The following is a 57,671-nucleotide window of genomic DNA, read 5'->3' as shown; positions in this document are numbered from 1 at the left end:
CCTGCGAAAGCACAGAGCCGTGACAGAGACATATGAACCTTCTCCGCATCAACTCGAGCGAAGAAAGCCGTTGCGTTACGCAGGAAAAACGATTCACTGGATCGTTTTTGCGTCCTGCTTAAATTCTAGGTCTTCTGTCAGTTCCTTCTAACAGAATCCCTCCATTTTTGAAGGGGAAGTCCAATCTCGATGCCAATCAAAAATAGTATTGAATGGCATTATCTCTGGCGAAATTATCGTCTCATGATTCCGATAAAGAACGGCCACAAATGTAACCCCATGTCAGGCACGGACCAATTGTCGTTCCCGGTCCTATAGCCCGTGTGCCAATCGGATTAGCCATCGTTAAGCCAGCACAATATAAACCAGATATAGGCGTGCCATTTTCACGCAAAACCTGTCCCTTCTCATTCGTCTTGGCCCCACCTTTGGTTCCAAGGATCGAACGATTGAAACTCATTGCAACGAAAGGCCCCTTCTCAATGCCTCCCAGTGCAGGATTGCCTGCGGTGGCGTCTTCCGCCCCGGATTTATAGCGCTCCCAAGCATTATCACCGCGCTGAAACTCCTCGTCTTTTCCGTTCCTGGAATAACGATTAAATGCCTGAACTGTTTCTTTCAAGCTTGTCTGATCTATACCTATCTTTGCTGCGAGATCATCCAGGCTGGCAGCAGTCTTGATCCAGCCGGGTTGTTTGGAGGCGAAACGGCGAAACGGTGCAGATGCCTGTATGAAGCGAGTGTCAGCTATAAGCCAAGCCGGCAGGTTGATTGCCTCTCCCGTTTCAGGATCCCGATAGTCAAGAATCTCGCCAAGATTGAAATCATATTCGCTGGCGAAACGTTTTCCATGACGATTAACAACTATTGCATGGGGTGAAATCTGAAACGTAATCGGCAAGCCCTGAAGTTTTCCTTCATAGATCGTCGGAATAGTTGGATAGACATTAGCCTGATCCATATGTTCAAGGCGAGCACCAGCTTTCAATGCAAGCTTGTGACCGTCGCCTGTGTTGGTGCTTGGGCTGCCAAGACGATCCATCGCACCAGGAAAATACTGGCGGAGCATTGCTTCGTCCCATTCAAATCCGCCTGTTGCCAGAACAACCCCTTTACGCGTCTGCAAAGCGTCATGTTTTCCATCATGCTGGAAAACAACACCCGCAACGCGGTCATCTTTTTCAATAATAAGATCAGTGACAGGACTGGACGCCAAAACTTCACAGCCTGCATCCAGACAACCTTTAAGGAGGCCTGTTATAAGGGCTGATCCTTGCCCTGCTTCATTGTTAAAATAACGGCGGATAAGTGTTGGTCCCAAACGCAGTGCCGAGCGCACCGGAGCGCCATAAAAATCACTGTCGACGGCCTCTTTATAAGAAAACAAATGCGGCATTGTTGAACGACGGATACGATTAGCCCATTTTCCGACAATGTTTCGGCTCAATGCCCGTGGTGACAGCATTCGGCCATATTGTACACCACCGGGAGCTTCCGTAAATGGATCGGGTTCGGCGATAATCTCAAAGCGCAATGGTGAATTAGCCTCAAGAAATTTCAGCATTTCAGGCGCTGCATCGACAAATGCCTGCCACAGATGATCATCGGTCTGCCCCCACCCTTCGGGAGCTGTCGCACGCAAATAGGCCAGAGCATTTTCTTTGCTGTCCTTGATACCGGCAGCAGTTGCATGATGATTGGCTGGTATCCAGGTTCCTGCCCCTGACATCGCACTGGTTCCGCCAATCAGCGCACTCTTTTCCAATATCACAACTTGCAGTCCAGACCGGGCTGACGTCAAAGCAGCACTTAAAGCGGCGGAACCGGAGCCAACAACTATCACGTCAACGGTTCTGCTTGCAGCGGCATTATTGGTCAGATCAGTCATGATATGCTTTCAACCTGTGAAAAGGGCTTAGGGTCAGCGCAATTCTCAGACATTGTCTGACAAGTGCTTGTCCAAACTTTTGAACAAATGATGCGCGGACGTACGGATATCGTCCTCAATCGCCTGCTCCAATGCATCGACGTCACGCGAGCGCAATGCATCGATAATTACACGATGCTTGCTATGCGAAGTATTCAAATTTGCGAAAGCAGGATAGGCGAGATTGAGATAAGCACCTGAACGCAGCCAGACCGTTTCAATCATCTTCAGCAACATCGGCATTTGCGTCAGTCTGTAAATTGCGAAGTGAAAATTCGCATTCTCCTCCAGACCGCGCTTCATGTCGTCAGTCTCAGAGGCTTTTACAATGCGCATATTGAAGTGCTCAATCTCCTTAAGAGACGCATCATCCAGTAACGGCACAACTATTCGGGCAGCTGTACGCTCAAGCGAAACACGCAACTCGGTAATTTCAAGCAGACTCTCGCGGGTCAATGCTGGAACAATCGCAGTCTTGTTGGAATCCTCTATCAAAGCACCTTCCGCAATCAGCGTCATCAGTGCTTCACGCGCAGGTGTCGGACTGACACCCAACGCATGAGCGATATCTCTTATCTTGATCCTTGAACCTGGTTCGAATGTCCCTTCGATCAATGCTTTTCGCAAAGACACCTTCACCCGGTCAGAAAGAGTTTCATTCCGTTCAATTGTTTCCAACATATAGTCGGTCATCTAGAATGCGCCCCACGCAAGCCCTGTAGTTCCAATGTCTGAAGAACAACTTCATTGAGGCTGTTCCACGGTATGTAAAGGTCGAGCCAGGCAGCTACCCGACCGGTGTACAGGACAAGTTCATCCAAAATTTCAGCCTGATATTCAGGTTCATCCCGCAAAAGCTGGCAAGCATTCTCAAGAATGGCGCCACAACCAACCATGCCACAGAACCCATCGATTCGCGCTACGAAAGCATCAATCAGGAAAATTGCCAGATCGGATTTCTGTTCGCCAGCATAATAAGTTGTGCCACTACGCAAACGCCACAGCAATTCATGGAGCTTACGCAATTCACCTTCAGCCATGGCAAGCGGTCCATAAGGCAGCATCATACCGGACCGATTTAACAAAACTGCTACATCTTCAGGTTCTTTTTCCCAAACATCCTGGCGTGCTGCACGAAGAATGGAAAGCCCCTCGGATACGGCTGCATCTTCAGCTGTTGCCAAAGCTTTTGCTTCTTCCGTCGGAATTAGCTCAGCCCGGATGATTTGTTTGCCATGGTCTTCGACCACACGCCGTCCCATCTCACGTAGCCACTCAATATCACCTGTCAGGCGGCCAAGTACAGAAACCTGAGCTTTTTCAGCCTGTAAATCACCATAAATCAGCTCAAGAAACTGTCGCTCTGGCCAATATAGAAATGTCCCGGCCGGCAAGGTCAGAATATCAGTCGCTTTTTCAACATCTGCAAGAAAAGGCGCGTGCCAGAAAATATGCTGCCCGGCAATCTTTGCGCAATGAATATCAACACTCGACGGCATGGAAGCCAGCAGCTTGCCTATCGCCAGGGGTGAGTGTTCAGTAGCCAGCTCAATCTCATGATCCTGACCCTCGAACCGGAAATATATGGATGTCATCCTTGTCCCCTTTATTTCTTAATCTTCTGAAGTCTTGCGCGACCAAAAAAGCGATCCGCCCAAAACCTGATCGGTCGGCAATATTTCCATCTGGCTGACATCAACATTCACCGGCAAAGATATAAGATGCGCAACAGTTGTTGCTATATCTTCTGGTTGAAGACATTCATAACCATCATAAAAATCGCCCTTGGCGAGTTGCTGATGCATGCCTGTCCTCACTCTGCCCGGCAATATTTCGGTTACGCGCACACCGCTACCATGCAGATCATTGCGTAATCCGGCAGAAAGTGCGCTCACCGCAGCTTTGCTGGCACTATAGAGTGTCGGTCCATTGCCGGGTATTTTACCGGCTACAGAACCAAGCAAAATGACATAGCCACCTTGTTTTTCCACCATAGCGGGCACAAGTGCGCGAAGAAGATTAATAGTGCCAATGACATTAACATTGAGAATTTCTGCCGCAGTTTCCGGCGTCATCTCGTATAATTTGTCCGCAGCACCAAGCACACCTGCGGCATGAACAAACACATCCGCGACCGTTTCGCCCAGAACAGCCGAAACGCTAGCCGCATCCGTAATATCAAGTGCGCGTGTATCGACCCCGTCAACTGTTTCCAGCTCTTTCAACCGGACAGGATTGGTGCCAAGCGCCAGGACATCATAACCATCCTCTGCCAACCGCAAGGCAATGGCTCGACCTATTCCACTTGTAGCACCACTGATTACCGCTCTTGGCCTGGCCATACCTGTCTAAGCCTTTCCTAAAGCCACGGATCGGGCGGCGGCGGCGGCAACGGCGTCTGCAACCAGATTGACAAGCTCTGACTGGCCCATGAATATTTCAAGAGCCGCAGCCGTTGTGCCGTTCGGACTTGTTACCTGCTGGCGTAAAGTCGTTGGGGTATCTTTGCTTTCATGCGCCAGACGTGCAGCCCCATAAACTGTCTGCAAAGCCAATTCCGCGGCAAACTCTTCAGGCAGGCCGGCCTTCTTGCCAGCCAGCGACAAGGCTTCAATGAAGTGAAACAGATATGCCGGCCCGGATCCGGAAACCGCTGTGACTGCATCCATCTGGCTTTCATCAGAGATGAAAGCCACTTTACCACTCAATTGTAACAGGCTGACGCTCAGATCGCACTGTTTGGCAGTTACAGCATGATTGGCACAGCACACCATCATTCCCGCCCCGATGGCAGCGGGAGTGTTTGGCATGCAGCGAATAACAGCTGCATCTTCACCAAGCAGGTTTGTAATCGCAGAGATACTTATTCCCGCAGCAACCGAAATAAATAATGTGCGCTCGCCTTTTTCTAAAGCCCTGCTTGCGAGAAAACGATAGTCGGGCAGAACAGCCTCGATCACCTGTGGTTTTACCGCAATGATAACAGCTTGCGGATTAAAACCATCAGGAACACCGTGCGCGTCCATTGAAACAGATGCACCCAGCTCTGCCGCCCTGTTACGAAGCTCTGCAACGGGCTCAACGACATGTGCCTCAACCGCCATATCGCTTGAGAGCCAGCCCTTAAGCATCGCAAATCCCATATTGCCACAGCCAATGAGTAAAATGCGCGTAGTCATGATGCAGTTCTCACGATTTCATCAATAATATTTGCCACCTGTTCAGCCGCCTCAAATTGAGGCATGTGACCAATATTGGGGAGCAGATGCAGACCTGCCTTACCGGGTCCACCCAGCGCATGTTTCCATGGAATAATCTGATCCTGGTGACCCCAGATAATTCTTTGCGGGATTGTGAGGCGTGTAAGTACATCCGAAAAATCGGACGCTTGCGTACCATCAGGGAACAGTCTTTGAGCCAAATCAGCCTGAGCATTGCGCAGATCAACATTCTCACGCTGCTGCATGGTGGCAGCAACAAAAGCCGGGCTGATAAGGGCTTTGTCGGCAACAAGTTGCCGCAGCCAGGGTTCGAGGCTTTCCTTGCGTGAGGCGCGAGCGAAACCATCAATAAATGCTCCATTGATGTCAGCGCCCAGACCTGCCGGCGAAATGAGAGTAAGGGAACGAATATCAATGCTGCCAGCCTCAGCGATAGCCAGTGCGGTAGCGCCACCAAGAGAATGGCCGACCAGATGCACCTGTTCCAGACCGGCATTTTCAAGCGCCGTTACGATAACTCCTGCAAGTTGCCTGACATCATTGACCGGCAATAATGGCGAACGGCCATGAGAAGGCAAGTCAATGCTGAGCGTCGTATTACGCGAACGCAAAGCTCCCAATACGGAACGCCATGACAGCGAGTCTGAACCAAAACCATGCAGAAACACGATCGGTATTCCCTCGCCAGCCCTGCGCTGGATATGGAGACCATTTGCAGACTGGATAAGCGGCTTTAATTCAGATGCAGCGCTCTGGCTGGTGACAGTTGCTGCGGCGTCTGCCTGTTTCAGCAGCTTTTCAATGTCGCGAACCTTGATACGACCACTTGGACTTGAGGCATTGACAGTCTTGAGATCAATGCCTTTTTCTGCTGCCAAACGTCGGGCCAGCGGAGACGCGATAATCCGGTCGCGATACTTCAGGATGGGCTTTTCCACGACCTCGACAGGCTGCGTTGAGATAGCAGCGGGCGTTTTCGTCTGCGCGGCAGTAACAGGCTTGTCATCGCTTGAACCAATAATGCCAAGCAAACCACCAATTTCGATTTCCGTACCAATTTCAGCGCGAATTTCGGTCAGAATACCGGAAGCTGGCGCTTCGATTTCTGTGGCGGCCTTTGCTGTTTCAACAATAACAACAACATCACCGGCTTTGACGGCATCCCCGACCTTAGCCAGCCATTCCACGACCACGACGGCTTCCATATATTCGCCGCCAGCGCCCGTTACGACAATATCAGTCATGACCGCCTCCTTCAGGCAAGAGCCTTGCGTGCCGCATCGGCAATCTTGGCTGCATTTGGCAGAACAGACATTTCCAGCGGCTCACTGTATGGAACAGGTAAGTCCGGCAGCGTGACGCGTTGCACCGGCGCATCAAGATCATCAAAAGCATGATCCATGATTGTTGCTGAAATTTCAGCGGCATAGCCACAGAAACGCCATCCTTCATTCACGACCACAGCATGATTGGTCTTGGCAATCGATGCCTTGATCGAATTAAGGTCCAGCGGGCGCAATGTGCGCAGATCAATGACTTCAGCCTTGATACCATCTGCAGCAAGCAATTCTGCTGCTTTCTGGCTTTCCAGCACCATGCGTGAAGTGGCAAAAATGGACACATCAGTGCCTTCAACAACGGTACGCGCCTTGCCAATCTCGACGACAAAATCAACATCATCCGGCACTTCGTCACGCAGATTATAAAGGAGCTTGTGCTCAAGAAACACGACCGGCTGCTGATCACGGATTGCTGCTTTCAGCAGTCCTTTTGCATCTGCAGGCGTGACCGGTGCCACCACTTTAATACCTGGAATATGTGCAACGAGCACATCAAGACTCTTGGAGTGCTGCGCACCAGCTCCGGCACCGCCACCACCTTGTGTACGCAGCACAAATGGCATTTGCACCTGATCAGCCCAGATATACTCGTAGATAGATGCCTGATTGATCAGGGCATCAAGTACGAGTGGCATGAAATCAGCATACATGATTTCAAGTACAGGACGTGTTCCAGTCATTGCAGCAGTGACGGCCATAGCCGCCAGAGCCTGCTCGGAGATGGGAGTGTCGCGCACGCGCGATTCACCAAACTCTTCCATCAGCCCGCGGGTGACTTTGAAAACGCCACCATAACGGGCAATATCTTCACCGAACAGAAAGACGCTAGGGTCGCGTTGCATTTCTTCACGCAATGCTGCATTCAGTGCTTCTGCGTAACGTAACTTAGCCATTAACGTGCCTCCGAATAGGCCGCACTGGCCGGATGCAATTCAAATGTTGGATATGGATCAGAAAGCGCTTTTTCAACGGCCGCTTCAACTTCAGCCGTAGCTTCTTTATCGATTGCAATGAGCTTGTCTTCGCCCACTTCGCCCTTAAGCGCATCAAAACTGATCTTGATAGGATCATGCTTTTTCCATGCCTTGATGTCTTCATCGGACTGATAGCCACCCATGTCGGATGTCGAAAAACCTTCGATACGATAGGTTTTTGCTTCAATCAGTGTTGGGCCTTCACCACGGCGCGCCCGATCAACGGCTTTCGACACAGCACGATAGACCGCAACCGCATCGTTTCCATCAACGATCTCACTGGGAATAGCATATCCTGCGCCGCGAAGACTAAGATCAGAGACTGCTGACTGAACCGAATGATGCACGGTCAGGCCGAATTGATTGTGCTCAAGCACAAAAACAACTGGCAATTTCCACAGGGAAGCCATGTTCATCGATTCATGCGCAATACCTGTATGCGAAGCGCCATCACCAAAGAAACACATCGCCACATCCTTGCGGCCCTGAACCTGCATGGACAGCGCCATACCGGTCGCAGCAGGAATACTGGCACCGACAATAGCATTACCACCAATCATGCCGCGCGAGACGTCCGCGACAAGCATATGTCCGGCACGGCCCTTACAGTAACCGGTTTCACGGCCAAGGATTTCCGCAAGGATTTTATAAACATCAAGACCTTTGCCGACATAATGCGCGTGACCACGATGTGTACTGGTAATAAAATCATTGTCGGTAAGCATAGCAGTTGCTGCAACACCAACCGCTTCCTGACCGTCACAACGATGAATAGGGCCGCGTGTCTTACCGGCCTTATTAAGATCACCCAGACGCTCTTCAAGCCTGCGGGTGATAATCATACGCCGGTATATTTCCAGCTGTTCGTCTATGGATGGTCCGTTTTTCATATCAACTCTACCAAGTAATTTTTGAATTTTTTCGATGCGCAGCGCTGGTTTTCAATCACGCTTGTCCAGTCGATCCTGCAATCGGTGCCAGGGATGAATGAACCGGGCCACTTGCACACCAACCCCGTGACCGGCCACGGTCTTGAGACCACTGACCGGCATTGGCATCGCACTGTCGCTAAGACGGCCTGTGAGAATCTGTGCCGCATTGCGACCCCAGACTGTGCTCATCGCAATTCCGCGCCCGGAATATATGCCAGCAAAAATTACACCCGGTGCAAGTTCCATCAGGCGGGGAACCTTGTCGGGCACAACAGCAATAACGCCTTCCCAATATTCTGCCGCAGGCACATTCGGAACCTGTGGCAGCAAAGCGGTAAGCCGGCGCATCACCTTGCTCTTTCCCCGCTCGGCTGCGTTAAACCACACTGTATGAGAACCGACCATTGCCAAAGCGCCGGTTGAATCGTAACGGAAAGCACGAATATCGCGGCTTGTGTCGGAAACGCCTTCACGGCCCGGCAGCACCTTCTTCTGTAAATCTGCAGAGAATGGAGCAGTGGCAATCTGATAGACCCGCACAGGGATCATTGCCTTATGAAGTGAAGGCCAGAAATGGCCGGCAACCGCATTTGCAGCGACAAGCACTTTCGCTGTGCGGACACGACCTGTATCCGTTTTTACAATCCAGCCATTCCCCTCTTTTTCGATTGCCTTAACCATCGATTGGGTATGGATAGTCGCGCCTTCCTGCGCCGCAGCCCGCGCCAGCCCCTGTGTCAAAGCATATGGGTTGAGATAACCGGCATCAAAGGCTTTCCAGCCACCGAGAAAATCACCACCGCCAACTTTTTCGGCAATCGACGCGCGATCCAGCCATTCAACCTTGCAGCCGAGCGCTTTCCATTCCTTATGAAAAATCTCTGCCCGTTTCAGCGCTTCAAGCGAATGACATGCCTGCATCCAGCCCTGGCTGACCAAATCGCACTTGATCTTGTATCTGGAGATCAGGTCAAACAGTCTGAGCGGTGCTGTCGCCACCATTTCATTGTATAGATCCCCGCGCTTTTTACCGAGCAACTCTACAAATTCGCTTGGGCTCTTTTTGGAATGGTGTGGGATCACCTGCCCATTATTGCGCCCTGAAGCAGCCTGACCAATATCGGCCCCTTCAAGTACGATAACGCGTGCGCCTGATATCGCCAGTTCAATCGCAGCATTAAGCCCGGTAAAACCCGCTCCGATAACAACCACATCGGCTACTGTCTCTCCATAGAGCGGGACTGCTTTGAACTCTTGCTCTTTGGATATCTTGCGCCAGTGATGCATTTGATCTTGTGTCATCTTCAATGCTCTACCTGTCCATGTGCGCCCAGATAAAGAGCGGCAAGTGAGGGATCTTCGGCAATCCGTTTTGCTCCGCCTTCAAGGCGACAGCGGCCCGATTCAAAGAGATAGGCATAGTCACCTATCTCCAGTGCAAGACGCACATTCTGCTCGACCAGCAAAATGGCAATACCGCGGTTTGCCAGATCGACAATGATGCGGAAAATCTGGGCTATCAGTTTTGGTGCTAGCCCAAGTGACGGCTCATCAAGCATCACCAGATCAGGCTCCGCCATCAGGCAGCGGCCAATAGCGAGCATCTGTTGCTGGCCGCCAGAGAGACGCTGTGAAGAGGTTTGAGCCCGCTCGCGAAGGATCGGAAACAGCGTGTAAACATCTTCACGCTTTTCCTCGAACGTCTGTTTACGGTCAATATTGGAGGCGATCAGGTTTTCCTCTACCGTCAGACGGGTGAGAATGCGGCGCCCTTCAGGACAATGGGACAGTCCGAGATGTGGAATGCGTGCAACATTCATACGGGTAATATCGGTGCCAGCGAACTGAACACGCCCCTCACGAACATTGGTCAGCCCTGAAATCGTGTTGAGCAGCGTCGTTTTACCAGCACCGTTGGGACCAACGACGACAACGATTTCCCCGGCACGGACTTCCAGATCAATGTTGTTGAGGATCTGCGTTGGCCCGTAGCCCGAGGTTAGCTTTTCGATCCTGAGCAAGGGCTCTGATTTCGTCGAGTTCATCGGTTGTTCCTAAATAAGCTTCCTGCACGATTTCGCTTGCCTGCACCTGTGCAGGCGTTCCGGCGAACAAAAGACTTCCGAAATTGAGGACATAGATCCAGTCGCAAAGTGACATTACAAGATCCATGTCATGCTCAACGACGATGATGGAGCGATGCGGCTTGAGAAACGATCGCAAACGCGCTGTTAGATCAGCTGTCTCCAGATGATTAAGGCCTGCCGCCGGCTCATCCAGCAAAAGCACGGAAGGATCGCGGACAAGTGCTCTGGCTATTTCCAGAATACGCTGACGGCCATAGGGCAGCAGATTGGCCTGTGTATCTGCATATTGTTCAATGCCGCACAATTCCAGAATTGCGTAACAAAGATCACGACGTTCACTATTTCTCTTCTTGCCGAAACCGGGAACGAAAACTTCCTTCCAGACGGAACCACGATCGGCAGGATAAAAACACACTTCCAGATTTTCAATCGCAGTCAGATGATCAAACAAACGGACATTCTGGTAAGTACGCGCAATGCCTGCCACGCTGATCTTGTGCTTTGGCAGAGACTGAACAGAAGTTCCGTTCAGCACAATTTCGCCGCTGGTGGGTGGAAATGATCCCGACATCAAATTGATCAATGTCGATTTTCCTGCACCATTAGGGCCAATAATGCCATAAATTTTGCCCGGCTCGAACGTCATTGAGACATCATTTGTCGCGACGAGTGCCTGAAATCGTTTAACGAGATTCTTCAATTCCAGCATTATTTCCACACCAATTTAGAAATTAGCCGTACGGGCGTCAGAGATTGCGGGACAATCCCGCGTGGACGCAACACGATAACGCCAACCAGCAACAAGCCGAAAAGAAGCATGCGATATTCCGCATATTCACGAAGAAGTTCTGGCATAACCACAAGAACAATAGCCCCGACAACAACGCCGACAATATTGCCTATACCGCCTATGACAATCACAAGAACGACGAGAATGGATTCATTCAGGGTGAAGCTTTCAGGGCTTACAAAACGCTGAAACGCCGCAAAGATCACACCGCACAGAGAACCAATGACAGCACTGGTTGCAAATGCAATCAGTTTGACACGGGTTTTATCAATTCCAACTCCGACAGCGGCATCCTGATCCTCCCGAATGGCAAACCAGGCTTTGCCGAGTATTGAACGCTCAAGGCGATACACGACGATGCCGGTAATAATCGCCATTCCAAGCAGCAGAAAATAGAACTGCATTGGCGAACTGATCTGATAGCCAAACAGCGACAATCGATCGATACCTGTGATGCCACGCGGGCCGTTTGTCAGCCAGTCGATATTGTTGAGAAGAATGCGGATGATCTCACCGAAACCAAGCGTGACGATTGCAAGATAATCGCCGCGTAGCCTCAAAACAGGGATGCCAAGCAATATTCCGGTAAACCCGCCTGCGACCGCTGCTACTGCAAGAACAGCAAAGAACGGTAAGTGGATGTCAAAGTAATTGCTGGAAAGCAAGGCATAGCAATAAGCACCGACCGCATAAAATGCGACAAAGCCCAGATCAAGCAGACCGACATAGCCAATGACAATATTAAGCCCCATGCCCAAAATGATGTAAAGCAACACCAGATCCGCAATACGCAGATAATAATTTGGCAATGTTGGGATATAGGCCAATAGCCCCAAAGCGACGGCAATGCATAACAGGCCTAGATAGTTCAGACGCTTTTTGGGGGCCGAGTTACCGATCCTGCTGCGTTCAAGCGTGTTTTCTTGTGCGCTCATGTTAAAATTCCCGCTTCGTTACGCCCGATTCCTCAGTGACATTCTCACCAAGAAGACCGGCAGGACGGAAGAGAAGCACTGCAATCAGAACAGCAAATGCGAAGATATCGCGATACTCGGTTCCCAGAACACCATGGCTCACAATCGGCAATAATGCAGTCCCGAATACTTCGAGGAAGGCCAGCACAAAACCACCGATCATTGCACCAGGAATAGACCCAATGCCGCCAAGAATTGCAGCCGTAAATGCTTTCAGACCGACAACAACACCCATTGTTGGACTGACAAGACCGTAATAAGAACCATATAAAACGCCGCCCAAGGCACCAAGACCGGGGCCAACGAAGAAAATAAGACTGATTGTTCTGTTGACATTGACGCCGAGAAGAGCAGCCGTGTGATGGTTTTCCGCAACAGCTCGCACCAATACACCCAGTCGCGTGCGATTGATAAGGAACTGCAACGCATACATAAGTACGATCGATAGGGTTACGATAAAGATCTGCAGATAAGTGATACTTGCACCAGCAATCTCAAAACGCTCAGGATCAACAAGTGCTGGAAAAGCGATTGGCTGCGGCCCGGCGATCAACTGCATCGCCGCTTGTAGGGCCATCGAAACGCCCAGCGCACTGAGCATGGGTGCCAGTCTGCTTGAGTTACGAAGAGGCTTATACGCAGCGCGTTCGGTAATAACACCCACGGAGCCGACAGCAACAAATGTCACAGCCATCACAAGCATGACTACGAACACGTAAGAAAAGCCACTTGCAACCGCGAAAGCTGACAAGGCCACCAGAGCGACATAGCCGCCGAGCATGAACATCTCGCTATGCGCAAAATTGATAAGACGCAGAACGCCGTAGACCATCGTATATCCGAGGGCGATAAGCGCATAAATAGCACCGATCGTCAGAGCGTTGATCGTTTGTTGAATGATGAGACTGGTCATATGAGATTAGCCTTGGATGACAGCAATTCAAACGCGCGGCAGCCAAATGTTGCGCTTGCGTTTAAAAATATTGTCATTGAAATCAGGCGGTGGACTGTTTTTTTACACAGCCCACCGGTTCACAAATTTAATCAGCCGGCCTGACCGACCATCTTGAATTCGCCGTCCTTGATTTCATAAAGATACATTGGAGCGACTGTGCGCTCACCAACATCGGTGAACTTGACATGACCAAGCATCGTATCCAGCTCAACACCCTTCAAAGCAGGGAGCAAATCAGAACGTGTTGGCTCGGCAGCATTCTTTAAAGCTTCTGCAACGATCTGACCGCTTACATAGCCGTAAATCGAATAAGGCCCAACTTCCTGACCAAAGCGCTGCTTGTAACGCTCTCCAAATGAGACGAGTTCAGGCGTTGCATCCGCAGGTGGAATCGGGAAAGTCAAAATAACATTTGCAGCCGCTTCCTTGCCTGCCTGCGCAACGAAATCAGGTGTAAAGGCACCATCCGGCACCAATAGTTTCGCATCCAGCCCCTGCTCACGCATCTGCTTTGCAAAGAGAGCAAGCTGAGGCATCACAGCACCCATATAAACCACATCAGGCTTTGCTGATTTAAGCTGAGTAATGACAGCTGTGAAATCAACATCCGTTGGATTAACCGACGAAGTGGACTGGATTACACCGCCCCTTTTCTTGAAGTCATCCGCAAAAATTTCCGATACGCCCTGACCAAATGCCTGCTTGTCATTGACGATGACAGCATTCTTCGCACCCAGCTTATTAATGGCATACTCAGCTGAAAGCTCGCCCTGCGCAAAATCGCTTGCAGTTGGACGGACAATATTTTCAGCACCTTGCTTGGTGATATCCGGGTTAGAGCCAAGGACAGCCTCCGGCATATCGCAATCAGAATAGATTGACTGCGCTGCAAGCTGAACACCACTGTTCAGATGTCCGATTACTGCAACGATACTGTCATCATCACAGAATTTCTGAGCAACAAGTGTACCTTCCTTCGGATCGGCCTTATCATCCTGTCGAACTAAAGACAGCTTTTTACCGTTTACGCCACCTGCAGCATTAAGCTCTTCAAAATAAAGATCAGTGCCGTTGAAAAGCGTCGTGCCGAAGATCGCCTGCGGGCCGGTAAGCGGTGCAGTAGCACCAATCTTGATATCTTCAGCATAAGCAGCACCGCACAGGAGAGTTGCCACCGAAAAAGAAAGGAGTATGCGCTTCATTAGATCCACCTCAATGGTTATTTGTTATCTGTTATAACACATAACTAGCATGCACAAATTCCCCTCGCAATGTCTTTTTTCAAAGACGCCTGTGTGCCAACCCGCTTCTGTAGTTTAGTCACCACTTAATTCTAATTTTGTGCGAAAAGGTATTGCAAAACCAGCAAGGCTCAATTGAGTTTTGTTATTTTATATGGATTATGTGCCGATTTCATTTGCTCTGGCCTCGGTTTCATTCCGGTCTTTAGAGAACATTCTATATCAGCAAATCATAGAAATGAGTGAAGCATTATGCGGCTCGTATCGCACACACCAGTAACGTGACACGCTGTCAAGTTGACTCAGTTTTACATATTAAGCTTTCAATCCTTGGATAAGGGATTGCGTCTTTTGCCTATAATGACCTTGCCCCATTGAATTAATCCATTTTGAAATCAGCTCTGGCTCATTGAGAGGATCAGAAAATGAAGCGCAACCGTTTCACAAAAGAACAGATCATCTGTCTTCTGAAGGAGTACGTGGCGGATATGCCGGTCTCGGAGCTTTACCGCAAACACGGCGTCAGCGATGCCAGCATCTAAAAATGGAAGGCGAAGTTGGTGGCATGGAAGTGTCGCAACGCCTGAAATGCCAAAGAAACATTATAATTCAGGAGGAATCTTCCCCTTGTAGCCCAACGACTGTGAGATGTTTTGAGCCGCGTGAAAAACTGCATCGACCTGATAAGGAGATGCGGGAAAGCTAACGTTCTGTATAGAGCCAACAATAGCGAGCGTTCCTGCCAGCGTAGAGTTTCCATCAAATATTGGTGCTGCGATGGCATTAATGCCTAACGTATCTTCATTGGGTGAACTTGCGAAACCCAAAGCTGCAACCGACCGGCACTCAGCTTCGAGTTTCTGGGCGTCGGTAATAGTTTTTGATGTAAGAGCACGTAACTCTTTACGTTTGATTTGTGCGAAAAGAGCGTTGCTGCCGTAAGCGAGCGCAATCTTACCTTGTGCAGTTGCGTGAAGATCAAGTGAGCTGCCGACCCTAACACCAATCTCTAGATTTGACTTTCCCAACAAAGTCATAACAACCGTCAATCCACGTGGGCCGATGGTTGAAACAACAACAGTTTCGCCGATCTTGTCCCGCAAAGCTTTGACAGGCTCTTGCGAGACCTGGAGTATGCCGATGCGGCCAGCGGCCGCCTGACCCAGCAGATAAGATCTTACCCCCATGTGATAACGTTGGGTCACATGGTTTTGCGCCAAATATCCGCGCTCCACAAGTGTCTGAAGATGACGAAAAACGGTGCCTTTGGTGGTGTCCAGTTTAGTGGCCAGTTCGCTGACGCCGATTTCGCCATCCTCCGACGCCACAGCCTCCAGAACGTCGAAAGCCAGGTGCAGTGACTTGATGCCGTTTTCGCGTTTATGATTGTCGGTCACAATAAGCGCTTATCCCTTAAAAAAAGACTTTACGGACATCCGCGAGGTCTGCGCGTCTTTGGTGAGACGATACTCAATTCTATCTTTGATAGTGTTATGGCTTTTTAAATGCAAATGCACATTATGATCACAACTTACGCTTGCCAGAAATGTTCAAAGTATCCAGAGGATAACAATCATGTATGGAGCGCCTCAGTGGCACTCCATTTAAGAAATATTGCTTGCTCCTTAGAGGCTGGCTGCGACCTCATCGAGTGATTCACCCAGCGCCTGAAGAATAATATCAATTTCAGATGGTTTGATTATCAGCGGCGGCGCACAAACAAGCGTATCACCCAGAGCTCGAAGCAAAACACCGCGCTTACGCAATTCATCCGAAACACGCTGCGCAACTTTCAGCGATGGGTCAAATGGAAGCTTGCCGGATTTGTCTGCAACAAATTCGAGCGCCCCCATTAAGCCAATTCCACGAACCTCCCCGATCAGCTCATGATCGGCAAAGCGACGCAAGCCATCCTGAAACTGAGGTTCCAACGCCTTTACTGTGGCCACGATATCCATTTCATCGTATATTTTCACAGCTTCCAGCGCGACCGCCGCCCCTACAGGGTGGCCACCATAGGTAAAACCATGGCCAAAGCCGCCAAACTCATGGGTGCGATCAGCAAGAACCTGATATATGGCGTCGGAAATCAGCAGTGCCGAGATCGGGAAATATGCAGAAGACAGCCCCTTGGCGCAGGTCAACATATCCGGCTTGATACCCATCCTGTCGCAGCCCCAATAAGCCCCCGTACGGCCAAAACCGCAGATCACCTCATCGGCAACAAACAAAATGTCATATTTCTTGAGGACTGCTTGCACCTTATCAAAATAGGTTGCAGGCGGGACGAGAACGCCGCCCGTACCCATCACCGGTTCTGCAAAGAACGCTCCAATAGTTTCAGGTCCTTCACGAAGAATAGTCTCTTCCAGTTCGGCAGCCAATCTGGTGGCGAATGCTTCATCGCTTTCACCTGGCTTTGCATTGCGATACGCATGCGGCGCTGTAACGGTGATAAAGCCATCTATTGAGATACCAAAGCCTTTATGCATGTTTGGCAAACCAGTCAGACTGGCAGAAGCAATCGTTGTGCCATGATAGCTTTTTTGCCGGGAAATTATCTTGCGCTTTTCTGGACGCCCCAAGGCTGACTGATAATACCATACAAGCTTTATTGCCGTATCAACTGCCTCTGAGCCCGAACATTGAAAGAGCACTTTGGACATCGAACCCGGCGACTTGGCTAGAAGTGCCTGGGCCAGATCTATTGTCGGCTGATTGCCGCGATGAGCAAAAATCTGCTGATATGGCAGTGAAAGCGACTGCTGATATGCTGCATCCGCAAGCCGGCGTTCGCTGAAGCCCAGCGACGCACACCACAATCCCGCCATGCCCTCAATGAAACGGTTCCCCTCAGAGTCGATCACATAAATACCGTCTCCTTTTTGGATCACCATTGGCCCGACTTTTTCATGAAGCCGTGCATCTGTTTGAGGGTGCATGTGCCCTTCTATATCGCGATCATGCGCAGAATTGCTTAACATAACTCTATCTCCGTACCGTAATATGAAACACAATACCGTATAGCGTAACATTGTTCATTTGAACATGGCATCAATCTGGGTTACGATAATCAAAAATAAGAATGAACTTATCGCTGACGGTGTCTTAGGGTCAGGACCCATTAATTTGATGAGAATGGCATCTGAAATGACAAGATTTGCCCAAATATTCAAAGCGAGAGACGTGAGGACCGGGGTGTTCCCCCCGGTTGAGCGGCTCGACGCAGCAGATCGTCACGTCATTTCGATGTCCGAAGGATGTGGCCCATCCGCCCGGCCTACTTCGTCGGAAAGTCTTGAAAATGAACCACATTTCCTTCGCCTTTCCTTCTCGTATCCAAACGGATGGCCTCACACCATTCCCGTCAAATTAATGAGTCCTGACCCTAAACTTGGCAAACATATTGGCGATAGAAAAGCCAATCATTGGTACATTCGGACTCAGATCATTAAACGTGAGCAGATATGTGATGGTAATTTCATTAAATGAAACTTCTAGCAAAGAAAATCTATATGATGCCGTATGAAACGCGAAATATTCGTTTATCTATCGTGACATTTAGAAAATAGTATGGATCACTGAATGAAATTAATGTCCTCGAAATAGAAAACTATTCGCTAAAAGAGATGGAATCTACGAATGGTCGCCGTGGAAATGCAGACAGATATCAGCACTCAAAATGCTGCAATCGGAAATATGTTAAAGGCAACACAACCTTCAGTGATTGCAACCTTTCGCAGCGTCAAAAAGAATTATGGTGCTTATATAGCGATCAGCAATCTTGATCTTGATGTTTACAACGGCGAGTTTCTGACACTTCTCGGCCCGAGCGGCTCCGGCAAGACGACCACCCTGATGATGCTTGCCGGTTTCGAAAAGCCTAATTCTGGTGAAATTCATATCAATGGCGAAGATGTTACACGTTGCGCACCGTATGATCGTGGCATGGGGGTCGTGTTTCAAAGCTACGCATTGTTCCCCCATATGACGGTAGCCGAAAATCTCGCCTTTCCTCTGGCTGTACGTAAAATACCAAAGGCTGAACGTGACAGACTTGTCACAAGAATGCTGGACCTCATCCAACTGCCTTCCGTTGGCGACCGCAAACCGCAACAACTGTCCGGCGGGCAGCAACAGCGTGTCGCCCTCGCGCGCGCACTCGTTTACGAGCCTCGTATCGTGCTTATGGATGAGCCTTTGGGCGCCCTCGACAAAGCCTTGCGTGAAACCATGCAGATGGAACTGAAGTCCCTGCATGCACGTCTTGGTATTACCTTTGTCTATGTCACCCACGATCAGGATGAGGCCCTGACCATGTCGGACCGTATCGCTGTGTTCAACAAAGGAAAAATCGCACAAATTGCACCGCCTGAAGTTATCTATAAACGCCCTTCGGACAGGTTTGTCGCGGGCTTTGTCGGCGAAGCCAATCTCATTGATGCCGAGGTTCTTGAGATCAAAACAGGTCGTGCGAGCGTCAAGACCCGCGATGACGCTATCCTTTCCGGAATTGCATCAGGCGATCTTGCTGTTGGAAAATCAGCCGCGATTTTCAGCCGCCCGGAGGAAGTACAGATCGTTCCAGCTTCGGCAGCAGGTCTGCATGGTGAGGTGAATTCTGTTATTTTTCACGGCGATCACCTGCGGATCCATATCACCACAGATGCAGGACAGGTCATTCATATCAAGGAGAATTCTGCTGGTCGAAATAGCCGGGTTAAGCCCGGTGATCGCGTTGCACTGAAATTCCCCGAAGAAAGCTGCGTCATCATTCCTTAATTGAAAACTGCACCACACAACCTCTCAGGCGCAACAAAGCCGACTAAAACTTCGAATTATGCACTGTCAATAATCATAAAGGGAACAGAAAATGGCATTCATAAATGGAAAAATCCTTCTTGCCGCGACAATTGTTTTAGGATTGCCGAGCGTAAGCAGCGCACGTGATCTCACTGTGACATCATGGGGTGGCACCTTTCAGGATGCACAGCGCAAGGCTATTTTTGAACCGTTCACCAAGGAAACAGGCAAAAAACTGATCGAAGACTCCTGGGATGGAGGCATTGGTATTCTGCGCACAAAATCTGAAGCCGGTGACGGCGGTTGGGACGTTGTCCAAGTAGAATCCGAAGAACTGGAACTTGGATGTTCTGAAGGCCTGTTCGAGGAAATAGACTTTGATCGCGCAGGTGGAAAAGACGCTTATGTGGCAGGTGCTGTCAGCCCATGTGGCGTAGGATCTGCAATTTATAATTTCGTGGTCGCTTATGACACTACGGTCTTCAAGGATGGTCCAAAAAACTGGGCTGACTTTTTCAATCTTGAAAAATTTCCAGGCAAACGCGCTCTCCGTCAGGGACCGAAAGGCAACCTCGAAATTGCCCTGATGGCTGATGGTGTCGCACCAGCGGATGTCTATGCAACACTCAAGACCGCAGAAGGTGTTGACCGGGCATTCAAGTCGCTTGATCGCATCAAGCCAAATCTCGTTTTCTGGAAAGCCGGTGCGCAGCCTATGCAGTTGCTTGCCTCTGGCGAAGTCGCCGCGACGTCAACATATAACGGTCGTGTCACAACAGCCATCAATGTTGATAAAAAGCCCTTCAAACTGGTTTGGAACGAGTCTCTTCAAACAACAGACAGCTGGGTTATTCTTGCCAACTCCCCTAACAAGGATGCAGCCTATGAGTTCCTCGACTTTGCGTCGAAGGGAGAATATCAGGCACAAATCCCGTCTTATCAGCCAATTGGCGTGACTTCGAAGGCAGCACTTGAACTGATCGACAAGAAGATCCTTGCCGACTTGCCAACCGCACCGGAAAACGCAGCCAATGTGCTCAAAATCGACGATGCTTTTTGGATCGATAACATTGATACTCTGAACGCCAGATGGACAACCTGGTCAGCGAACTAATTTGGGTCTGAAGAAGCATAAAGCCGCGCCATTAAAGATGCGGCGCAAAACAGACGTTTGAGCATTTCGATCGAATTGATCCGATCGAAATGCACTGTAATCCAGTAAAGGGATCAGGCATGGCAACCATTTTTTCCAGAGAGCGCTTTGGCAGCTATGTCCTGATCGCCCCTTTATTAGTGTTTATGATCGCAGTATTTCTTGTGCCCCTTGGGATGGTGATGTGGCGGAGCTTTTCCGATACGGAGCTGATAACGGCACTTCCCGAAACAGCCGCAGTGCTTGACCAGTGGGACGGAATTAATTTACCGCCCGAAGCAGCTTTCGACACGCTGGCCGATGAGATCAAAAATGTCGCTCCCGCTCGTCTCGCCTCACTTTCAAGACGCCTCTCCTACGAAAACCCCAGCGCTCGCGAATTGCTTACAGGTACAAAACGCAAAATTGGCGATGCCGCGCCGGGTAGCGGACGCGAACGACTGGCGGCCACGGATAAGCGCTGGGAAGAACCCAGTACCTGGCAGGTTATGAAAAGGGCGAGTGGCCCGGTAAATAGCTATCATATTCTGTCTGCCCTTGATCTGAAGCGCGACTATGGAAATGGTATTGTGCAAGCACGACCAGAGGGAGGCATCTACCGAGATGTCATGATGCGGACATTCAGCATCGCCGCCATAACGACAATAGTTTGCATCATTCTGGCCTTCCCGCTTTGTGCCTTTCTTGCAGGACGATCAGACCGTACAAGAAACTTTCTGCTGATCATTGTGCTTTTACCATTCTGGACATCCATTCTGGTTCGTACCACGGCATGGATCGTGCTGTTGCAGGATCGCGGTGTGATCAATTTGGTGCTGCAAAATCTTGGTATTATCGATCAACCGCTGGGATTACTTTTCACCCGAACCGGGGTTATCATTGCCATGGTGCATGTCATGCTGCCGTTCCTTATCTTCCCACTGCTTGGGTCGATGCGAGCTGTTGATCCGCGCCTGATGCGGGCTGCTGCCTCGCTTGGCGCCCGCCCGCTCTATGCATTCTTCCGGGTTTACCTGCCGCAGGTCGTTCCCGGATTGATGGCTGGAGCAATGCTGGTCTTCATCATCACGATCGGCTTTTATATCACGCCTGCGCTCCTCGGCGGACCAGGAGACCAGATGGTCGGTTACTATATCTCCATGTTCACGACCGCTACCCTCAACTGGGGACTTGCCTCCTCGCTGGGCCTCTTCCTTCTTATCATAACTGCCGTGTTGTTTACGCTTCAAAGACGTTTCTCGCGCGGCGGAATTAATCTGGGTTGATGACGATGATTGCCACACAAAAATATTCGCCCGGAAAATTGCTTCTGGCACTTATATCCGGGCTCGTTCTAGGCTTCCTCATTCTGCCTATTCTGGTAATCATACCCTTGTCATTTAATGACTCACGCTATCTCGCATTGCCGTTTGAGGGCTTTACGTGGCGCTGGTATCAGGATTTCATTTCTTCACCGACATGGCGGGAAGCCCTGATAAACAGTATCGCCATCGCGTTGGCCACGACGGTGCTGTCAACCATTCTTGGCACCGCAGCAGCAATTGGTCTGGCAAACGGAAAAGTCAGGGGCAGAAAGCTCATTGAAACGCTTCTTTTAGCACCGCTCATCGCGCCTGCCGTCATAGTCGGTGTGGGTATCTATTTCATTTTTTCGATGCTCGGCCTGACACAGACCATGTTTGGTCTCATTCTGGCGCATACGGCATTGGCAGCCCCATTTGTAGTGGTCACGGTAGGCGCAGCAATGACAGCGCTTGATCAACGCCTTCTCTGGGCTGCTGCCAGTATGGGGGCACGCCCATTGCACGCTTTTCGAAAAATTACTCTGCCAATCATTTCACCGGGGATTATATCAGGTGCATTATTTGCCTTCACAGCATCCCTTGATGAAATTGTGATCACGCTGTTTCTGGCCGGACCGGGTCAAAGAACACTGCCAAGGGAAATGTTCTCGGCAGCACGCGACACGATCACCCCTACGCTCGCAGCGGCGGCAACAACGATGATCGTTTTCTCAACCGTTTTACTTGTGACCTCGCTTTTCGTGAAAGGCCGGGCGCAAAACAATACGACCAGAAGCTGATTTGAAACAATGCGTTTTGATGCGCAGATTGCGCATCAAAACGTATATCGGCATTCAATCCCAGTGGGATTAGAAATCAGTCAGCCCGACTGATCTTCCCACATGAGCAGATCCACCTCATCCGTGACATGTTCAATATGTTGTATCTGAGCTGCCCTGTCGGGCAGAATGCTTTTCATCTGATTTAAAAGCCGCAGCCAGAGCAGATGTGGCGCTTGCAAACAGACCAACATCGCTACCTACAGCAACAAATGTTGCGCCAAGATCAATATAGCGACGAGCCAGACGGTTATCGGCTGTCAGAATTCCCGCAGCTTTGCCTGAGGCAACAATTCTCAACAGGGCATCTTCGACCACAGACTGAACCTCAGCTGCGCCCGGACGTCCGAGAAAACCGAGATCCGCAGCCAGATCTGCCGGACCGATAAAGACACCATCGATGCCATCCACATTCAAAATCGCATCAAGCGACGCAATTCCACGCCGGCTTTCAACCTGAACCAACAGGCAAATCTGGTCATCGGCTGTTTTTAAATAATCAGCCGTTCGATTAAATGCAGATGCACGGGCAAGTGCAGCCCCGACACCCCGCACCCCATTTGGAGGATAGCGTGTTGCATCAACAAGAGCTTTTGCCTGTTGTGCTGTTTCGACCATCGGAACGAGTATGGTTTGCGCGCCAATATCAAGGACTTGCTTGATCATCCATATCTCGCCAACGGGTAAGCGGATAACAGGATGGCTGGATATGCCGATAGAATGCAGTTGCGCCAGCATGCTGCGAATGTCATTGGGAGCGTGCTCCCCATCAATCAACAGCCAGTCAAACCCTGCACCCGCAGCAATCTCGGCGGTGTAGGCATTAGCAAGGCCAAGCCATAGCCCGATCTGAAGTTGCTGATGTTTAAGAGCAGCTTTAAAATTATTGGGATTTACTGGCATTTTCACTCCGATTGAAAGTGGCAGCTCACAGTGCCCAGACTGCCATAATCGGCAAAGATTGTTGAGCCAGATAACGCTTCAATGGGGCGAATGAACGAGCCTGAGAGAATAATTTCGCCCGGTAATATTGCCTCACCAACTTCAGCTAGCCGGTTTGCCAGCCACGCCACGGCGGTTGCTGGATTATTTAAAACACCTGCCCCCAGACCGGTTTCTTCAACCGAACCGTTGCGGGAAACAATGGCCCCAATCCACCGCATATCCACGTCCAGCGGTTTCACACAGCGACCACCCAACACGACACCCGCATTAGCGGCATTATCAGCAATTGTATCGAGCACATTTCGTGTTTTTTTTGTCTGCTGATCGACACGTACAATGCGCGTATCAAGTATTTCAAGCGCAGGCTGTAAAAAGGCCGTCGCGTTCAGAACATCGATGGCTGTCGCATCAGGCCCCTGTAAACCATCCTTCATAATGAAGGCAATTTCTGCCTCGACGCGCGGCTGTATGAAGCGGCCTGCCGGTATCACGCCGCCATCTTCAAACATCATGTCGTCCAGTAACACGCCTGAATCAGGAATATCAATGTTAAGAGCAGATTGCATAGCCTTTGATGTCAGGCCAATCTTACGACCGATGCTATAGCGGCCTTGCGCATATTTTTGTCGCATCCATTCAGCCTGAATCGCATAGGCATCATCCATGCTCATCGAAGGATTGGCCAGACTGATCAGACCTGTCTGACTCCGTGTTTTTTCAGCTTTCGCAAGATTGCGGGCGCAGGCTTCAATCTGTTCGCGGGTCATCATGTGCAAGATTCCTCATCGACAACGCGATTGGCCAGAAGACCAACGCCTTCGGCCTCAACCTCAACGAGGTCTCCCGGCTTCAGCCAGACTGGAGGATCAAAACGGACACCAGCGCCGGTTGGCGTGCCTGTTATAATAATATCACCGGGGATCAACGTGGCGAAAGTGGAGATATATGCAATCAGTTCGCGAAAACTGAATGTCATGCGACTGGTGCGATCCTCCTGCCGCAGCTCTCCATTGACACGCGTTGTCAGACGAATATCAGCAATCTGATCCTCATGATCAAATGGAACCAGCCATGGACCCAATGCACCGCTTCGATCAAAGTTCTTACCCTGGGTTACGTTGAACTTCGCATGCCTGACCCAATCACGAACCGTACCTTCGTTGCATAGCGTGATTGCAGCAATGTGAGACAGCGCATCGCACTGCGCAATATGGCGACCGGCCTTGCCGATCACCAGTGCCAGTTCTCCCTCATAATCGAGCTGATGCGAAACGGATGGCCGCACCAGCAAATCACCATGACCAACAAACGAAGTGGGAAAACGAACAAACAGCGATGGATTGACCGGGGCAGACTGGCCATCCTTATATTCCTCATTCCGATCTGGATAATTCACACCCACACAGATAATTTTTTGCGGTCTGGCAAGTGGAATGAGATAGGATAGTTCATCTAAAGCGCAGTCTGCTGACAAGCCTGAAAGCTTGCCGCGCAGCGTGCCAAGACCTGCAGACGCAATCACATGCCCAAGGTCACGGAATTCTGGATAGCGATTGCCAAGATCGATAAAACCATGCTGCGTTACAGCACCAAATGTTTCACATCCATTAATAACTACGCTGGCTAACTGAAGTCTTGCTGTCATGGCGTGACCTCAGCCATCTTGTTGAAACCGAACAGATATGCGGGATTATCGACAAGGATTTTCTGACGCTGCTGCGCGTCAGGCGCATAGCGAAACAGCAAGTCAAACAAATCGCCATCATTCGGCGGTTGTTTTTTTGAAAGCGGATGAGGCCAGTCGGTCGCCCACAGCACCCGGTCCGGAGCGGCAGCAATATAGCGCTGCGCGATCGGCACAACATCGTTCCATGGTGCACCGCTGCGCGAAAACTTGTGGCCATTCGAGAGCATGACCCAGAAATTGCCACGCTTAAGCAGCTCTTCTGTAGCAAGCACGGTTTCTGATTCCGGGCCATTTGTCATATCTGGTCGGCCCATATGGTCAATGATAACCGGAATATCGATGTCACTGATCTGCGATAGCGCATCTGTAATTCCGTTCTCGCTCGGCTGAATCTTAATGTACCAGCCAAGTTCACGCGCCCGATCGACCGAACGCGAAAAACTATCCGCAGAAGTTACAAGATTGACTGAACTGAGGAAATTAAACCGCGCACCTCTAACGCCAGCGGAATTAAGCCGCTCTATTTCTGTGTCGCTTAAGGAAAGGGATGCCGCCACCGTGCAGCCTCTATATTCTGGGCCAGCAACCTCAAGAGCATCAAGCAATATCCTGTTATCACTGCCATAGGTGGTCGATTGAACGATGACACCGCGCTCAATCCCAAGAGTACGATGCATACGCAAAGCTTCGTCAATCGTTGCATCCGGCATTTCATAAGCTGCGCCCTGTCGTACAGGATATTTCAGCGGATCACCAAAAGGATGAAACTGACTGTCGCAACTTCCTGCAGGAGCCTTGTTGCTGGGGCGGCGCGGTTCGGGATCAAAGGGAAAATAATCTGACATATTGTTCGTCCGGATCAGTCTTTGTCGAGAATAGCGACAATGTCACATTGGATCAGCAATTCAGCACGCATATGCCCCTGATGGGCATGACGGGCCGGGCGGTTTAAAGGATCAGGGAACATCGCTTCCCATTGGCTATTCAGTGCGATCCGATCATCAGGGTTTCTGAGCCATATAGTGAACTTAACGATATCGTTAACGCTGCCACCTGCCGTTTCAACAATATGGCGGACATTGGAAAACATGCATTCACATTGCTCTTCCAAAGTGGCCGGAATGACGCCTGTGCTGCTGTCCACACCGTTAATAACACTGGACATCAGCACACCTCTCACCACAGACGCATTCGGGATTGGATTGCGGTGGGATGCGCCTGGAAGAAAAACACTTCGCCTGACCATATCACTCATTATGACACCTAAATTTCACTTAATGAAACAATCATTTAATGAGCGTATTCGTAAAATGCAAAAAATCCAATAATATACTTTACTTTTTTACCTGAATGCTGCGTAGTATCGAATAATATCAGGATTTAGTTTCAATCAATGAAAATGAGTCAAATCATGCAGATCACCTATCAGCAATTATTGCGTAACAAGTGCCTTGTTAACGGACAGTGGCTTGGAAATGCGCATAATCCCGTTTTCAATCCTGCGACGGGTGAACAGATTGGCGAAACGCCATCTCTTGATCAGGCGGACATCATCGCAGCCGTCGAGGCCGCCGAAGCAGCCTTCCCGTCATGGTCAGCCCGTCTGGCTAAGGATCGCGCCAAAATCATGAGACGCTGGTCTGATCTTCTGTTGGAGCACATTGATGATCTTGCGCTGATCCTGACCAGCGAACAGGGCAAACCGATTGCTGAAGCACGGGGAGAAATTGTTGCCAGTGCAGCGCAAATAGAATTCTTTGGTGAAGAAGCGAAGCGTATCTACGGCACCACAATACCCAGCCATGTTGAGGGTGCGCATGTCATTGTCAATCGACAACCCATAGGTGTTTGCGCTGCCATTACACCATGGAACTTTCCGGCTTCGATGATCGCACGCAAAGTCGCGCCAGCACTCGCTGCCGGATGCACTGTTGTCTGCAAACCAGCCCCTGATACACCTCTGATTGCCCTTGCCCTTGCTTTTCTAGCGCTTGAAGCCGGCGTTCCTGCAGGCGTCCTCAATCTCGTCACGGGCGACGCCAAGCTGATTGGAAATATCCTGACCTCACATCCGGCTATACGCCTTGTCAGCTTTACCGGATCAACAGATGTCGGCAAACTTCTGATGTCGCAGGCTGCTTCCACCGTTAAGAAACTATCGCTGGAATTGGGGGGTAATGCTCCCTTCATCGTTTTTGATGATGCTGACCTTGATGCTGCCATTCAGGGTGCGCTTGCGGTGAAGTATCGAAATATGGGCCAGACCTGCGTCAGCGCCAACCGCCTGTATATTCAAAGCGGCATTTACGACCGTTTTGCTGAGCAATTATCCGAACGTGTAGCACAATTCACCGTAGGCAACGGCATTGATACGTCCGTCTCACAAGGGCCGCTGGTAAACGCTGCAGCTGTCAGCAAAGTCGAGCGGCATGTTCAGGATGCGCTCGCAAAAGGCGCAAATCTGGTAGCCGGCGGCAAGAGGCATGCCCTTGGCGGAAACTTCTTTGAACCAACCGTTATGACAAATATTTCATCGGATATGCTTGTTTGTCGTGAGGAAACCTTTGGTCCGCTGGCCGCACTCATTCGTTTTGAAAGCGAAGAGGAACTGATCAGTCTGGCAAACGATTCTGTGTCCGGCCTCGCGGCCTATTTTTACACACGCGACCTGGGTCGGGCACTTCGACTGAGTGACAGGCTGGAAAGCGGAATGATTGGAGTCAATTCCACTCAGATCGTCGCCGAGACGGTTCCTTTTGGCGGGGTAAAGCAATCAGGTCTGGGACGCGAAGGCTCGCATTTTGGTATAGAGGAAGTTACGGAAGTCAAATATATCTTGCTCGGCGGACTGAACGCGCTCTAGTTTAGAGCAAAATCATGCAGTAGTTTACCAATGTGGCGAATCTGAAATTCACATCACTTTGGAGCAGGGTTTTGATCGGATTTCAGATTCGCCACACGAGTGTCAAAGCGATCCTTACAGGCCAAGAAATACACTCAATGGCCAGAGACAGCCATCGCGCAGAGTAACTGTAGATATTAAGGTGTATATTGCAAAGTCTGGATCGTTTCGCAAAAATTCTGAAAGCGCTGGCGGGAGCCGATAAGTCTGGCCTGCGTCTTTCCCAGGTTGCGCGGCTCACCGGTCTCGGCCTCCCAACCACATTGAGATTACTGGAAGCACTTGTAAAACAGGGTTTTGCCGAGGCTGATCGTGATCAGAAGTCATTCAGCCTGGGACCGGAGCTGGTCTTTCTCGGAATGGCGGCAACACGGAGTTTTCCCGTTGCTCAGCTCGCAAGAGATGCGCTGCTTAATCTTGCTGGCATGACAGGTGATACGGCCTATCTGACACTCCGCAGCGCAAACCATACAATTTGTCTTGACCGTGTACTGGGCAGCTATCCGGTGCAAACCATGACAATTCAGGTCGGCGATCAGCGACCTCTCGGCGTGGGTGCAGCGAGTATCGCCATACTCGCAACACTGACAGAAGCTGAGGCCGATGAAATCCTGCTGCAAAATCAGGAGGCTTTTAAACAGTTTCCGGACATCACGACTGAACGCATCCGCAACGATGTTAATAAAGCACGCACCCTTGGATATGCGCATACGCAGAACCATGTCGTGCCAGACGTATGGGCTGTTGCGCACGCAATCACCGATCCATTCGGCAAGGCAATAGGTGCCGTTACAACCGCAGCAATTGCATCGCGTTTCAAAGATGACAGACTTTTATTTCTACACGAAACCGCCAAGATCGCTGCAACTGAAATCGAAAAGCGAATTACAAGCCACCCACATTTTTAAAACGCCAATCTGATTGATAAGATCGGCGTTCTAAATCCGGCACCCTTACTATCAGCCTGACAAGCCAAGTACTGCTGCTGCATTGGTTGCGACCATCTTGTGGATGTCCTCATCGGAATAACCAAGATCCATCAGAATGCTGACGCCGCGCTTGAAGCCTTCCAGCGGATCAACAACGCCGACCTGTCCAAGATCGGAGCAGATGATCGTTTTATCAATGCCTGCTGCACTCACCAATGACTTCATGTCGTCTGGCGTGCATGTTTTGAACTTTGAACCCTTCACGAAAAAAGCCAGTGAGTGCTCCACATATGCGCCCATTGCAGCAATGCCTTGCACATCCTCAAGCGAGGCGCCCACCACATCTTCAGGATGGGTAAAGATAAGGCGTTCAACACCACGCCGTTTTGCTTCCTCAAAAACGATCCATGTTTCGCTAACATGAATATGACCGCTCGCAAGAGTCATGTTGTTTTTCGCAATGATGTCGAGAATTTCTTTAAGCGCATCAACAACCTGATTCTGCTCATCAAGAACGGGCACCGGCGATGCAGAACGCATCTTCTGCGTTGAAGCGGGATGCGCCCAGCTACCGGTTTTCTCCCATTTCAAATGGTTTTCAGCTGCAAGAGTTGGCAACCATACGATTTTTCCACCCATTGCGGCGGTATGTTCCACGGCATAAGGATTAAGGCCTCCAACAACGTTGTTGAGAACAATTCCTGAAAAAATCTTTGTCTTGAGATCCGGATAATGGCTTGCAATCAATTGAGCCGTCGCAACGCCCGCATAATCATGATCTTTTGTTACAGCTGCAATAAAACCGGCATCTGAATAGATTTTCGCCAGTTCCAGATGATCGACCATGCGCGGCGCAATAGAAGGCCCGCTATGCACATGAGGGTCCACTGCGCCAATCAAAATTCTGGCAATTCTGGCTTCCTGTTCGTCTGTTCTTGTCGGACTGTTTTCCATATCAGTTCCTCCCCTAATATTCAGCATCAGCAAGGAGCTGGCCCGTTGTTCACGACATGACTGAGGCAATGATTGCAAAGACCATGATGTGACAACAAAACTCTTATCTGAATGGCGGCAATTAAAATCCCTGAATAGGGAGCGCCCTTCACGATCCGATGCAAATTGTTAAAACGTTCTCACAGTAAGAACCCTGTTCTCATATGAGCATTTTTCAAACCAGTGTCAATGCTTAAGAATGATCATCAAGCAAGTGTTTAGTCCCGGCATTTACTGAATTGGCTTTAATCTGAAATCCGATCCACGCCCTGCGCCAAAGTGATACGAATTTCAGATTCGCACGCTAGTTCACATGGCCGAAAGCACTTGAAATATCTTTTGTCAGCTGCAACAGACGATTAACCAGTGCAGGGTCTGGCACGTCTGGTATATGCTGAACAGAACCGACAAAACAAACGCTGGCTATTAACTTGTTATCGTAATTGATCACAGGTGCCGCCATGGCATTTATGCCCAGCAAAGATTCCTGTGGAGCTGACGCGAACCCGTATTCACGCACCTTTTTCAATTCGTCTTCCAACACTTCCCAACTGGTCACTGTGTGCGGCGTAACTGGCGTCAGCGAAGTCTTTTTCAGTTCAGAAAGATTGCAGGCCCCCATGGCCAAGAAGACTTTTCCCTGTGCCGATGCGTGCAATGCCAAATGACTGCCCGTACGTACACCGATCTCAATCTGATGGGTGCTCGGACACGTCAGGATAACATAGGCAGAAGCTGGCAACGGCGTTGACAATACAACTGCCAACCCTGTTTCATTGCGTGCTGCCATCATAAAAGGCAAAGCGATTGCCGTTATATCATTGAGGCTTTGAGCCTGCTGCCCGATCAGCCAGGCTTTGGGGCCAAGGCGATAACGACTGGTCGATGGGTCCTGTACGACAAGACCACGACTGATCAATGTATGCAGATGTTTGAATGCAGCGCTTTTCGCAATTCCAAATCTATCGGCAATTTGCGTGACACCGTCGCTTTCGGTTGAAAAAGCAACGTGTTCCAATATCCGCAGGCATAGCTCAGCCGCCTTAACATTGTCTGTTCCTTTCACGATCTCTCCTCGTTTCAATTTTGCTACCCGCCTAGCGAATTGAATTTAAACAGTAAATTCTTTTGTTTTTGCTTTTGCGCCCTGCCAATTGCCGATTCACCACACGAGTTTGCCATGTTGCTGTTGACAGATGCTAGCACGTCGTTTTTATTAAGAACAGAGTTCTCTATATGAGAACAGTCTTGGGAGGGATTATTATGAAAGTTTATTTTCTGGCCGCCACCATGATGGGCATGATTGCGCATAGTGCCTATGCAGAACCGGTTACTCTTCGATTGGGACATGCGGTTTTTGAAAGCCATCCTAATCACGATACAGCCGTTCGCTTCAAAGAAGCGGTAGAACGAATCTCGAATGGCGATGTGAAAATTGAGATTTTCCCCTCGCGCCAGCTTGGTGACGTCAAGGAACTGATGGAGGGAGTTGAGCTGGGCACAATTGACATGGCCGTTAATTCCTCCTCGGCTCTTGCGACGATGATTCCATCGATCAATGCGTTACAACTGCCGGGAATCATTCCCGATTATGAAGGTTTCGCCAAATTGGCGCTATCTGATTCTGCACGCGCGATCATGGATAAAACCGAAGACCATGGCATGATAGTGCTTGGGCTGTATGATGGTGGGCAGCGCCATTTCCTCAGCATCGGTAAGCCTGTCGAATCGCTCGCTGACCTTAAAGGACTTAAAACACGCGTCCCGCCGACCCCGTTATTCATCGACATCTGGAAGACGCTTGGCACCAACCCCACGCCGATGGCCTATGGTGAAGTCTATTCGGCTCTTGAAACCGGTGCACTCGATGCCGTCGAGATCAACCTGTCCTCAATCGATTCTGAAAAATATTACGAAGTCGCGAAAGGTGTCACACTTACGGGGCATTATTTCTGGCCTTCACTTCTGCTCATCAACAAGGACACGTTTGAAACATTGGAACCTGCCCAGCAGAAAGCCATGCGCGATGCGGCCACAGAAACCATTCACCCACAGGTTATGGCGGTCGCTGAACAGGACAAACGCGTGCTCGCAACATTGGCTGAACGCAATATCCCGGTGATTGAACCTTCCGCAGAAATGAAAGCGCAGATGCGTGAAGTTCTTGCTCCACTGGTAGAGAAATACAAGGCAGGCGATCCTTTGATTGCAGCTTTTGCTGATGAAGCTGCGGCCCTCAATGGCGCGCAATGATCTCGGCGCATCCAATCTATCGGGATATGCAAAAATGAAGCGATTGCAACAATGTTACACCATTGTGATCGAAAGCATCTGCCTCGCAGGCATCTCGCTGGTCACACTTCTTGGCGGACTACAGGTCTGGTTCCGCTATGTAGCCGGCGATTCACTGGTCTGGTCTGAGGAGCTGATGCGCGTGACTATGATCTGGATCGTCATGCTGGGTGCCGGTCTGGCTTATTCACGAGGCCAGTTCCTCGGCATGCGGATTCTGGTGGAACACCTGCCTTACCCGATCCGCCGCATCTGCGATCTTATATCATTAATAGGAATGCTGATTTTTCTGGGCTTCATCGCCTGGTACGGTTGGAAATTTGCAATGAAAACCCAATTGCAGCTCTCCCCGACACTCGGCTTCTCACTGTTCTGGGTCAATATTTCGATTGTCGTCGGCTCGGTGCTTCTCGCCGTTCATATCATTCTGGCCGAAGTTTTCGGCGTTAAGGAAACTGAAATTCTGGAGGCACACGAATGATCTGGCTGGGTGCTTTCTTCTTTTTCTTCCTGCTGATTGGTATGCCCATTGCCTTCGTTCTGGGAGCCAGTGCGCTCGGCTATTTTGTCATGACCGAGCAGACACGGTTTCTGATTACGCTGCCACAGCGCATGATGGCAGGCATGGATATGTTCGTTCTGCTCGCCATTCCGCTGTTTATTCTTGCGGGCAATGTGATGGATGTTGGTGGTCTGACCAAGAAACTGGTTGGGCTTGCCAATTCAGTAGTCGGTCGTTTCCGCGGTGGCCTTTCGCTGACTGCAGTATGGGGCGCCTTCCTGTTCGGCGGCGTCACGGGTTCAGCCGCAGCCGATGCCGCAGCACTCGGCACTGTTCTGGTGCCGGATATGAAACGTCAAGGCTATGACGTTGATTATTCCGGCGCATTGATTGCAGTGTCATCACTTATGGCGCCTTTGGTTCCGCCATCAATTGCTATGATTATCTATGGTGCTCTGTCAGGCACATCGATTTCGGCACTGATGATCGCTGGTGTTGTACCGGGTGTTATCCTTGCGATTGTATTGTCTGCTTATGCAATCTTCATCGCCAGAAAGCGTAATTATCCACGCGCAGCTCCGATGCCGTTTTCTGAGATCATGCGCTCAGCAATCCATGCCATTCCGGTCATGCTGTTGCCGATCATCATTGTCGTTGGCATTCGTGGCGGCATCTTTACGCCGACAGAAGCCGCAGCAGTTGCCGCTATTTATGCACTGATCGTCTCTGGACTGATTTACCGGGCACTGACACTGACATTTCTTAAACGCGCATTGGTTAACACGGCAATTCTTAGCGCGGCGATCTATGTATTGATCGCCATGGCGAATGTGGTTGCCTTTATCTTCGCTGTTGAGCAGCTGCCTCAAAAGGCAGTCGCAGGACTGACCACGATTTCGGATAATCCTCTGATCATTTTGTTGATGGTCAACATTATTCTGCTGATCCTGGGTATGTTTCTGGACACGATCGGCGTTCTCATTCTTACCGTCCCGGCTTTGACCGCCATTGGAACAACTCTGGGAATGGACCCTGTTCATCTGGGCGTGATGGTCGTGTTCAATGTCCTCATAGGATTTGTAACGCCACCCGTTGGTCTATGTCTCTTTGTCATTGCAGGCATAACCCGAAGACCGATGGAAAAAATTGCGCTTCACGCTCTGCCGATGATTGGTCTTGCCCTGCTCGTTCTCGCACTCATCGCACTCGTTCCTGAAGTTGTGCTGTCTCTGCCACGTATGATGGGATGAAGGGAATATCATGAACCGCCTTGAAACCCGTATTGGCCGCTTAACCCTCAAAAACCCGGTGATCGCCGCACCGGGGGAACATATGATCGATGCCGATGGTATACGCTCTGCAATACTGAGTGGTGCCGGGGCAGTCGTGGGAAAATCCACGAATGAATCGCAAGCAGCCAAAGACCAGTTGACCAGAGCTGAATATGTTGCCCTTGGAGCGGATTGGAAACCCGTTCCATGGTCAGCCGATGCACCACCCGTAACCATATTGTCACGTTCAGGTCTTCATCCGCTGGAATTTGACGACTGGCTGGCACAATCGATCAAGATGGATCAACTGGCACGGCAGCACGATTGTCTTTATGTAGCGTCGCTTATTCTGGCAGAGCCAGAACCGGCAGTGACAATGGCAAAGGCTATTCAGGCTGCGGGTTTCAGGGTACTGGAATTTAATATCGGCACGCCCTATGCCAGCCAGGCTGCAAAAGGAGCCGTCTCTACAGAGCTTTCGCCTGAACGTGTGGGCGCTCTGACAGCCATGATGGTTCAAGCACTCGACATTCCTGTCTGGATCAAAATTACAGGTCAGAGTGAGCGCGTAGCTGAACTTGCCCAGGCAGCCTTCAACGCAGGTGCAGAAAGCGTTGTCATGGCTGGCCGTGCGCTTGGGATGGTTCCTGATCTGGACACTATGGAACCAATCTTAAGCACAAGTGGTGGTGTCGGAGGCTTCTGGAACCTGCCACTAACCTGTCATTGGTTGGCAAATACACGTGCGCTGATGGGGCCATCATCATCATTGATCGGTATTAACGGAGCAACAAGCGGCGAAGACGTCGCACGTATGGTGCTTGCCGGCGCGTCCGCCGTTGGCCTGTCTTCAGAGGTGATGCTGCGTGGCTGGCATGTCCTGTCGGATGCTGTCCACGATCTGGATTGCTGGTGCAAAGCCAAAAACGTAGCCATTCAAGACGTTATTGGCCGCGCCGCTGATGCGCGCAAGCGATTTGCCGATATGCCCAAACTTGATGACCACTGGCGTCATTTCATTCCATCGCCTGTGAATGAAACCGGCAAGACGTCAGGAGATGCGTAAATCACGCATCTCGCAATGCTGAAAAATACCTCAGAAATAAACAAGGGGCGAAACATATGAACTTGCGTGAACGCATAAAAGCAGGCGAACTGCTGGTTGGTCCGTTCCAGAAAACACCAAGCCCACAGATTACCGAATTATTAGGACTAGGTGGCGTCGATTTTATTGTCGCCGATCAGGAACATGCTCCAATCGGTATCGATACGCTGGATCTAATCGCTCTGGCCGGACGCGCGGTCGGATTGCCTGTCATGATCCGTGCAACTCTTGCTTCGCCCGCAGCCATATGGCCTGCGCTTGATCTGGGTTGCCTTGGCGTTATGGTGCCACATATTCGCAACGCATCCGATGCAAATGCAGTGGCTGACGCCATGAAATATGCACGCGGACGAGGCTTTTCTCCGTCCGGTCGGGCTGGGGAATATGGGCGGATGCCTGCTGCCGACTATCGCGCCACATCAGATTCCCTGACTGTTTTTCTTGCGCAGATCGAAGATGCCTGTGCGCTCGATAAGCTCGACGAAATTGCTGCGATAGCGGAAGTCGATGTGCTGTTTATTGGGCCTCAGGATTTATCTCTGTCGCTTGGCTGCACAATCGACGCCCCTGAAATGCAAAAAGCCATTGATCAGGTTATCTCAGCTGCAAAACGGCACGGCAAAGCCTCCGGTTTCTTCGTCCCCGATGCCAGTCATATCCCTGCCTTGCATAGTCGCGGCATGACCGTTTTCGTTTGTGGCTCCGATCAGGGTCTGCTTCGTAACGGAGCAAGCCAGCTGATGAGCGCAGTTCACAATATCAAGGAGTAACAAATATGAACATTCATCAGATCGACTGGTCTAAAATCGAGTGGAAGACAATCCGCACCGGCGTCGAACAAAAGGCTTTTTCGGGCAATGGAGCGACTTTGGCGCTGCACCGTTTGCAGCCCGGCCATGAGCCTAAGCCTCACAAGCATTCAAACGAACAAATCGCTTATATTGTTTCGGGGACTGCGGATTTTCACATTGCTGACACTGTTATACGCCTTGGCCCCGGTGGCATTGTGGTCATTCCACCAGACACTATGCATCATGCCGTTGTCATTGGCGATGAAGAGGTGATCAACATTGATGTTTTCACCCCGGCCCGACCGGAATATGCACCTCTGCCCGAGGTCTGAAATCAAATTACATCCCCCCGCAATGCAGTCTGATATGGCCGCACGCTCTTCTTTTGTCTGGAGACATTAAATGACACAGACCCTGTTCATCGATGGAAAATGGACTGCTGGTTCCGGTTCCCGCCGCTTCCCCGTCGTTAACCCTGCAACGGGCGAAAAACTATCTGAAGTTTCTCTGGCTGAGATTGCAGATCTGGATGCCGCTCTCGAAGCTGCTGACCGCGCCTTTATAACATGGTCACGGACTTCAGCCTATGATCGTGCCGCGCTGCTCAAGCGTGCTGCATCCTTTGCTCGCGAACGTGCAGAAGAAATTGCACAGGCCATAACACTTGAACAGGGTAAGCCCCTATCCGAGGCACGCATGGAAGCGGGCAGCGCAGGCGATCATATCGAATGGTATGCCGAAGAAGCGCGCCGCACCTATGGACGTGTGATCCCTACCCGTCAGCCAGAAGTCATGCAGAGTGTTATACTCGAGCCTGTTGGTCCAGTTGCAGCTTTCAGCCCATGGAATTTCCCGATTGGTCAGATCGTACGCAAAATTGCAGGTGCACTGGCCGCAGGCTGCACAATTATCGCCAAGGCACCGGAAGAAACACCAAGCTGCATCATTGCACTGGTACGTTGTTTTGAAGATGCAGGCATTCCAGCCGGCGCTCTGAACCTTGTTTTTGGTGTTCCTGCTGAAATTTCTGAGCACCTGATCCCCTCGCCCATTATCCGCAAGGTTTCGTTTACTGGCTCTGTTCCGGTTGGTCAGCATCTGGGAGCGCTGGCTGCAAAACATCTCAAACGCACAACCATGGAACTTGGCGGCCATGCACCCTTTATCGTCTGTGACGATTATGATGTCGCGAAAGCAGCCGCATTAGGAGCAGGTCTCAAATTCCGTAATGCAGGTCAGGTCTGCGCCTCGCCAACGCGGTTTTTGATTCAACAGGCATCATATGAAGCCTTTAGTGATGCTTTTGTTGGCCATGCAAAATCACTGAAACTAGGCGCTGGCACAGCCGATGGCGTCGGCATGGGTCCGGTTGCCCATGCGCGTCGTCTGGATATGATGCAGGATCTGGTCGATGATGCCGTTGCACAGGGCGCAAAGCTTCTTACCGGTGGCGCACGTCATGGTAATATAGGCTTCTTTTTTGAGCCAACTGTTCTTGCCGATGTCCCGCTATCTGCGCGGATCATGAACGAAGAACCATTTGGCCCGATTGCTATCGTCAACCGCTTCACAGAATTAAGCGAAGCTATTACAGAGGCAAACCGACTGCCATATGGGCTGGCTGCATTCGGCTTCACAACCCGCAATGACCGAAGCAATGCTATGGTCCGCGGGATTGAGACAGGAATGCTCTCCCTCAATCATTTTGGTCTTGCTGCACCAGAAACCCCATTCGGCGGAATTAAGGATTCTGGTCACGGTTCAGAAGGTGGTTCCGAAGGGATCCAGGCTTATTTGACCACGAAATTTGTCTCACAAATGAATGGCTGATCAGATGGATAGCTTCGATCATATCGTGATCGGCGCAGGTTCAGGCGGCGCGGTTGTTACGCGCCGTCTGGTTGACGCTGGCCGTTCCGTTCTGCTGCTTGAAGCAGGACCGAGCGATCAAACTCCTTTTGTGCATATTCCGGGCACTTTCGTGCGTGTGATCGGCTCAAAGCGGACCTGGCCTTATGCAACGGAACCGGAAGCGGGCGCACTTGGAAGGGTAATGCATATCCCCCAAGGACGAACGCTTGGCGGCTCCTCCTCCGTCAATGCGATGATCTATATTCGTGGTGATGCGCAGGATTATGATGACTGGAACCAAAATGGCGCCACCGGCTGGTCTTATGCCGATGTGCTGCCCTGGTTTCGCAAAGCTGAAGCAAATTGCCTCTTTGATAATGAATATCACGGGACCGCGGGACCATTAACCGTCTCAGACCCGGCACATCGTCACCCGCTGGGCTATGCTTTTCTCAGGGCTGCACAGCAAATCGGACTCCCGTTCAATCAGGATTTTAATGGCGCCCGTCAAGAGGGAGTTGGCTTTTACCAGAATACGACCAATTCCGGACGGCGAGCCTCGACTTCCGTATGCTATCTGAAGCCCATCCGAAACAACAAGCTTCTTACCCTGCGCACGGGTGCGCAAGTACAACGGCTGCTTGTTGATGCGGACCGGGTATATGGCGTCGAAGTGCGCATGCACAACGGAGAAGTACTTAAATACACTGCCCGTCATGATGTTGTTCTCGCAGCTGGTGGTCTTGGCACACCCAAGATACTGATGTTGTCAGGTATTGGTCCCGAATCCTCGATAGTGCCGCATGACATTAAGCATATTCATCGTCTGGATGGTGTTGGAAACAACTTTCAGGACCATGTTTCAGCTTCTGTATATGGGGGGCTCAAGTCACCTTTGAGTTTGTTTGGAGCAGACCGCGGGCTTAAGGCTGTCAAGAATATGAGCCGCTATCTGTTAACACGCACCGGCGTACTTGCCTCAAACGTCATTGAAACCGGCGGGTTTCTCGACACATCCGGCAGCGGCAGGCCAGATGTGCAAATTCATGTCGTTCCGGCTCTCGTGGGGGATGCTGATCGCACACCGCCGCAACAGCATGGCATTTCTCTTAATCCATGTTGCCTTCGCCCGACATCGCGCGGACAAGTAACACTGCGCAATGCCGATCCTGACGCGCTGCCTGTCCTGCATGCTAATAATCTCTCGACAGATGAAGATATCCAAACACTGATGCGTGGGGTCAGCCTGTGCCGTCGCATATTGCAAGCTCCGGCTTTGGCTGAACACCTCAGCGAAGAATTGGCGCCAGGGCCCGCAGGAGATACAGCTGAAGGACTGGAAGAACACTGCCGCCGCTTTGCGAAAACAGTCTTTCACCCCTCATGCACTGCCCGGATGGGAACAGACGATCAGGCGGTTGTGGACCCGAGCCTCAAGCTGCGTGGACTAAAAGGTTTACGCATTGCAGATTGCTCAGTGATGCCATCCATCATCAGTGGCAATACCAATGCTCCCACAATCATGATCGGTGAAAGATGCGCAGATTTCATTTTGCGTGGAGTTTAAGACTGTATCTGCGGAGTCTTTAAAGAAGTTATTCTCGCCGATTGGCGAGAATAACGAACCAGTGAAATTCAACTAGGCTTCCAGGCACATTGCCACACCCATACCACCGCCAATGCAAAGAGTGGCGAGAGCTTTTCTGGCATTTCTGCGTTTCATCTCATGAATAAGGCTGACAAGGATACGTGCGCCTGACGCGCCGATCGGATGGCCAATTGCAATTGCGCCACCATTAACGTTCACGCGATCCGTGTCCCAGCCCATCTCCTTATTAACCGCGCAAGCCTGCGCCGCAAACGCCTCATTTGCCTCTATCAGATCAAGCTCGTCAATGCTCCATCCTGCCTTGGCAAGCGCTTTTCGCGATGCAGGAATCGGCCCTGTACCCATCAATGCGGGATCAACACCGGCGGTTGCCCAGGAAGCAATACGTGCAAGAACAGGCAAGTTGCGCTTTTCCGCTTCCGCACGTTTCATCACCAGAAGCGCCGCAGCGCCATCGTTCAGACCTGAAGCATTGCCAGCGGTAACAGTTCCCGCCTTATCAAAAGCTGGCCGCAGCCCCACCAATTTTTCTATGGTGGTATCTCCTTTGATATATTCATCACTGTTCACCACAACAGTCCCTTTCCTCGTTTCAATCGAGAAAGGGACAATCTCGGCATCAAATCGACCTGCGGCCTGCGCAGCAGCAGCTTTCTGCTGCGAAGCCAAAGCGAAGTCATCCTGTTGCTGGCGCGAAATATCATATGCCTTTGCAACATTTTCAGCCGTGATACCCATGTGATACGAATTAAAGGCATCTGTCAGACCGTCGGACAGCATGGTATCAACCAGCGTAACAGGCCCCATCTTTGCGGGGGCACGTAAGTGCTGACAATGTGGAGAGAGCGACATCGACTCCTGACCACCTGCAATCATGATCCTGGCGTCGCCCGCCGTAATCTGCTGCGCGGCAAGGGCCACTGCACGCAACCCGGATCCACAAAGCTGATTGACTCCAAAAGCTGTCGTACCGACCGGAAGTCCCGCAAGAATGCTTGCCTGTCGCGCCGGATTTTGTCCCTGCCCGGCTGTAAGTATCTGGCCAAGAATAACCTCGTCCACATCATCGGCAGGCACATGGGTTTGTTCAAGCAATGCCTTGATCACTGCCGCACCAAGTTGATGCGCCAGCACATTGGCAAGCGCCCCCATAAAGCTTCCGACCGCAGTACGCGCTGCTGCGACAATCACGACATCAGTCATCGTTTCTCTCCTGAATGGCTGTAAGCTGCACGTCGAAATCGGCTTGCGTTTTTGACTTTATCTCATCCAGCGAGACACTATCCGCCAGTTCAATAAGCGTCAATTTGGGTGCGCCATGCCGCGCTACGGTAAAAACACCCAGATCCGTGATAATGAGGTCGGCCACTCTCTTGCCCGTAAGCGGAAGGTTGCATTCCTTCAATATTTTCGGCTCACCCTTTGCTTCATGCTCCATAACAACAACGACACGCTTTACGCCGGCAACGAGGTCCATCGCACCTCCCATGCCCTTTACCATTTTGCCGGGGATCATCCAGTTCGCCAGATCACCACTTTCAGATACCTGCATGGCACCCAGAATTGAAAGATCAATGTGACCTCCGCGGATCATAGCAAAACTGTCGGCTGATGAAAAATAACTTGTATTCGGCAATTCGGTGATTGTCTGCTTGCCTGCGTTGATGAGGTCTGCATCTTCCTCCCCTTCAAAGGGAAAAGGCCCCATACCCAGCATACCGTTTTCACTTTGCAAAGTTACTTCCACACCCTGTGGAATATAATTCGCCACCAGAGTAGGGATACCGATACCAAGATTGACATAGAAACCGTCTTTGAGCTCACGAGCAGCCCTGGCCGCCATTTCATTGCGTGTCCAGGCCATATCAAGCGTCCTCCAGCTTTCTTGCAACTACAGTTCTCTGCTCGATCCGCTTCTCGACATCGGGAGCAGCAACAATCCTTTGAACGAAAATTCCCGGAGTGTGGACCATATCTGCATCGATATCCCCCACCGGCACGAGATGCTCGACTTCCGCTACTGTTATGCGCCCGGCGGTTGCCATCATTGGATTGAAGTTGCGCGCAGTCTTGCGATAAAGAAGATTGCCCGCCGTATCAGCCTTCCAGGCATGAACAAGTGAGACATCGGCCACAAGCCCGGTTTCCATTACGTAATCATCGTCACCAAACCGACGAACTTCCTTGCCTTCTTCTATCAATGTTCCCACACCTGTCTTGGTGTAGAATGCCGGAATCCCCGCGCCGCCTGCGCGAATACGCTCGGCCAGCGTTCCCTGAGGATTGAATTCCAGCTCCAGCGCACCCGACATAAACTGTTCTGCGAACAGTTTATTTTCGCCCACATAAGACGAAATCATCTTACGGATCTGTCTGGTTTCCAGCAATACACCCAACCCAAAGCCGTCAACGCCAGCATTGTTGGAAATCACGGTCAGGTCTTTTACACCGGACAAGCGAACAGCTTCGATCAAAGTTGTCGGAATACCGCATAATCCAAAGCCACCGGACATGATTGTCATGCCGTCTTTGAGCACATCTGCAAGCGCCAGCGTTGCAGTTGAATAAACTTTTCCCATTTTTCCTCCCACCAGTCATCTTTTATATGCAGTCTGATAGCAGCTTATAAATTACGTCTTGTTTCCCGGGTCCAGTTAGCCGTATTTATACTGCAATTTGTCACTGTAATAATTGAGCAATGGAAGATAAGGTGATGTCATGTTTTCCCTGCACGAAATTCCCGTTCCCATGGTTTATGCAACGTTCAGGATCATTCGGGATTGCAATACGGAGTTTCTGACGCTTTTTGGCTACGCTCGATCCGAACTCGTCGATAAAAGCTTTGCACGTCTATACCCAAAGCATTCAGATTTCGTCAGAACTGGTAAAATGTGGCAAGTCCATATGAGTAGCGGCAACATATATTACGACGAGCGGATTATGACAGCCAGCGATGGCAGACGGTTCTGGTGCCAAGTACATGGACGCACTCGTTGTCCAACGGATCCGTTTGCGGAAGCACTTTATTGTTTCCAGCCCATAAATCGGCCAGTCGCCAGTCAGCGTATTCATCTGACGGATCGCCAGAGAGAAATTGTCACGCTAATGACCCAAGGCAAGACAAATGCGCAAATTGCATACGAATTGGGTGTCTCTACCAGAACTATTGAGTCACATCGCGCAAGACTGATAAAGTCATCTGGCGTAAGAAATACTGCCGAACTCATTGCCAAGTTCAGCAAGAATTTGTAAAAATTATAATAATAAACACATCTTCCAAAGAAGATAAATTATATTCTTTAATAATTTCACCTTGAACAATAGAACGTGCTTGCATCTTGTTAAATGAGATCGACGCTCTAAAGTATTTGTATTTGCAACAAAATCTTATCTATCCTCGCCGCACTCCGACAGGGCTTATGCTCTTATATATTATTCTTAAGACAGCAAGCTGCAACCCGACACGCCAGGTTTCATGAATTCGCCTATGCATTTTGAATGATAATCGTCTTTGAAGACGCAACCCTTCCAAATGGAGGATTTGCGATTTGTTCGTTGCAGAGTACCCATTATACGGGGCGTTAACAAACGCCACCCAATATAAATGTTAAAAAGGGGACTCAACGTGAAAAAAGTAAGAAATATGGCCCTCTTGAAGGCGCCATACGCATTGATTGCTTCGCTGGGACTTTTTTATGCTGGGGGAGCCTATGCTCAAAAAGCCGAGCTGGTTGTTTATACGACGCTTGAGAAGGAGCAGCTTGCGCCTTACGCCGCCGCCTTCACAAAAGACAATCCCGACATATCCATCACCTGGCTGCGTGAAAGTCCCGGTATCCTGGTCGCACGCGTACTTGCTGAAAAACAAAACCTGCAGGCCGATGTTTTCTGGGGCATACCCCTGACCAATTTGCTGTCGTTTGAAAAAGATGACCTGCTGATGTCTTACCGTCCGGCAGGTGCTGAAGAATTGAAGCCGCGCTTTCAGGATACACGTGAAAATCCAACCTGGGCAGGCATGGATACCTGGCTAAGCATGATTTGCTACAATAGCGTTGAAGGCGAAAAACGCGGAATACCGGCACCAAAGACATGGCAGGATTTGGCGAACCCTGTCTACAAGGGGCAAATTGTCATGCCAAATGCTGTGTCAAGCCACTCCGGTTACATGAATGTCAATGACTGGTTGCAAAAACTGGGCAATGATAAGGGCTGGGAATTTATGGACGCCCTTAACCAGAATATCGCGTCTTATACACATAGCGGTACCAAGCCGTGCAAAATGGCTGCTGCAGGTGAATATGTTGTCGGCATCTCCAATGATATTGTAGCTCCGTCGCTTAAGTCCAAGGGGGCGCCGATCGATATCATTGTTCCATCGGATAAAGTATCCTGGGAAATTGAAGCGTCAGCAATTGCAAAGACAACCAAAAATCCAGAGGCTGCCAAACGTCTGATGGACTGGACGGTTAGCAAACAAGCCAATGAAGAATATAACAAATTCATGGCAATTGTCGCACGACCTGACGTTACAGGGAAACCGAAGAACTATCCGGAAAACGCTGAAAGCCTGCTTTCAGAAAATGATTATGCCGTCTCTCTTGCGAACCGTGACGCCGTTCTCGTCGAATGGAGCAAACGCTATGATGCAAAGTCCGAGCCAAAGCAATAAGCGTTAAGAGCCTTTACATGCCTTATGATACCTCCATTTGCGACAATTATCTCGCAGTTGAAAATATAGCCAAATCTTTTGGAACATATGATGTGCTCAAGCACATCCAGCTGCATGTGCAGGAGCAGGAGTTTGTTTGCCTTCTCGGCCCATCAGGGTGCGGAAAATCAACCTTGCTACGCATAATTGCAGGTCTGGAGACCAGTTCTCAAGGCCAGCTTTTCAAAAAAGGGCAGAACATCAATAAGCTCGACCCGGCAGACCGCCGGTTCGGCATTCTGTTTCAGTCCTATGCGCTGTTTCCAAATCTCACAGTTGAACAGAATGTTGGTTATGGACTGCGTGGACGCAACTGGAATTCAACCAACAGACAAAAACGCGTCATAGAGCTGCTCGAATTGGTTGGGTTGCAGGCAGCATTGAAAAAATATCCTGCACAACTTTCAGGTGGCCAGCAGCAACGTGTTGCTCTGGCTCGCGCTCTTGCTCCCTCGCCAGATCTGTTGCTGCTGGACGAGCCACTCAGCGCTTTGGATGCGCAGATCCGCTCAAAGCTCCGGGTTGAACTTAAGAACCTGCAGAAATTTATCGGCATTACCACGATTATGGTAACGCATGATCAGGAAGAAGCGCTCACTATGGCAGATCGCATCGCCATAATGAATGAAGGCCGGATCGAACAATACGGCACACCACATGAGCTTTACAATGCTCCGAAGACACTCTTCGTAGCGCAATTCGTGGGTAGTATGAATGCTTTTTCTGGCGTCTGCCTGCCCGATCAAACGATAGAGCTTGGTGGTCAGAAAGGCAGACATGCAACGTTTAACACCGCAGCAGGAAAAGCAGATATCTGTATTCGCCCTGAATTTGTTGTGATTAACCCGCTTGATACCGACGATACATTTATCTTTGAAGCAACAGTTGCAGCAACTGAGTTCCTCGGAACAATGGTGCGTGTTTATCTTCAGTGTCCCAAGCTTGGTCGCGAACTCGTCAGAGTGGATTGTCATGCCGGTATGGGCCCAACGGTTAAAGAAGGCGACGCTGTTCGCTTTGGTTTGCCGTTCAGCCGACTGCATATCTATCCTACCGGGGATTTGGCATGAGCAATTTGACTGCTTCTAATCAGATATCGACGCTCAGCAAAACGCGCGGTTTCATGCCCCGTTACATAAGCCGTTTCTCGATGGAACTGGTTTATATACCGATCATTCTGTTCTGCATCGTGTCGATTGCCTGGCCTGTAATCGCGGTTTCCCTAAAAAGTTTTCAGGACAGTTCTGGCGCCTTTGTTGGCTTGAAAAATTTTACCGCTTATTTTTCAAACCCCGCAATGGTGCAGTCGGTTTGGAATTCGATCGTAATCGCCAGCATCACGACATTCGTTACCGTTGGCACCGCTTTGATCTATGCCTATACGATCACGCGCACGCGCGTACCTGGAAGATCGTTTATGCGATTGCTGGCTGTGATGCCAATCCTTGCTCCATCACTGCTGCCAGCTATTGCACTGACTTATATGTTCGGCAATCAGGGCTATCTTAGCTGGCTTATTGGCAATACCTCTATCTACGGCACATTGGGAATCGTCATCGCTCAAAGCTTTTTCTGCTTTCCACTGGCTTTTTTGATGATGCTGACATCGCTTGAAACGGCTGATGGACGGCTATACGAAAGCGCCCGTATGTTAGGCGCTTCTCCCGCACGAATATTTTTTACAGTTACGTTGCCAGGCATTAAATATGGCTTCGTAAGCAGCGTTTTTGTGGTTATTACCGTATCGATAACGGATTTTGGCGTTGCAAAGGTGATTGGTGGCCAAACAAATGTTTTGTCTCTCGATATCTATAAGCAAGTCATCGGCCAGCAGAACTTTCAGATGGGGGCTGTGGTCAGCGTCCTTCTTTTAATTCCCTGCGTCATTTCATTCTTTGGGGATATGCTCGCGCGTCGACGTCAAGGTTCAATGCTATCCGCGCGATCAGTGCTGTATAAGCCAAAAGGTTCACTGATAGCAGATACTATCTTTGGCATTGCGGCCCTGAGCATCTCAGTCTTTATTATCACAGTGATCGGGACTGCTGTGTTCGCATCGCTTGTGAAATTCTGGCCATACAATCTTGAACTTGGCTTGACCAATTATCAGTTTGAACAATTTGATCCATTGGGATGGAAGGTTTACTGGAATACAGTATATTTCGCACTCATGACAGCATTTATCGGTACTGTCATTGTATTCTGTGGAACCTATTTTTCACTTCGTGCCAAGTTAGCCGGTGGACTGAATTTACTTTATCGCGTGCTGGCAATGATACCATTGGCCGTTCCAGGTCTTGCACTTGGTCTGGGTTATATCTTTGTCTTTAACTCACCTGAAAATCCACTCAACTTCATTTATGGTGGCTTTGCTATTCTGGTTGTCAGTACGATTGCGCATTATTATACGATCCCACATTTGATGGCGACGACCGCGCTTCAACAACTCGACAAAGAGTTTGAAGAAGCGGCTGAAGCGTTGGGTGTTGGTTGGTCCACCACGTTCTTCCGCGTGATTTTACCAATTTGCTGGCCTGCCATGATGCGTATTGCAAGTTTTTACTTTCTAAGCGCAATGACGACTGTTGGTGCGGTTATCTTCCTTTATGCACCACATACAAAACTTGCCTCGATCGCAGTTGTTGCGATGGATGATACAGGAGATACTGCACCCGCTGCCGCATTATGTGTTATCATCATGCTTACATGTCTCGGGTTCTCGCTAATGCAGTGGATGTTGGACCGTTTATTGCGTGATCGTATGCAGTCATGGCGATTGGTCGGCACAAAATAATTGTGCTCTCCTGTTCGCCACCGGGAAACGAGTAAGCCGTCCAGCTCCAGGGTCCTGCCCCTAAAAGCCGGACGGGAGCCCGGGAAGGAACGACATCTGTGAATACCAAACTCGACAATATTCGTGTTAATATTTCAAACAGGCTTGATCTCCTCACCCTGCGCCTTTTTGTGGCCATGGCCGAGGAAAAAACAATTGTCAAAGCTGCAGAGCGCGAAAATATAGCCTCTTCTGCTGTCAGCAAACGTCTTGCAGATTTGGAACAGGCCTTGCATACGCAGCTTTTTTTCAGGTTGCGCAGCGGGTTGGAACCAACCGAAGCGGGAAAAGTTCTTCTGCGACACTGCAATAAACTGCTGCGCAATATTTCCGATCTGGAACTCGAACTACAAGATCACACACGTGGCTTGAACGGACATGTGCGCATTCTCGCCAATGAATCGGCGTTGTTTAATTATCTTCCAGAAAAACTGGCAGCCTTTGGGCGCAAATATCCGGGTGTCAGGGTTGATTTGCAAGCGGCGATGAGTCCGGACATATTGGGAGCAATGATTGACAAGGTTGCCGATATCGGCTTCTTGTCCGGCGATCCACCCATTGGTGATTTTAACATCATTCGTTCGGCGGATGATGAAATTGTCGTTATTATTCCATCGGGTCATCCGCTTGATGGGTTCGAACAGGTCAATCTGCAGATGATTGCCGAGTTTGCGATTGTTCATCAAGAGGCGCGTAGTTCAATACAGATCGCGCTTGCTGCCGCAGCCCTGCAACATGGTGTTCCACTTAAATCGAATTTTCGTGCGGGCGGCTTTGACGCGGTTTGCCGCATGGTCGAGGCGGGATTGGGAATTGGCTTTATTCCCCGCGCAGTGGCCAGCCGCATGCAGAAGGCAATCAACTTTTCGGTTTCAACTCTGAACGAGCCATGGGCCGTTAGGCAAAACTGGATTTGTTCTGGACACAATGGTGAATTGAGTGCCGCAGCCCAACGCTTGATTGCGGAAATTGTCGAATAGCACACTCAGCTCGGTCATGCCGCTTTCTTTCACTTCATCTGAGTGGACTTGCCCTGACTTATTGGAGAGGTTCTTGCACTTCTTGATTTGCGTAATTCTGGGACTGGTGATGTTGCCCTACAATGGACAACAATGGGTGGCAATTTGACTGCACGCATATTGAAATAGGCCAATAGACAAATGGCGATCCGTTTCTCTGAAACGGCGCTGATGTTCAGGTCACTTTTGAGAAGAATGGAACGCTTCATTCGACTGGGTGGCTAGTTTCAAATAAAAATATTCGTGCCCATGGGGGAGCCGTATACACGGATATGGTTGTGGTATTGCCCTGATTGGCAATGATGAAATCCATATCCGCTTTATCAGACACTCTGACATCCAGTCAGGTGGTAGATCGCATGCACAGCTGAAAAGTCGAATTAGTAGGCGTCTGTACTATGCGCAGCCGCACAAGGAATACTTGCTTGACTTTATCGAAGCATGAGGCGTAACGAATACCAAAATCACAGAACTCTTGCTTGGCACCGGTATGAAAGGTGATGTGCTGCGCCAAATCGACAAGACGATCAAGCTCGCCAGTATGGGTGCACATGGCAACGGTCACGAAGTCACTCTGAGCTATGTCAAGAAAGCTTGGACCATAATGGACCAGATTGATCTTGCAGCAGGTGACTTGAGCGAGGGCTACGTAATGGTGCTATTGAAGCCTTGGAACCGATTGATGAGAAGCTGGAAAGGCTAGCCGCAGTTGCGGCAGCTGTCAGGGCTATGCACCGCACTTTGCCACTGCAATAATAAGGGGGCTTAAATGCCCCTCAAACAATCCATAAAAATACGTTTAGAGGCTGATTAGGAATTTTGCGTTTGTCTAAAAACGAGCGTCAAAATGTCAGGAACGAGCGTCGCGCTACAGCGGTAATTGGCGACAATATCGTGCTATCGGCAGCGAAATGGCGGAGGGGGTGGGATTCGAACCCACGGTACAGTCTCCTGCACGCCGGTTTTCAAGACCGGTGCCTTAAACCGCTCGGCCACCCCTCCAAGTACTTGTAATGGTTGTATTTTTCTTCCTTTCAGAAAAACCTCAAATCAGTGTTACCACCGATTTGCTACCCATTCACTCAGCGAGTGACTTCTTAGCAGCTTTTATAGCGGCGTCAACTTGTTCTACTGCATTCCCGGCATAACATGTGAATAAAGGTAATGCGTGATACCAATTGTCGAATGTCAGAACTGCTCACTGGCAATCTTTGGATGAACACCAGCGGCTAAAATCTGGGTAGCGTACGAGTACTATAGATCGTGGGATCGGATACGTGGAAGTGAAATCTTTGCGACCAGCCTTACCTGACCCGCAGTCTGGGGTGAGTATCGAGCAAACCACCGGCCCAACGTAGCATGATTAATCTCTTCGCCGCATTCAGCCATTGCTTGCAGAAAACCATCATCGGAAACAGCCTACAGGATAACGCTTTTTGGGAAATAAAAACATTTGAAATAAGCCGTCACATGCTGTCTCCTCACTCAATTACCCACTCTAAAGGGGATATAACCCGAAGTCCTACGCTACCATCTCGATGCAATCGTAAAGCGCAGCGCACCGGCAACCCACCGTAACATTAAGTTTAGCGTAACGGTGCAAAAAGCCGGAGTTGGGGGAACTCCGGCTTTTCACACAATGAAATAGTCGCGGCTATTCCGCGGCATCCACTTCCTCATTAACAGCAATAGTATTGGCCTGATAGCCATGAGCATCATGCAATGCCTTACGGACACCCGCCTCATAGTCCGGGTGAACCAGCTTGAAATGCGCCAGCTGACGCTCAATGATAAAGCCGGGAACGCCGCCCATCGCTGCCGCGATATTTGAGAACAGACGTGCCTTCTGACCATCATCAAACAGGTTGAACAATGCACGCGGCTGTGAATAATCATCATTGCCGATACGGTGATTGTAACGATCCGCATCACCACTCAGACGCAGCGGAGGCTCTTTGGCTGATGGTTGCTCAACCGGACCATTAAATGAATTCGGCTCATAAAATGCATCCGGATTGCCTGTTGCAATACCGCCATAAGTGTTCATCTGGCCATCGCGGTGATAGTGGTGCACCGGGCATTTCGGCTGATTGACCGGCAAATTTTCATAATGCGTGCCAAGGCGATGACGATGCGCGTCGGCATAGGAAAATAAGCGGGCCTGCAACATCTTGTCCGGGGAATAGCTGATACCCGGCACGATGTTGGACGGCGAAAAAGCTGCATTTTCAATCTCGGTGAAATAGTTTTCCGCATTGCGGTTCAACTCCATCACGCCAATATCAATCGGCGGATAGTCGGCATGTGGCCAGACCTTGGTGAGATCGAACGGATTGTAGGGTGTCTTTTCGACGTCCAGTTCCGGCATGATCTGCACCTGAACTTTCCACTTCGGGAATTCTCCCTTTTCAATAGAGGTGAAAAGATCTTCCTGCGTGGACTCACGGCTACGGCCGATCACACGTTCAGCCTCATCATTGGTCCAGTGCCTGTGGCCCTGTAAGGTCTTGAAATGGAACTTAACCCAGTAACGTTCACCAGCATCATTCCAGAAAGAATAGGTATGCGAACCATAGCCATTGATATGGCGCACATCCGTTGGAAGGCCGCGATCCGACATCAGGATCGTCACCTGATGCAGGCTTTCGGGCGAAAGCGACCAGAAATCCCACATGGCTGTTGCCGAACGCAGATTGGTTTTGGGATGACGCTTCTGGGTATGGATGAAATCCGGGAATTTTAGCGGATCACGCACGAAAAACACCGGCGTGTTATTGCCAACCAGATCCCAGTTGCCTTCTTCAGTGTAGAATTTGAGTGCAAAGCCGCGAACATCGCGCTCGGCATCAGCCGCACCCTGCTCGCCGGCAACGGTCGAAAAACGCGCCAGCATTGGCGTCTTCGCACCCGGCTGCAATGCCTTGGCTTTGGTATATCTGGAAATATCGCCTGTAATGGTCAGCGTACCAAATGCACCCCAACCCTTGGCATGGACAACACGCTCAGGAATACGTTCACGATTCTGGTGGCTCAGTTTTTCAATCAGCTGATAATCCTGCAACAAAACCGGGCCGCGCTCACCAGCGGTAAGGGAGTTCTGGTTATCCGGGATAGGCGCACCAGCGCTTGTAGTCATAATCGGACGGTCTGCCATGGGAACTTCCCTCCTGAAAAATCTATTGGTTGATCCAACATTCAGCCTGGCTTTCAGCGTGCAACAGCTCTGCTGTGGCAAACTCTGGCTGGGTAACAAATGCAGTTTAGACTCATTCCAATAATAATCTCCAATTGCTTTTTATGTTATTATTGATAGGATTTTCCTATCATGTTTACGATAAGACAAATGCGCTATTTCGAGGCGCTCGCAACGACCCTGCATTTTAGAAAAGCGGCTGAGCTTGCGCATATTTCGCAACCTGCCCTCTCGTCGCAAATCGCCGAAATGGAGGCTGCGGCAGGTGCACCTCTGTTTGAACGCTCACAGCGTAAAGTCATCATGACAGAACTTGGCCGCGACTTGCTGCCGGGTATCAGGACCATTTTGAAAGAATTGCATACGCTTGAAGAAATTTCAGCCCAGAGCAAAGGGCTGCTGCAAACCCAATTACGGCTCGGGATCATCCCCACCGTAGCGCCCTATCTGGTACCGTATCTTATTCCGCGACTAAGAGAGCAGCACCCCTCTTTCCACCTGCAATTGCGCGAGAGCGTAACAGCAAAACTGCTTGATGAGTTAAATGCAGGTGAAATTGACGCTATTGTCGCGGCTTTACCAATTACTGATGATCGTCTTGCGTATCTCAAACTATTCGATGATCGCTTTCTGATCGCGACTTCCAGCAATGACCAGACGATCCTCTCCTCGCCATTGACGCAGGACAATGCAGTCCTCGACCGGCTATTGCTGCTTGAAGAAGGCCATTGTATGCGCGATCAGGCGCTTGCGGTCTGCTCGCTACCACCCCAAAGACAATTGGTAAAATATGGTGCAACAAGCATGACCACGCTTTTGCAAATGGTCAGCCACGGCATGGGGCTGACCCTTATTCCTGAAATAGCCGTTCGTGCAGAACTACGCAGCAATCATATGCGGATTGTGCCATTTGAAGGCGAGCAGCCAAAACGTGAAATTGCCCTCTTCTGGCGAAGACAAAGCAAACGCCGCAAGGACTTTCAGGCTCTGGCAGAATGTATCATCGAAAGTGCAAACCATCTTTTCATTGATGATATGGAGCTTGCTAACCTCATATAATAAAAAAGCGGCCCCAAAAGCCGCCTTTTTTATCCTATCATCCCAATACTTACACGCCACCGGGATAATTCGGGCTTTCACGGGTGATGGACACGCCATGCGAATGGCTTTCACGCAGACCTGCATTGGAAATGCGCACGAAAGTTGCCTTTTCGCGGAACTCTTCCAGTGTCCTGGCACCGACATAGCCCATAGAAGCACGCAGACCACCGGCAAGCTGGTGCAGGACTGCCGAAATCGACCCCTTATAAGCGACCTGACCTTCGATGCCTTCAGGAACCAGCTTCAGCTCATCACGGACTTCCGCCTGAAAATAACGATCAGCAGAGCCGCGTGCCATTGCGCCAACCGAACCCATGCCGCGATAGGATTTGAACGACCGCCCCTGATGCAGATACACTTCGCCCGGGCTTTCTTCTGTGCCTGCAAGCAACGAACCAGCCATGGCAGCCGCAGCACCAGCCGCAAGCGCCTTGGAAAAATCGCCGGAGAACTTGATGCCGCCATCAGCAATGACCGGAATATTGTGTTTATGGGCGGCTTCAACCGCCGACATGATTGCTGCAAGCTGTGGCACACCAACACCTGCAACAATACGCGTTGTGCAGATTGAACCCGGCCCAATACCCACCTTAACCGCATCAACGCCTGCATCAATCAATGCCTGAGTGCCTGACGCAGTGGCCACATTACCAGCCAGAATAGCGACATTCGGATAGGCTTTCTTGATGCGTGCAACGGCATCGAGAACGCGCTGCGAATGACCATGCGCCGTATCGACAACCAGCAGATCAACGCCTGCATCAATCAGGCGTTCAGCACGCTCATAGCCGTCTTCACCAACACTTGTTGCAGCAGCAGCACGCAAACGTCCCTGTGCATCCTTGGCAGCGTTCGGATTAAGCTGTGTCTTTTCAATATCTTTAACCGTGATAAGGCCCACGCAACGACCTTTATCGTCAACGACCAGCAGCTTTTCGATGCGATGCGCATGCAAAAGGCGCTTGGCTTCATCCTGATCAACATTTTCGCGAACCGTGATCAGATTTTCGCGGGTCATCAATTCGTAAATCTTCTGCGCTGGATCAGAAGCAAAACGCACATCACGATTGGTCAGAATGCCGACCAGACGGCCCGGTCCTTTGGAACCGCCTTCGACAACCGGAATACCTGAAATACGATGCGCCTTCATAAGCGCCTGTGCATCGGCCAGCGTTGCATCCGGCCCAATGGTGACCGGATTCACAACCATACCGGATTCGAACTTCTTGACCTGACGAACTTCTTCAGCCTGACGTTCCGGTGTCAGGTTACGGTGAATAACACCAATACCACCCGACTGCGCCATGGCGATAGCAAGACGCGACTCGGTGACCGTATCCATAGCAGCCGACAAAAGAGGCAGGTTCAGTTCAATATCTTTGGCAATACGGGTCCGCAGGTCAACCTGCCCCGGCATAACCTCGGAATGACCGGGCTGCAAAAGCACATCATCAAAAGTGAGAGCGAGCACGCCAGTGGAAGATTCCACAATTTTAGCCATTGCCAATTCCTTTGCCGGTTTTACCGAATGAGAAAAGCCGCCTCCACCGGAAATGAATCCGTGAGCTGCGACTGGTCTTTGTTACGTATTGAATTGGCACTGGCTGGTAACACGCTTATGACTGGTTGAAAAGTCTTTTGCGGACAAGTTTCGGTGACTGGTAATAATTTTTACGATTTATCAGGTAACTCATCCCTTTAAATCGCGCAGCAGGGCATCTGAGGGAGCAGGCTTATGGACAGACGGACATTCACAAAATCACTTGCAGGATTTGGAACAATACCGTTCATTAGCGCTCAGGCAGGAGCGGCAAGCGGGAGCAACACACACATGCTCAAACTCATGGGCGGAAGCATCACAGATGTACCGGGAATCAAACTCGGTCATCACACGCTGACACAGCGTCCGACCGGCTGCACGGTTCTGCTTTGTGAAGAAGGTGCGACAGCAGGCGTTGATGTGCGCGGCTCAGCACCCGGAACGCGCGAGACCGATCTGCTCGACCCTATCAATCTGGTTGAACAGGTACATGCGGTTCTGCTCTCGGGTGGCAGCGCTTACGGCCTCAATGCTGCGAGCGGCGTGATGCGCTATCTTGAAGAAAACGGCTTTGGCTTCAAAATCAGCAAGGGCGTTGTTCCAATTGTCCCTGCGGCTGTCCTGATGGATTTGGGCGTTGGCAATTTTTCAATACGCCCGGATGACGAAGCGGGCTACCTCGCATGCAAGGCGGCCGGAACTGAAACCCCCGGCGAAGGCAATATCGGCGCTGGTGCCGGCGCTACAGTCGGAAAAATGTTTGGCATGGACTACGCCATGAAGGGCGGCCTTGGTACTGCAAGCCATAAAGTACCGGGCACGGATATTGTGATTGGCGCGATCGTTGCCGTCAATGCCGTGGGTGATGTTTATGCACCCAACTCGACACAGATTCTTGCCGGCGCACGCAAGGAAGACAATAAAGGCTTTCGCAATTCTATGGATGCGATCATGCAGGGGCGCAATGTGGTTAAAGCCGCAGGCGCCAATACGACCATTGGTGCGATTGCAACCAATGCACCATTTAACAAGGCCGAGTTGAAAAAAATTGCCGGCATGGCCCATGATGGGTTTGCGCGAACGATTAATCCGATCCACACCATGTGGGATGGTGATACGATTTTTGCGCTCTCGACAGCCACTGCGAAGAATGTTGAAGCGGATGTAACCGCAATAGGCGCGATTAGCGCAATTGTGATGGCGCAGGCCGTAGCCCGCGCAGTGATACAGGCTGAAAGCTTGCCCGATTTCAACCTGCCTGCGCATCGCGATTATGTGTAAGCGGAAAGTTCTCGATAACCACATCAATAGGCAATGATTGAAACGACATGCAATATACGCGATAGCAGGAATGACTTTTTACAAAGCTATCTTATGAGTTTTAAATTGATTTTGATCTGGAAACCAGGTTCGGAAACCGCATGACTGGCAATTCTCTTAAATTCGGCACAAGCGGCCTTCGGGGGCTCGCAACCGAGCTTAACGGATTGCCCGCCTATGCCTATTCACTGGCATTTGTGAAAATGCTTCAGGAAAGGGGCAATATTGCCGCAGGTGAGCGCGTTTTTGTCGGGCAGGACTTGCGCCCTTCAAGCCCTGACATTGCAGCTCTTGCAATGGGTGCAATCGAAGATGCAGGTTTAACGCCCGTCAATTGCGGTGTGCTGCCAACACCTGCTCTGAGTTATTTTGCAATGGCGCAGCATGCACCATGCATCATGATCACCGGCAGCCATATCCCGGATGATCGCAATGGTCTCAAATTCTATCGCGCGGACGGCGAAATCGACAAGGATGATGAAGCCGCAATCAATAAAGCCTATGCTGCCCTGCCCGATGATCTTGTTGCTCATAAAGTCGAAAACCTGCCGGTAAATGAACAGGCGATTGACGCCTATGCCCAACGTTATATCCAGCTGCTCGGCGCAAACAGCCTCACTGGATTGAAAATTGGCATTTATCAACACTCATCAGTAGCGCGTGACCTGCTTACAAAAGTGCTGAATGCTCTTGGTGCTGAAACAACAGCGCTTGGCCGTTCTGATGTGTTCGTGCCTGTCGACACGGAAGCATTACGCCCGGAAGATGTGACTCTCCTTGCAAAATGGGCTGGCGAAAACCAGTTCGATGCTATTGTTTCGACTGATGGTGATGCTGACCGTCCGCTTATTGCCGATGAACATGGGGATTTTGTGCGCGGTGACCTTGTCGGCGCTATCACCTGCTTCTGGGCCGGTGCTAATGTGATTGTGACACCTGTCACCTCCAATACAGCTTTGGAAGAATGCGGAAAATTTGCGCAAGTTGTGCGCACCCGTGTTGGCTCACCTTATGTCATTGCAGGCATGCAGCAAGCTCTGCATGAAGAAGCCAAATGCGTTATCGGCTTTGAAGCCAATGGCGGCGTATTGCTCGGAAGCAGCATTGAGAAAAACGGAAAACAACTATCGGCACTTCCGACCCGCGACGCATTGCTGCCAATCCTTGCTTGTCTGAACACAATCAAACAGACACAAAAACCACTCTCTGAAATTGCATCAAGCTATGGTTTCCGCATTGCCTTGAGTGATCGCATACAAAATATACCCCAGGAAAAAACGGCCGCCTTTCTTTCTGTCATTACACAGGAAGATGCACGATTACAGCTTTTCCCGATCAGCGACGTCGTGGTACGGCTTGAAACAATTGATGGCGTGAAGCTGTTTTTTGCATCAGGCAACGCAATCCATTATCGCGCATCAGGCAATGCGCCGGAATTACGCTGCTATGTAGAAGCGGTTACGAGAGAACAGGCCGCGCAACTATTGACAATGGGGCTTGATATCGCCCGCAATGCAACGAAGGATGCGAACAGTAAATGAGCTTTATTCCGGTTATCATCAGCGGCGGCTCGGGTTCCAGACTTTGGCCACTTTCACGCGACGCGCATCCAAAACCTTTCATCGAACTGCCTGATGGCAGCACACTAATTGGTAAAACCTATGCACGTGCATCGCATCTTGATGATGTGGAACGGCTTATCACTGTTACAAATCGCGATTTTCTGTTTCTAACGCTCGATGCTTATGCTGATGCTAAAGCACGCAGGATCGAGAATACATTTCTGCTCGAACCACTTGGGCGCGATACGGCACCAGCCGTTGCCCTTGCAGCATTGCAAGCCGCTTCGACCTATGGCCCGGATTCAACCTTGCTTGTGATGCCTGCCGATCACCTGATCGAAGATGAGGCAGCCTTTGGCCAAGCCGTTCTCAAAGCCCGCAAGCTTGCAGATACAGGCCGTATCGTCACTTTCGGGATTGTACCCGATCACCCCGAAACAGGCTTTGGATATATCGAAGTCAATGGCGAAGATGTGCTGCGCTTTGTTGAAAAACCAGATGCTGCAACTGCACAAGACTATGTTGATAGCGGACGCTATTACTGGAATTCCGGCATGTTCTGCTTCAAGGCTGCAACCATGATCGAAGCAATGCAGCTTCATGCACCCGAAGTGCTCAAGGGTGCAAAATCAGCACTTGATCATGCACGCAAAGGCATGAACGGGGAAACCAGAACACTGGAAATCGCAAAAGAGCAATTTGCAGAGGCACCCGCAATATCCATTGATTATGCGGTGATGGAAAAAGCTGACAACATCGCCTGTGTTCAGGTTTCATGCGGCTGGTCAGATATTGGTTCATGGGCTGCAATGGCCGACCTGATTGCTCCTGATGCTCAAGGCAACCGTTTGCGCGGCGAGACTGTTCTTGAGGATACGACAGATAGCTTCGTGCTGTCAGAAACCCGTCTTGTCAGTCTTGTCGGCGTCCATGATCTTCTGGTCGTCGATACGCCTGATGCACTTCTTGTCGCCCATCGCGACAAGGCTCAGGACG

The 57,671-nt window shown here is 50.3% G+C and carries 51 protein-coding genes, 1 tRNA gene and 3 pseudogenes (2 of these 55 cut by a window edge); 25 read left to right on the top strand and 30 right to left on the bottom strand.

Annotated elements, in window-relative coordinates; translation table 11 throughout:
- The 15 genes and pseudogenes from FHY56_RS13360 to FHY56_RS13290 form a co-directional block, all read right to left on the bottom strand.
- Positions 1-62 (bottom strand): annotated as a pseudogene (locus tag FHY56_RS13360) (IS3 family transposase) (its annotated part extends 417 nt beyond the left edge of the window); the annotation flags it as partial.
- Between the two features lie 179 nt (positions 63-241).
- Positions 242-1,888, bottom strand: coding sequence for an FAD-dependent oxidoreductase (locus FHY56_RS13355; RefSeq protein ID WP_140905695.1), 1,647 nt, complete (start codon positions 1,886-1,888; stop codon positions 242-244).
- Between the two features lie 45 nt (positions 1,889-1,933).
- Positions 1,934-2,620, bottom strand: a complete 687-nt coding sequence (locus FHY56_RS13350) for a GntR family transcriptional regulator (RefSeq protein WP_140905694.1) — start codon at positions 2,618-2,620, stop codon at positions 1,934-1,936.
- Positions 2,617-3,522 carry a hypothetical protein gene (locus tag FHY56_RS13345; RefSeq protein WP_140905693.1) on the bottom strand — a complete coding sequence of 302 codons (906 nt, stop codon included), beginning with the start codon at positions 3,520-3,522 and terminating at the stop codon, positions 2,617-2,619. The genes FHY56_RS13350 and FHY56_RS13345 overlap by 4 nt, the downstream gene beginning before the upstream one ends.
- 18 nt (positions 3,523-3,540) lie before the next feature.
- Positions 3,541-4,269: an SDR family oxidoreductase gene (locus tag FHY56_RS13340; protein WP_140905692.1), complete on the bottom strand. Its 729-nt coding sequence runs from the start codon at positions 4,267-4,269 to the stop codon at positions 3,541-3,543.
- Positions 4,270-4,275: 6 nt separating this feature from the next.
- Positions 4,276-5,106, bottom strand: coding sequence for a pyrroline-5-carboxylate reductase (proC, locus tag FHY56_RS13335; protein ID WP_140905691.1), 831 nt, complete (start codon positions 5,104-5,106; stop codon positions 4,276-4,278).
- The gene (locus tag FHY56_RS13330; RefSeq protein WP_140905690.1) at positions 5,103-6,392 is read right to left on the bottom strand and encodes an acetoin dehydrogenase dihydrolipoyllysine-residue acetyltransferase subunit; all 1,290 of its coding nucleotides are present in this window, start codon (positions 6,390-6,392) and stop codon (positions 5,103-5,105) included. Before FHY56_RS13330 ends, proC begins: the two co-directional genes overlap by 4 nt.
- 11 nt (positions 6,393-6,403) lie before the next feature.
- Entirely contained in the window at positions 6,404-7,381 is a 978-nt protein-coding gene (locus tag FHY56_RS13325) for an alpha-ketoacid dehydrogenase subunit beta (RefSeq protein WP_140905689.1), read from the bottom strand.
- Positions 7,381-8,352, bottom strand: coding sequence for a thiamine pyrophosphate-dependent dehydrogenase E1 component subunit alpha (locus FHY56_RS13320; RefSeq protein WP_140905688.1), 972 nt, complete (start codon positions 8,350-8,352; stop codon positions 7,381-7,383). The genes FHY56_RS13325 and FHY56_RS13320 overlap by 1 nt, the downstream gene beginning before the upstream one ends.
- A gap of 51 nt (positions 8,353-8,403) precedes the next feature.
- Positions 8,404-9,696 carry an NAD(P)/FAD-dependent oxidoreductase gene (locus FHY56_RS13315; protein ID WP_140905687.1) on the bottom strand — a complete coding sequence of 431 codons (1,293 nt, stop codon included), beginning with the start codon at positions 9,694-9,696 and terminating at the stop codon, positions 8,404-8,406.
- A gap of 2 nt (positions 9,697-9,698) precedes the next feature.
- Positions 9,699-10,439 (bottom strand): ABC transporter ATP-binding protein, encoded by a 741-nt coding sequence (locus tag FHY56_RS13310; RefSeq protein WP_140905686.1) that lies wholly within the window; start codon positions 10,437-10,439, stop codon positions 9,699-9,701.
- Positions 10,354-11,190, bottom strand: coding sequence for an ABC transporter ATP-binding protein (locus FHY56_RS13305; protein ID WP_140905685.1), 837 nt, complete (start codon positions 11,188-11,190; stop codon positions 10,354-10,356). The genes FHY56_RS13310 and FHY56_RS13305 overlap by 86 nt, the downstream gene beginning before the upstream one ends.
- Positions 11,190-12,206: a branched-chain amino acid ABC transporter permease gene (locus FHY56_RS13300; protein ID WP_140905684.1), complete on the bottom strand. Its 1,017-nt coding sequence runs from the start codon at positions 12,204-12,206 to the stop codon at positions 11,190-11,192. The genes FHY56_RS13305 and FHY56_RS13300 overlap by 1 nt, the downstream gene beginning before the upstream one ends.
- Position 12,207: 1 nt before the next feature.
- On the bottom strand, positions 12,208-13,158 hold the full coding sequence (locus FHY56_RS13295) for a branched-chain amino acid ABC transporter permease (RefSeq protein ID WP_140905683.1): 951 nt from the start codon (positions 13,156-13,158) through the stop codon (positions 12,208-12,210).
- A gap of 131 nt (positions 13,159-13,289) precedes the next feature.
- A complete protein-coding gene (locus FHY56_RS13290) occupies positions 13,290-14,402 on the bottom strand; it encodes a branched-chain amino acid ABC transporter substrate-binding protein (protein ID WP_140905682.1) in 1,113 nt (370 codons plus the stop codon).
- 464 nt (positions 14,403-14,866) lie between these two features.
- On the opposite strand from FHY56_RS13290, the pseudogene FHY56_RS18370 reads away from it, so the two are divergent.
- Positions 14,867-14,980 (top strand): annotated as a pseudogene (locus tag FHY56_RS18370) (transposase); the annotation flags it as partial.
- A 63-nt stretch (positions 14,981-15,043) separates the two neighbouring features.
- Here the strand turns inward: FHY56_RS18370 and FHY56_RS13280 are convergent.
- Together FHY56_RS13280 and FHY56_RS13275 are read right to left on the bottom strand one after the other, a co-directional pair.
- Positions 15,044-15,838, bottom strand: coding sequence for an IclR family transcriptional regulator (locus FHY56_RS13280; protein WP_140905680.1), 795 nt, complete (start codon positions 15,836-15,838; stop codon positions 15,044-15,046).
- A gap of 228 nt (positions 15,839-16,066) precedes the next feature.
- Positions 16,067-17,425, bottom strand: coding sequence for an aminotransferase (locus FHY56_RS13275; RefSeq protein ID WP_140905679.1), 1,359 nt, complete (start codon positions 17,423-17,425; stop codon positions 16,067-16,069).
- Positions 17,426-18,140: 715 nt separating this feature from the next.
- On the opposite strand from FHY56_RS13275, the gene FHY56_RS13270 reads away from it, so the two are divergent.
- The 4 genes from FHY56_RS13270 (at position 18,141) to FHY56_RS13255 (ending at position 22,480) form a co-directional block, all read left to right on the top strand.
- Positions 18,141-19,223: an ABC transporter ATP-binding protein gene (locus FHY56_RS13270; protein ID WP_140905727.1), complete on the top strand. Its 1,083-nt coding sequence runs from the start codon at positions 18,141-18,143 to the stop codon at positions 19,221-19,223.
- 91 nt (positions 19,224-19,314) lie between these two features.
- The gene (locus FHY56_RS13265; protein ID WP_140905678.1) at positions 19,315-20,358 is read left to right on the top strand and encodes an ABC transporter substrate-binding protein; all 1,044 of its coding nucleotides are present in this window, start codon (positions 19,315-19,317) and stop codon (positions 20,356-20,358) included.
- Positions 20,359-20,477: 119 nt separating this feature from the next.
- Complete coding sequence (locus tag FHY56_RS13260) at positions 20,478-21,662, top strand: ABC transporter permease (RefSeq protein WP_210240057.1); 1,185 nt, start codon at positions 20,478-20,480, stop codon at positions 21,660-21,662.
- Positions 21,662-22,480 carry an ABC transporter permease gene (locus FHY56_RS13255; protein WP_140905676.1) on the top strand — a complete coding sequence of 273 codons (819 nt, stop codon included), beginning with the start codon at positions 21,662-21,664 and terminating at the stop codon, positions 22,478-22,480. Before FHY56_RS13260 ends, FHY56_RS13255 begins: the two co-directional genes overlap by 1 nt.
- Before the next feature lie 132 nt (positions 22,481-22,612).
- Here FHY56_RS13255 and hpaI read toward each other — a convergent pair whose 3' ends face one another.
- Genes hpaI through FHY56_RS13230 form a run of 5 tightly spaced genes read right to left on the bottom strand, consistent with a single transcriptional unit; the run spans position 22,613 to position 26,316 of the window.
- The gene (gene hpaI / locus FHY56_RS13250; protein ID WP_140905675.1) at positions 22,613-23,422 is read right to left on the bottom strand and encodes a 4-hydroxy-2-oxoheptanedioate aldolase; all 810 of its coding nucleotides are present in this window, start codon (positions 23,420-23,422) and stop codon (positions 22,613-22,615) included.
- Positions 23,423-23,424: 2 nt separating this feature from the next.
- On the bottom strand, positions 23,425-24,234 hold the full coding sequence (hpaH, locus tag FHY56_RS13245; protein ID WP_140905674.1) for a 2-oxo-hept-4-ene-1,7-dioate hydratase: 810 nt from the start codon (positions 24,232-24,234) through the stop codon (positions 23,425-23,427).
- Positions 24,231-25,109, bottom strand: a complete 879-nt coding sequence (locus FHY56_RS13240) for a fumarylacetoacetate hydrolase family protein (protein ID WP_140905673.1) — start codon at positions 25,107-25,109, stop codon at positions 24,231-24,233. Before FHY56_RS13240 ends, hpaH begins: the two co-directional genes overlap by 4 nt.
- On the bottom strand, positions 25,106-25,996 hold the full coding sequence (locus FHY56_RS13235; RefSeq protein WP_140905672.1) for an amidohydrolase family protein: 891 nt from the start codon (positions 25,994-25,996) through the stop codon (positions 25,106-25,108). Before FHY56_RS13235 ends, FHY56_RS13240 begins: the two co-directional genes overlap by 4 nt.
- Positions 25,997-26,010: 14 nt before the next feature.
- The gene (locus FHY56_RS13230) at positions 26,011-26,316 is read right to left on the bottom strand and encodes a RidA family protein (protein WP_210240056.1); all 306 of its coding nucleotides are present in this window, start codon (positions 26,314-26,316) and stop codon (positions 26,011-26,013) included.
- Positions 26,317-26,544: 228 nt separating this feature from the next.
- Between FHY56_RS13230 and FHY56_RS13225 the strand changes: the two genes are divergently transcribed.
- Both FHY56_RS13225 and FHY56_RS13220 read left to right on the top strand, forming a co-directional pair.
- Positions 26,545-28,014, top strand: a complete 1,470-nt coding sequence (locus FHY56_RS13225; RefSeq protein ID WP_235889499.1) for an NAD-dependent succinate-semialdehyde dehydrogenase — start codon at positions 26,545-26,547, stop codon at positions 28,012-28,014.
- Between the two features lie 188 nt (positions 28,015-28,202).
- Complete coding sequence (locus FHY56_RS13220) at positions 28,203-28,961, top strand: IclR family transcriptional regulator (protein ID WP_140905671.1); 759 nt, start codon at positions 28,203-28,205, stop codon at positions 28,959-28,961.
- A 51-nt stretch (positions 28,962-29,012) separates the two neighbouring features.
- Here FHY56_RS13220 and FHY56_RS13215 read toward each other — a convergent pair whose 3' ends face one another.
- Together FHY56_RS13215 and FHY56_RS13210 are read right to left on the bottom strand one after the other, a co-directional pair.
- Positions 29,013-29,936: a DUF6282 family protein gene (locus FHY56_RS13215; RefSeq protein WP_140905670.1), complete on the bottom strand. Its 924-nt coding sequence runs from the start codon at positions 29,934-29,936 to the stop codon at positions 29,013-29,015.
- Between the two features lie 343 nt (positions 29,937-30,279).
- Positions 30,280-31,041: an IclR family transcriptional regulator gene (locus FHY56_RS13210; RefSeq protein WP_140905669.1), complete on the bottom strand. Its 762-nt coding sequence runs from the start codon at positions 31,039-31,041 to the stop codon at positions 30,280-30,282.
- 197 nt (positions 31,042-31,238) lie between these two features.
- Here FHY56_RS13210 and FHY56_RS13205 point away from each other — a divergent pair, with 197 nt between their 5' ends.
- The 8 genes from FHY56_RS13205 (at position 31,239) to FHY56_RS13170 (ending at position 39,354) form a co-directional block, all read left to right on the top strand.
- Positions 31,239-32,228 carry a TRAP transporter substrate-binding protein gene (locus tag FHY56_RS13205; RefSeq protein WP_158447765.1) on the top strand — a complete coding sequence of 330 codons (990 nt, stop codon included), beginning with the start codon at positions 31,239-31,241 and terminating at the stop codon, positions 32,226-32,228.
- Positions 32,229-32,262: 34 nt separating this feature from the next.
- On the top strand, positions 32,263-32,748 hold the full coding sequence (locus tag FHY56_RS13200; protein ID WP_158447764.1) for a TRAP transporter small permease: 486 nt from the start codon (positions 32,263-32,265) through the stop codon (positions 32,746-32,748).
- Complete coding sequence (locus FHY56_RS13195; protein ID WP_140905666.1) at positions 32,745-34,019, top strand: TRAP transporter large permease; 1,275 nt, start codon at positions 32,745-32,747, stop codon at positions 34,017-34,019. The genes FHY56_RS13200 and FHY56_RS13195 overlap by 4 nt, the downstream gene beginning before the upstream one ends.
- A gap of 10 nt (positions 34,020-34,029) precedes the next feature.
- On the top strand, positions 34,030-35,106 hold the full coding sequence (locus FHY56_RS13190) for a tRNA-dihydrouridine synthase (RefSeq protein WP_140905665.1): 1,077 nt from the start codon (positions 34,030-34,032) through the stop codon (positions 35,104-35,106).
- Between the two features lie 56 nt (positions 35,107-35,162).
- Positions 35,163-35,915 (top strand): HpcH/HpaI aldolase family protein, encoded by a 753-nt coding sequence (locus FHY56_RS13185; RefSeq protein WP_140905664.1) that lies wholly within the window; start codon positions 35,163-35,165, stop codon positions 35,913-35,915.
- 5 nt (positions 35,916-35,920) lie between these two features.
- A complete protein-coding gene (locus FHY56_RS13180; RefSeq protein ID WP_140905663.1) occupies positions 35,921-36,268 on the top strand; it encodes a cupin domain-containing protein in 348 nt (115 codons plus the stop codon).
- A 70-nt stretch (positions 36,269-36,338) separates the two neighbouring features.
- The gene (locus FHY56_RS13175) at positions 36,339-37,766 is read left to right on the top strand and encodes an NAD-dependent succinate-semialdehyde dehydrogenase (protein ID WP_140905662.1); all 1,428 of its coding nucleotides are present in this window, start codon (positions 36,339-36,341) and stop codon (positions 37,764-37,766) included.
- 4 nt (positions 37,767-37,770) lie between these two features.
- Entirely contained in the window at positions 37,771-39,354 is a 1,584-nt protein-coding gene (locus tag FHY56_RS13170; protein WP_140905661.1) for a GMC family oxidoreductase, read from the top strand.
- 72 nt (positions 39,355-39,426) lie between these two features.
- On the opposite strand, the gene FHY56_RS13165 is transcribed toward FHY56_RS13170, so the two are convergent.
- The 3 genes from FHY56_RS13165 to FHY56_RS13155 are packed head-to-tail and all read right to left on the bottom strand — an operon-like array spanning position 39,427 to position 41,975.
- Complete coding sequence (locus FHY56_RS13165; protein ID WP_140905660.1) at positions 39,427-40,599, bottom strand: acetyl-CoA C-acetyltransferase; 1,173 nt, start codon at positions 40,597-40,599, stop codon at positions 39,427-39,429.
- Complete coding sequence (locus tag FHY56_RS13160; RefSeq protein ID WP_140905659.1) at positions 40,592-41,260, bottom strand: 3-oxoacid CoA-transferase subunit B; 669 nt, start codon at positions 41,258-41,260, stop codon at positions 40,592-40,594. Before FHY56_RS13160 ends, FHY56_RS13165 begins: the two co-directional genes overlap by 8 nt.
- Position 41,261: 1 nt before the next feature.
- The gene (locus FHY56_RS13155) at positions 41,262-41,975 is read right to left on the bottom strand and encodes a CoA transferase subunit A (RefSeq protein ID WP_140905658.1); all 714 of its coding nucleotides are present in this window, start codon (positions 41,973-41,975) and stop codon (positions 41,262-41,264) included.
- 139 nt (positions 41,976-42,114) lie between these two features.
- Between FHY56_RS13155 and FHY56_RS13150 the strand changes: the two genes are divergently transcribed.
- The 6 genes and pseudogenes from FHY56_RS13150 to FHY56_RS13125 form a co-directional block, all read left to right on the top strand.
- Positions 42,115-42,648 (top strand): LuxR C-terminal-related transcriptional regulator, encoded by a 534-nt coding sequence (locus FHY56_RS13150; RefSeq protein ID WP_140905657.1) that lies wholly within the window; start codon positions 42,115-42,117, stop codon positions 42,646-42,648.
- 391 nt (positions 42,649-43,039) lie between these two features.
- Positions 43,040-44,068 carry a putative 2-aminoethylphosphonate ABC transporter substrate-binding protein gene (locus FHY56_RS13145; protein ID WP_140905724.1) on the top strand — a complete coding sequence of 343 codons (1,029 nt, stop codon included), beginning with the start codon at positions 43,040-43,042 and terminating at the stop codon, positions 44,066-44,068.
- 17 nt (positions 44,069-44,085) lie between these two features.
- On the top strand, positions 44,086-45,177 hold the full coding sequence (locus tag FHY56_RS13140) for an ABC transporter ATP-binding protein (protein WP_140905656.1): 1,092 nt from the start codon (positions 44,086-44,088) through the stop codon (positions 45,175-45,177).
- Positions 45,174-46,901, top strand: coding sequence for a putative 2-aminoethylphosphonate ABC transporter permease subunit (locus FHY56_RS13135; protein WP_140905655.1), 1,728 nt, complete (start codon positions 45,174-45,176; stop codon positions 46,899-46,901). The genes FHY56_RS13140 and FHY56_RS13135 overlap by 4 nt, the downstream gene beginning before the upstream one ends.
- A 98-nt stretch (positions 46,902-46,999) precedes the next feature.
- Positions 47,000-47,920, top strand: a complete 921-nt coding sequence (locus FHY56_RS13130; RefSeq protein WP_140905654.1) for a LysR substrate-binding domain-containing protein — start codon at positions 47,000-47,002, stop codon at positions 47,918-47,920.
- 496 nt (positions 47,921-48,416) lie between these two features.
- Positions 48,417-48,662 (top strand): annotated as a pseudogene (locus FHY56_RS13125) (hypothetical protein); the annotation flags it as partial.
- A 209-nt stretch (positions 48,663-48,871) separates the two neighbouring features.
- Here FHY56_RS13125 and FHY56_RS13120 read toward each other — a convergent pair.
- Both FHY56_RS13120 and katA read right to left on the bottom strand, forming a co-directional pair.
- A tRNA-Ser gene (locus FHY56_RS13120) sits at positions 48,872-48,961 on the bottom strand.
- 652 nt (positions 48,962-49,613) lie between these two features.
- The gene (katA, locus tag FHY56_RS13110) at positions 49,614-51,113 is read right to left on the bottom strand and encodes a catalase KatA (protein ID WP_140905652.1); all 1,500 of its coding nucleotides are present in this window, start codon (positions 51,111-51,113) and stop codon (positions 49,614-49,616) included.
- 171 nt (positions 51,114-51,284) lie between these two features.
- Here katA and FHY56_RS13105 point away from each other — a divergent pair, with 171 nt between their 5' ends.
- Positions 51,285-52,211 (top strand): hydrogen peroxide-inducible genes activator, encoded by a 927-nt coding sequence (locus FHY56_RS13105; protein ID WP_140905651.1) that lies wholly within the window; start codon positions 51,285-51,287, stop codon positions 52,209-52,211.
- Positions 52,212-52,260: 49 nt separating this feature from the next.
- Here FHY56_RS13105 and guaB read toward each other — a convergent pair whose 3' ends face one another.
- On the bottom strand, positions 52,261-53,754 hold the full coding sequence (gene guaB / locus FHY56_RS13100; RefSeq protein WP_140905650.1) for an IMP dehydrogenase: 1,494 nt from the start codon (positions 53,752-53,754) through the stop codon (positions 52,261-52,263).
- Positions 53,755-53,988: 234 nt separating this feature from the next.
- Here guaB and FHY56_RS13095 point away from each other — a divergent pair, with 234 nt between their 5' ends.
- The 3 genes from FHY56_RS13095 to FHY56_RS13085 all read left to right on the top strand — a co-directional run.
- The gene (locus FHY56_RS13095; protein WP_140905649.1) at positions 53,989-55,074 is read left to right on the top strand and encodes a P1 family peptidase; all 1,086 of its coding nucleotides are present in this window, start codon (positions 53,989-53,991) and stop codon (positions 55,072-55,074) included.
- Between the two features lie 140 nt (positions 55,075-55,214).
- Positions 55,215-56,654 carry a phosphomannomutase gene (locus tag FHY56_RS13090; protein ID WP_140905648.1) on the top strand — a complete coding sequence of 480 codons (1,440 nt, stop codon included), beginning with the start codon at positions 55,215-55,217 and terminating at the stop codon, positions 56,652-56,654.
- Positions 56,651-57,671, top strand: partial view of a mannose-1-phosphate guanylyltransferase/mannose-6-phosphate isomerase gene (locus tag FHY56_RS13085; RefSeq protein ID WP_140905647.1) — the 5' portion only. It continues 395 nt past the right edge of the window; only the first 1,021 of its 1,416 coding nucleotides appear in the window; it begins with the start codon at positions 56,651-56,653; its stop codon lies beyond the right edge, outside the window. Before FHY56_RS13090 ends, FHY56_RS13085 begins: the two co-directional genes overlap by 4 nt.

The organism is Brucella gallinifaecis (assembly GCF_006476605.1).
Taxonomy (GTDB): domain Bacteria; phylum Pseudomonadota; class Alphaproteobacteria; order Rhizobiales; family Rhizobiaceae; genus Brucella; species Brucella gallinifaecis.
Note: the sequence above shows the minus strand (reverse complement) of the source record. Positions and strands in the feature narration are given on the sequence as shown.

Coding starts and splice junctions, on each gene's coding strand:
- FHY56_RS13170 (WP_140905661.1), top strand. CDS start 37,771: ATGGATAGCTTCGATCATATCGTGATCGGCGCAGGTTCAGGCGGCGCG.
- FHY56_RS13095 (WP_140905649.1), top strand. CDS start 53,989: ATGGACAGACGGACATTCACAAAATCACTTGCAGGATTTGGAACAATA.
- FHY56_RS13205 (WP_158447765.1), top strand. CDS start 31,239: ATGAAAGTTTATTTTCTGGCCGCCACCATGATGGGCATGATTGCGCAT.
- FHY56_RS13155 (WP_140905658.1), bottom strand. CDS start 41,975: ATGGGAAAAGTTTATTCAACTGCAACGCTGGCGCTTGCAGATGTGCTC.
- FHY56_RS13355 (WP_140905695.1), bottom strand. CDS start 1,888: ATGACTGATCTGACCAATAATGCCGCTGCAAGCAGAACCGTTGACGTG.
- FHY56_RS13240 (WP_140905673.1), bottom strand. CDS start 25,109: ATGACAGCAAGACTTCAGTTAGCCAGCGTAGTTATTAATGGATGTGAA.
- FHY56_RS13300 (WP_140905684.1), bottom strand. CDS start 12,206: ATGAGCGCACAAGAAAACACGCTTGAACGCAGCAGGATCGGTAACTCG.
- FHY56_RS13290 (WP_140905682.1), bottom strand. CDS start 14,402: ATGAAGCGCATACTCCTTTCTTTTTCGGTGGCAACTCTCCTGTGCGGT.
- FHY56_RS13295 (WP_140905683.1), bottom strand. CDS start 13,158: ATGACCAGTCTCATCATTCAACAAACGATCAACGCTCTGACGATCGGT.
- FHY56_RS13350 (WP_140905694.1), bottom strand. CDS start 2,620: ATGACCGACTATATGTTGGAAACAATTGAACGGAATGAAACTCTTTCT.
- FHY56_RS13165 (WP_140905660.1), bottom strand. CDS start 40,599: ATGACTGATGTCGTGATTGTCGCAGCAGCGCGTACTGCGGTCGGAAGC.
- FHY56_RS13345 (WP_140905693.1), bottom strand. CDS start 3,522: ATGACATCCATATATTTCCGGTTCGAGGGTCAGGATCATGAGATTGAG.
- hpaH (WP_140905674.1), bottom strand. CDS start 24,234: ATGATGACCCGCGAACAGATTGAAGCCTGCGCCCGCAATCTTGCGAAA.
- FHY56_RS13330 (WP_140905690.1), bottom strand. CDS start 6,392: ATGACTGATATTGTCGTAACGGGCGCTGGCGGCGAATATATGGAAGCC.
- FHY56_RS13190 (WP_140905665.1), top strand. CDS start 34,030: ATGAACCGCCTTGAAACCCGTATTGGCCGCTTAACCCTCAAAAACCCG.
- FHY56_RS13270 (WP_140905727.1), top strand. CDS start 18,141: ATGTTAAAGGCAACACAACCTTCAGTGATTGCAACCTTTCGCAGCGTC.
- FHY56_RS13145 (WP_140905724.1), top strand. CDS start 43,040: ATGGCCCTCTTGAAGGCGCCATACGCATTGATTGCTTCGCTGGGACTT.
- FHY56_RS13260 (WP_210240057.1), top strand. CDS start 20,478: ATGGCAACCATTTTTTCCAGAGAGCGCTTTGGCAGCTATGTCCTGATC.
- FHY56_RS13160 (WP_140905659.1), bottom strand. CDS start 41,260: ATGGCCTGGACACGCAATGAAATGGCGGCCAGGGCTGCTCGTGAGCTC.
- FHY56_RS13195 (WP_140905666.1), top strand. CDS start 32,745: ATGATCTGGCTGGGTGCTTTCTTCTTTTTCTTCCTGCTGATTGGTATG.
- FHY56_RS13275 (WP_140905679.1), bottom strand. CDS start 17,425: ATGTTAAGCAATTCTGCGCATGATCGCGATATAGAAGGGCACATGCAC.
- proC (WP_140905691.1), bottom strand. CDS start 5,106: ATGACTACGCGCATTTTACTCATTGGCTGTGGCAATATGGGATTTGCG.
- FHY56_RS13235 (WP_140905672.1), bottom strand. CDS start 25,996: ATGTCAGATTATTTTCCCTTTGATCCCGAACCGCGCCGCCCCAGCAAC.
- guaB (WP_140905650.1), bottom strand. CDS start 53,754: ATGGCTAAAATTGTGGAATCTTCCACTGGCGTGCTCGCTCTCACTTTT.
- FHY56_RS13315 (WP_140905687.1), bottom strand. CDS start 9,696: ATGACACAAGATCAAATGCATCACTGGCGCAAGATATCCAAAGAGCAA.
- FHY56_RS13150 (WP_140905657.1), top strand. CDS start 42,115: ATGTTTTCCCTGCACGAAATTCCCGTTCCCATGGTTTATGCAACGTTC.
- FHY56_RS13230 (WP_210240056.1), bottom strand. CDS start 26,316: ATGTCCAGTGTTATTAACGGTGTGGACAGCAGCACAGGCGTCATTCCG.
- katA (WP_140905652.1), bottom strand. CDS start 51,113: ATGGCAGACCGTCCGATTATGACTACAAGCGCTGGTGCGCCTATCCCG.
- FHY56_RS13105 (WP_140905651.1), top strand. CDS start 51,285: ATGTTTACGATAAGACAAATGCGCTATTTCGAGGCGCTCGCAACGACC.
- FHY56_RS13255 (WP_140905676.1), top strand. CDS start 21,662: ATGACGATGATTGCCACACAAAAATATTCGCCCGGAAAATTGCTTCTG.
- FHY56_RS13090 (WP_140905648.1), top strand. CDS start 55,215: ATGACTGGCAATTCTCTTAAATTCGGCACAAGCGGCCTTCGGGGGCTC.
- FHY56_RS13200 (WP_158447764.1), top strand. CDS start 32,263: ATGAAGCGATTGCAACAATGTTACACCATTGTGATCGAAAGCATCTGC.
- FHY56_RS13265 (WP_140905678.1), top strand. CDS start 19,315: ATGGCATTCATAAATGGAAAAATCCTTCTTGCCGCGACAATTGTTTTA.
- hpaI (WP_140905675.1), bottom strand. CDS start 23,422: ATGCCAGTAAATCCCAATAATTTTAAAGCTGCTCTTAAACATCAGCAA.
- FHY56_RS13135 (WP_140905655.1), top strand. CDS start 45,174: ATGAGCAATTTGACTGCTTCTAATCAGATATCGACGCTCAGCAAAACG.
- FHY56_RS13225 (WP_235889499.1), top strand. CDS start 26,545: ATGAAAATGAGTCAAATCATGCAGATCACCTATCAGCAATTATTGCGT.
- FHY56_RS13340 (WP_140905692.1), bottom strand. CDS start 4,269: ATGGCCAGGCCAAGAGCGGTAATCAGTGGTGCTACAAGTGGAATAGGT.
- FHY56_RS13215 (WP_140905670.1), bottom strand. CDS start 29,936: ATGGAAAACAGTCCGACAAGAACAGACGAACAGGAAGCCAGAATTGCC.
- FHY56_RS13175 (WP_140905662.1), top strand. CDS start 36,339: ATGACACAGACCCTGTTCATCGATGGAAAATGGACTGCTGGTTCCGGT.
- FHY56_RS13140 (WP_140905656.1), top strand. CDS start 44,086: ATGCCTTATGATACCTCCATTTGCGACAATTATCTCGCAGTTGAAAAT.
- FHY56_RS13180 (WP_140905663.1), top strand. CDS start 35,921: ATGAACATTCATCAGATCGACTGGTCTAAAATCGAGTGGAAGACAATC.
- FHY56_RS13325 (WP_140905689.1), bottom strand. CDS start 7,381: ATGGCTAAGTTACGTTACGCAGAAGCACTGAATGCAGCATTGCGTGAA.
- FHY56_RS13185 (WP_140905664.1), top strand. CDS start 35,163: ATGAACTTGCGTGAACGCATAAAAGCAGGCGAACTGCTGGTTGGTCCG.
- FHY56_RS13305 (WP_140905685.1), bottom strand. CDS start 11,190: ATGCTGGAATTGAAGAATCTCGTTAAACGATTTCAGGCACTCGTCGCG.
- FHY56_RS13310 (WP_140905686.1), bottom strand. CDS start 10,439: ATGAACTCGACGAAATCAGAGCCCTTGCTCAGGATCGAAAAGCTAACC.
- FHY56_RS13320 (WP_140905688.1), bottom strand. CDS start 8,352: ATGAAAAACGGACCATCCATAGACGAACAGCTGGAAATATACCGGCGT.